The organism is Halovenus aranensis (genome assembly GCF_900100385.1).
Classification (GTDB): Archaea; Halobacteriota; Halobacteria; order Halobacteriales; family Haloarculaceae; genus Halovenus; species Halovenus aranensis.
On the sequence record NZ_FNFC01000001.1, the window covers coordinates 1 to 57538 of the forward strand.

Below are 57538 nucleotides of genomic sequence, written 5' to 3' on the forward strand. Positions count from 1 at the left end.
TGTCTCGTGACGGCGGTTTTTCAAAGCCACAGGACAGCCAAGTCAGTGTATTTCGGAGTTCGCGTGTGACTGGACGTGTGCCGTAGATGCCTTTGTAGTAGCAGTGCAGGAAGCCTCGAAAGAGTTCTGGTGGCTTGTGTACTCGTGTTCGCCCCCGCTTCGAGGGGGCGAACACGTCGTACTCCAGCAGAAACTCAAACTCCAAGTACTCGAACAGCGGTGCTGTCTCCGTAGCCGCGACATTCAAGAAGTCGTCAACCGAAGCTACGTCTTGCAGGGTTGCACTTGTGCTGGACACACATTTTGCACCCTGCAGCCTCCATTGTGAGGCTTTCTATGACACGCTCGCTGATATGTTATCATACCGACGACGTTGGCTATCTTAATATCCGGCACAATAGGGAGTGAGAAAGCGTAGATTAATAAATTAGCTCAATCTCCATGGTGCAGAATTAACGAACTCACTCTGCCGCGCACTAGGTTTTATATTGTGCTCACTCAAATCCGTAGACGTGACGTAGGCGGTAACGGTGACACAACGAACTCAGCCGCTCGGCGGCCGTGTTTCACCCGAAATCGATAGACTGCGACGAGGTGAGCTGTGCTCGAAAAGCCCCGGTCAAGAAGCGGGCGTGGTGGGATTTGAACCCACGACCGTCGGATTAGAAGTCCGACGCTCTAGTCCGGGCTGAGCTACACGCCCTCGTGGGTGAATCAGACCCACCGACAGATAGAGATTTGGGTTCTCGATTAGCTCATCTTCTGTTGACGCTGTCGCCACGACTCGGCGACAGCAAACGAGAGCGTGCTGGCGACGCCGAGCAGTGTCCCTCCCGTGAGCATGAACGCGAGAAACTCCAGGCTGGCCTCGTCGAGGAAGAACCCGCTTACCCCCGCGAGGACGGCCGCGATGGCGACAATATAGAACGGAGCGTTGAGATAGCGCCAGTGGAAGCTACCGTCGAGATACTCGTCAGTGACACGACCGAGACTGCTCATCACGCCCGCGGCGGCGAACCACTGGACGGACCCGAACGTAAGCGCAGCGATAATCTCGACGACGCCGAGTCGCGCGCTCGCACCCTCACGCATCGCTTCGAGGGTCTGCATTCCGCTGACGCCACCGATGACCAGCAGTGCCAGTGCGACGACCGACGTGATGAGCGTCACCCGGCCGGTAAAGAGACCGGTCCGGACGCGCTCGACACCCCAGTCGACCCACTCCATGACACCGAACCCGCGGGCGAGTAAGTACAGGCCCAGCAGGCCGGAAACCAGCCCGAAGACCGTCCCCGGAAGGCCGAGCAGGTTGGCGAGAATCGTCAGCGGGTAGATGAGCAACAAAATGCCGAGTGGAACCAGCAACGTCCCGCGTGTCTCCGGGTCGTCCAGCACCTGCTTGATAGTGTAGTACATCGATTCGAGGTCCTGTGCCTGACGGACGACAACACGGCGAACGCTGTCAATTGTCACCCGCGAGCGAATCACCGGGAGGACAGATTCGTCCTGTGCACCGTCCGTGACGACAACCGCCCGCACGTCTTCGCCGGTGTCGAGTTCAGCCAGGACGCGGTCGACTTCCTCACCGACCTTTCGGTTTGCCTCGACATCGCGGCCGTCGACGCCGGTCACCGCAGCGACTTCGACAGCCTCGTCATCGAAGGAATCCACCTGGTGTAGCCCCTCAAACAGAACGTTCACGTCGCTGTCTTCGGGGTCTGCGATGGCGAGTGCAACCGCAGCCTTGCGGACGGCCTCACGACCGACGACCGGGGTCTCCATGCCGGTCTTCCGGCCGAGGTCGTCGTCCAGGTCGACACACAGGACCAGCAGCATACTCACGGCTACGATAGCCCGGTATATCTGCTTTCGGGAGCGCTGCTGTCTGAGTGCACTACTGGCTGGTCCGACCGCCGAGTTTCGAGAGCGCAGAGAACGCCCGCTTGCGGACGGTCTGGTCTTCGGTGTCCTCCAGTAACTGCTCGATTTCCTCGGCGGTCTCTTCGTCACCAATCTTGCCGAGCGTAAACAGTGCCTGGGCGCGAGCCTCGCTGTCGTGGTCGGTGTTCGTGGCGAGTGCGAGCAGTTCCGACTCGGCGTAGGTGCCACCGATTTCAGCGAGACTGGTCGCGGCGAACTGGCGTGTCATCTGCTCGCCGTCTTCGAGTGCGACCACCAGCGCCTCAATGGCGGCGCGGTTGCTGTCGTCGTCGAGCACGCGCCCGAGTAGCCACGCGGTGTTTCGCCGCTGTGACGACTGCGTGCTGCGTTCGAGAATCTCGACGAGCGGTGCGACGACTGTCTCGTCTTCGACCGCCGAGAGCTGTTCGACGACGGTCTCGCGTATCTCGTGGCTCTTCTCGGTCGGTACGTTCGAGAGCAACTCGATGAGCGAGAACACCGCTGTCCGTCGAACTGCCGCCGAGGCGTCGGCCAGCGCGTCGATGAGGTACTCGACGGGCCGGTCGTTGCTGAACTTTCCGAACCCGTTGACGGCGATTCGCCGGACACGCTCGTCGTCGTCGTCGTAGAGTTTGAGCAGTGCCGTCAGTGCCTGTCGGTTTCCAATACGGCCGAGAGACTCTGCGGCTTCGAGACGGACGGCTGCCGTCGGGTCGGTCAATAGCGATTCGAGGCCGTCGGTCGCCCGGGGGTCGTTGATGAGGCCACACGCACGGGCACTGCGAGCGCGGACCCGCGGGTCACCGTCCTGAAATCGCTCGACGAGTTCGGGGACCGCATCGGGGTCGCCGATTTCTCCCAGGCCGTTCGCGGCAGCCATCCGAAGCTCCGGAATGTCGGAGGATAGCCCCTGCATGAACGCCTTCGCGCGGACCCAGTCTGCGCCGTCGTCGATGTCGATATCAGCCATCGTCGCGATAAGCTGTTCGAGTGCGTCCTGGCCGAGGTCGTTGAGTGAGTCGATAGCCGCCCCGACGACGGCGTCGGAGTCGTCGTTCTGAGCGGCTGTAATCAGCGCCCGAACGATATCGTCTCTGTCATCGTGTTCCTCCAGCCGCCCGAGAAGCGTCGCTGCTCGCTCTCTGATGTTCTCGTTGTCGGAGTCGCGAAGCACCCGGATAATCTCCTGTGCGTTGCCGTTTCGTTCGTACTCGTACAGAGACATAACTCAGGTGCGCCGATAGATGCGCTGCTTTTTGTGGACGGGGTCGAAATCGTTCCGGCTCGCTGTCGGCAGCGTCTCAGTCATCCCAATCATGAGATATCCCCCTTCGCGCAGCGAGTTGCGAATCGTCTCGAAAATCGGCTCCTTGAACGACGCGTCGATGTAGATGAGGAGGTTCCGACAGAGAACCAGATCGAAGTTGCGCTTGGGGTCCCCTCTGATGAGGTCGTGTTGCTCGAACTCGACGAGGTTCTTGACGCGGTCTTTGACCTGAAACCGGTCGTCATCCTGGTCGATATACGGCGAGTAGTCCTCCAGGGGTTCGAGTTCCTCGGCGATATCCGTCGTCTGGGAGGTCTCGTAGACTCCGTGACGGGCCGTCTCCAGAATATCTGGGTTGATATCCGTCCCGAGCACGTCGATTCGCCGCTGTTCGATTTCGTCGTCGTCAAGCGCGAGCATCGCTACCGAGTACGGCTCGCGGCCGTCTGCAGCAGGCGCACTCCAGACCCGAACACGTCGGTGTGAGTCTGTCAGCTCGCGCAGCACCTCGCGCAGCTTCTCCCAGGCATCTGGGTTTCTGAAAAAGCCCGTGACGTTAATCGACAGCGAATCGAGCAATAGCTCGCGCTCGTCCTCGTGGCGGTCGAGATACCGCTGGTAGACGCTGTAATCGTCGTGGTCGGTCCGGCGCATCCGGGCCGTGATGCGACGGTCGAGGTAGGCGTCGTTGTAAAAGCCCGACTCGAAGTCCATCTCACGCTCGATGTACTCGAGCAGGTCGTTGAACGACCGCTCGTCGCCCCGGTTCATAGCGTGACCACGTCGAGAATGTGCACGATGTTCCCGTCGCCGAGCACTGCGGTCCCCGAGAGACCGGGCGTCCCGCTCAGGATGCCTTCGAGGGGTTTGACGACGACTTCCTCCTGTGAGTTGACCGCATCACACCGCAGGGCGACCTGCCGTTCTGACTCCCGGATGCGGACGAGCATCTCGCCGCCGGCCGTGCCGCCGTCCGCGGTGGCGCGCCGGGGCACGTCGAAACGCTCGTCGAGGTCGATGACTGGGTAGATTTCGTCGTTGTGTTTGATTACCTCCCTGCCGTTGACCTGTTTTACCTCGCCGGCACCGGTAATCTCGTCGACGTTTTTGATTGGGACGCCGTACTCCTCGTCGCCGACTTGGACGAACAGCACTTTCACGATAGCCATCGTCACCGGCAGCCGGAGCGAGACGGTCGTCCCTTCACCGAGCGCGCTGTCGACGTCGACAGAGCCATCCAGTTGCGTGACGGTGTCGTGGACGACGTCCATCCCGACGCCACGGCCGCTGGTGTCGGTCACTTCCTCGGCAGTCGAGAAACCCGGATGGAAGACGAGGTCGTAGATATCCGAGTCGTCCATCCGTTCGAGCTCTTCGGGCGAGCGGACGTTGCGTTCGATTGCTGTCTGCTCGAGTGCCTCGACGTCCAGCCCGGCACCGTCGTCTTCGACTTCGATAGTGACGTGGTCGCGCTGTCGAGAGGCCCGAAGCGTGACCTGTCCCTCGCGGGGTTTGCCTGCCTCGGCGCGCTCTTCGGGTGTCTCGATGCCGTGGTCGAGCGCGTTCCGGATGATGTGCATCAGCGGGTCCGAAATCTCGGTCAGAATCGTCCGGTCGAGCTCGATTTCCTCGCCCTCGATTTCGAAGTTGACCTCCTTGCCAAGCTCCCGAGAGAGGTCACGGACCATCCGCGGGAACTTACCGACAACTTTCTTCAGCGGAATTAGCCGCATATCCATCACGGTGTTTTGGAGGTTCGCGGTGATTTTATCGAGCTCGTTCAGCGTGTCACTCGCCGAGTCGAGGTTGTCCTCCTCGACCGCGCGGCGAAGCTTGATGCGGCTGGTGACAAGCTGTTCGACGAGTCCGTGCAGGTCGTCGAGCTGGTCGACGTCGACCCTGACCGACTTGATTTCGTCGACCTCGTGTTCGTCCGTCGACCCGGTCAGTGAGACGGAACTGCCTTGATCGAGCACCTCGTCGGTAACGTTCTCGACAGCGGCGTCTTCGACGCGACCCAGTGCCGCAAGCTCGTCTTCGACCGCGCCCGTGTCGTCGGCATCGAGCGCCAGCCCGAAGGTATCCTCGTAGCTACCGTCTTCGATGTCCTCGCGGTCAGGGTCTGCATCGAGGATATCGAAGACGTCTTCAACTGCCTCCAGTACGAACATCGCGTCAACGCCGGGCATATCACTGTCGCCGAGGTCGACCGAGGCGTGGATGACTTGGTGGTCGACCGCGTCGTCGTCGACGTCGATATCGGTGAGGTCTGTCTCGTGGTTTGACGACGTCTCTGGCTCCGACGATGTATCCGCATCGACCGAACCCGTTCCTTCTTCGAGTACCGTCCGCAACTGGTCGACAGTCTCGGAGGTATCAGTCGTCGATTCGCCGTTCTCTTCGATCTCCTTGACGATTGCCTCGATTTGGTCGACACCAGCGAAAATAAGATCCATCACGTCCGGCGTCACTTCGAGGTCTCCCTCGCGCATCTTGTCGAGTAAATCCTCCATCGCGTGTGCGAGGTCCGACGCGTCCTCGAAGCCCATCGCCCCGAAGTTCCCCTTGAGCGTGTGTGCCGTCCGGAATATCTGGTCCATCGCCTCCCGCGAGCTGGGGTCGGACTCCAGCTCGAGTAGCGAGTTGTTCAGCTTCGTTATTTCCTCTTCGCTCTCGCGAATGAACGCATCGAGGTACTGGTCTTCCATTGTTAGTACACCTCTTGTTGTCGATTCATAAGTGCTTCCCTGTCATTCGTCGTCTGGTATGTCCGTGCGTGCAGCGCGAGCGATGCCGTCGGCGATATCCTCAATCGGGAGGACTTCGTCGACGTAGCCAGTCTCGATTGCTCGTTTTGGCATCCCGAACACCGCTGATGTCGCTTCGTCCTGTGCAAAGGTCGTCCCGTCGACTGCCTTGATTGACTTGATGCCAGCGGCACCATCCTCACCCATTCCAGTGAGAATAACACCGATGAGTGGGTCGTCGATGACTTCGGCGGCACTCGACATGGTCATGTCGACAGCCGGCCGGACGCTGTTTACCGGCGGGTCCTCTGTCAGCTTCACACGGAGCCGACCGCTCCGGTAGTTCGAGACAACCATGTGTTTGCCGCCGGCAGCGACGAGTGCTTCACCGTCGCCGATACGGTCGCCGTCCGTGGCTTCTCGAACGTCGTACGGACTGCCCGAGTCGATACGGGAGGCGAACCGCTCTGTGAAGCCACCCGGCATATGCTGGACAATCAAAATCCGAAAACCGGCATCGAGTGGTAGCTCCGAAAGGACACGTTCGACCATCTTCGGGCCACCAGTCGAAGAACCGATGAGCAGCGTCGGGTTTTCGAGGTACGTCCGAGACGCCGTCTGTTCGCGGTCCGAAGACTGTGACGCCGCCGCTTCCTCGGTCGGGTCGACGCGTGCGACCGAGGTGACCATATCGACGATCTGGTCCTCTAGACGGGACATCTCCATCGAGACCTCGCCGCCGGGTTTACTGAAAAAGTCGACTGCCCCTTTGTCGAGGGCCTGGAAGGTCACGTCAGCGTTCTCGTCGGTGTGGGCAGAAAGCATCAACACCGGCGTCGGACACTTGTCCATAATCTCTTCGACGGCCTCGATGCCGTCCATCTCCGGCATCTCGACGTCCATCGTGACGACATCTGGCTCGTGTTCGACGACCGCTTCGACGGCCTCCAGTCCGTTTCGGGCCTGAGCGACGACATCGATGCCACCGTCCTCGAGCATATCAGTGATGACACTCCGCATGAAGTGCGAATCGTCTGCGACGATTGCGCGCGTCCCTGACATCAGTGACTCCTGCCGGTGGTCCCCGACTGTCTCTCCTGACAGTTGCAGTTCACTAGTTCAGCTTCGAGCAACGGCGAAATCGCTCCTAAACAACACTCGCTTCCCTGCATTCACAGTTGACACTCACGTGAGTATCCCAATAAAGACTCCGCCTCCGTAATCAAACGTGATAGCCCGGAAGGCAGATTTAAGTCCACGGCACCGGGAGAGTCACCACGTGAACCGGACGATGGTGCCGAGACCGCCAACCGTGCACCCGGAGCCAGGAGGTTACATATGAAAGCTACGACGACAGGGCAAGTCCTCGAGTTCAAGCTCGGTGACGAGACGTACTGTGTAAGTATCGATTACGTGACGGAGATTGTTGACGTCGGCGAGCTGACGACCGTCCCGAACTCGCCGCCACACGTCCAAGGCGTGATGGACTTGCGTGGGCGAACCACGTCGATTGTCGACCCGAAAGTGGTGTTCGATATCGACTCCGACCGGGAACCGGACCGAGTCATCGTCTACGACCCCGAAATCGTCGACGACCAGGCGGCCGCCGGTTGGCTCGTCGACGAAGTCAATCAGGTTGTACAGGTCGACAGCGGGGATGTCGACGATTCTCCGGCCGAAGACGAGGACGCTATCAACGGAGTCATCAAAGGTGAAGACGAGCGATTTGTCATCTGGGTCGACCCGGCATCGGTCCACAGCGCCTGACACACGGCTGTCGCTGGTCTCATCTACCGATGGTCAGTGGTGACGTACCAGATAACCCGGACCTTTTTAGCTACTGGGTCACCTCCACAGCATATGACCGAGCTTACAGAAACGGGCATCGCCGGGCTCGACGAGATTCTGAACGGGGGGCTCGTCAGTAACTCCACGACGCTCGTAAGCGGCAATCCCGGCGCTGGGAAGAGCATTCTTGGACTGCAGTACATCTACAACGGTGTGGAACGATTCGACGAAGACGGTCTCTTTCTCTCTTTCGAGGAGAACGAACGCGACCTGCGGGAAGCAGCGGAATCCATCGGCTTCGACAACTGGCAAGACCACGTCGAGGCTGGAAATATCGAGATATACGACAAACAGGTCTTGCTCCGAGAAAACGACTTTAGTTCGTCGCTCGAACTGCTGTTGGGTGATCTCAATGACGACCGCTACGAGCGTCTCGTGTTGGATTCGTTGGCGATGTTCCAGCTGTTTTTCGACAGCGAGCGTGAAAAGCGAACGTATCTCTTGAAATTTACTGACATCCTCGCCGAGAACGACCTGACGACGTTGATGACAAACGAACAGGGAGCTGTCTTTCCCGATACCGACGTTGGTCTCGAAAACTTTCTTACCGACGGGAACATCTTTCTCCTTCAGACGCCCACCGACTCGGGAGTTAACCGGTACGCCTGGGTAGCGAAGATGCGCAAACAAGATATCGACACCGACATCTTCCCGATGGAGATCCGAAAAGGCGAGGGCATCAGGATACACGAGAACGCGAGCGCCTTCTCGATGATGAACGACGAAGAATCCCCACTATAGCGACAGTATCTCCGGACTGAATACAATTATTGCCAACGAAAATGCCAGTATTGATGCCTGAAACTCTATCATTCTTCAGTTTCTGGACCGATATAAAAACCGTCTACTGGGGTGGGAAGTCCCGGTAGATTTATGACTCTCGTAATTTATAATCTGATAATAGATGCCATCAGTGGATCTATTGCAAACGCTCGGAAACAAATACAGCGCCGAGATACTCGACGCGACCGACGAGCCGCGGTCGGCTCAAGAGCTCAGTGACGAGCTCGATATCCCGATTGCGACCTGTTACCGGCGCATCGACGAACTTACCGAGCACGATCTGCTGGAGCTACACGATAACATCCTCTCCGACGACCGTCGGCGAATAAAGGTATATCGCCGTAACGTTGAGGCAGTACACATTGAGTTCGAGGACGACGAACTGTTTGTCGAGGTAGAGGAGCGCTCCGAGGTGGCAAACACACTTGATGAAGCCTGGAAGACTCTCTCTGAGGGATAGCCCGCGACGCTGGTACGGAAACTCACGTGGGTGGATTTAATACAGATGCACCTGTAGCTGGAGCTAGTGACCGCTACACCAGTTATCGAACTCTTATACGCAGTGGTGACCATCGTGTTCATCGTTGCTGGACTTACGATGGTTGGTATGGCAGTTCGCGCGTACGTGCAGACGGCGAGAACTGCGATGCTCCACCTCTCGATTGGCTTTTCACTGGCAGTCGCTGGAGCTGCAGCGACACTAATCAGTGCATTCTACAATGACTTCGAGGGTGCTCGGTTACTGCTGCTGGTCAAAAGTGGCTTCTTCACTGTTGGCTTTTTGTTCATTATCTACAGCCTGGTCGTCTACGAGTAGTGGCTGTGCTGGTGGTCACATTGTCGAGCTATGTGTAGTCACGAACAGTGCCCTTGATGTCGCTGCCATCCGAGTGTAAGGGTCGATGTCTGCCCGGCAACCGGTTTTTGCTGTTTTAAAATTCCTGAGGCCAATTATCGCGCGCTTTCACTCTACGGAGCGTATCTAGTATTGGCCGTATTGCTTCCGAAACTGCCGTTTTCATACACGATAATGGGTGCCATAGCCTTATTAGGGTAGCTTTGCAAGTGAGAAGTAAGTCTGGCAGGCCCAGGCGAGATAACCATGATACTGAACGATACCCAAGACAAAAACGAACGTGGCCAAGTCGGCATCGGCACGCTCATCGTGTTCATCGCGATGGTGCTGGTGGCGGCGATTGCAGCCGGGGTGTTGATTAACACCGCCGGATTCCTGCAGACGCAGGCCGAGGACACCGGGACGGAGAGTACAGCACAGGTGGCAGACAACCTGAACGTCATCACGCAGGTCGGGCAGGTCGGCTTCGACGGCGTCTTTACCGATGAGACGGCTGCGAACGCGCCCGAAAACTCGGGTGATGCAGACAAGATAGAAGAGTTGCGGATTGGTGTACAGCCAGCGGCCGGGTCGAACGACGTGAACCTGGCGGAACTGACGATGCAGTACGTCAGTGACAACGAGTTCGCTAACATCGTCGCTGGTCACAACATCAACGAACTCGAAACGGTCTCCAACATTTCGTATTTCGACAACGGAACTGTGGAGTACTGGCATCAGGCTGCGTTCGAGGACCGAGAAAACGACACGCGTGCGGGCGGGGACACCGACCCCGAGAACATCGTGTCGGTGCCGGGCGAGGCGAGCTACGTGGTCGAGCCGGTGAAGGCGGCCGACGACACGGATGTCATCATGACCGAGAACACGGACCGCTACGAGATCGTCATTCCGCTCGACGACACCCAGACCGCATTCAACCACAGCCGTGCGCTGGGCGATGACGCCGACAACGACGGAATCAATCAAATCGACTTCTCGGACAGTGCCGACGTGTTTAACGACACGTTCGCTGTTCCAAATGAAGAGACCGTTCAGCCGGGGCTGGACCTCCTGAAGGAGGGCAACAACGTTGAGCTGAAGATTACGACGGAAGTCGGTGCACAGACGGTCGCATTCCTGCAGGTGCCCGACTCCCTGTCGGCCGACGCTGACAAGGACACGGTCAACCTCTAGGGTGATTTAAATGAAGCTATTCAACAACCACGACAACGAGAACACCACTCGGTCGCGGGCGCAAGTCGGTATCGGCACGCTCATCGTGTTCATCGCGATGGTGTTGGTGGCGGCGATTGCAGCCGGGGTGCTGATTAACACCGCGGGCTTCCTGCAGACGCAGGCCGAGGATACCGGGACGGAGAGTACAGCACAGGTGGCAGACAACCTGAACGTCATCACGCAGGTCGGCCAGGTCGGTTTCGACGGCGTCTTCACTGATGAGACGGCGGCGAACGCGCCGGAAAATTCGGGTGACGCAGACAAGATAGAAGAATTGCGGATTGGTGTGCAGCCGGCGGCCGGGTCGAACGACGTGAACCTAGCGCAGCTGACGATGCAGTACGTCAGTGACAACGAGTTCGCCAACATCGTCGCTGGTCACAACATCAACGACCTCGAAACTATCTCTAATAATATCTCGATTTTCGACAACGGGACAATCGACGAATGGGACCAGACGGACTTCGAGAACCGTGAGAACGACACGCGTGCGGGCGGAGACACCGACCCCGACAACATCGTTGCGGTTCCGGGTGAAGCGAGCTACGTTGTCGAGCCGGTGAAGGCAAGTGACGACACGGATGTCATCATGACCGAGAACACGGACCGATACGAGGTCGTCATTCCGCTCGACGACACCCAGACCGCATTCAACTACACCAGTGCACTGGGTAGCGACGACGACAACGATGGAATCAAGCAAATTGACTTCAGTACGGGCAGCCCTGTCTTCAACCGTACTGCTGCAATCCCGGATGATGAGACGATTCAGCCGGGGCTGGACCTCCTGAAGGAGGGCAACAACGTCGAGCTGAAGATTACGACGGAAGTCGGTGCACAGACGGTCGCGTTCCTGCAGGTGCCTGACTCCCTGTCGGCAGACGCTGACAAGGACACGGTCAACCTCTAGGGTGATTCAAATGAAACTATCCAACAACCACGACAACGAGAACACCACTCGGTCTCGGGCGCAAGTCGGCATTGGCACGCTTATCGTGTTCATCGCGATGGTGCTGGTGGCGGCGATTGCAGCCGGGGTGTTGATTAACACCGCGGGCTTCCTGCAGACGCAGGCCGAGGATACCGGGACGGAGAGTACAGCACAGGTGGCAGACAACCTGAACGTCATCACGCAGGTCGGGCAGGTCGGCTTCGACGGCGTGCTTACGGATGAATCTGCAGCGAACGCGCCCGAGAATCCGGGTGATGCAGACAAGATAGAGGAGCTACGGATTGGTGTGCAGCCAGCGGCCGGGTCGAACGATGTGAACCTGGCGGAACTGACGATGCAGTACGTCAGTGACAACGAGTTCGCTAACATCGTCGCTGGTCATAACATCAATGATATTGAGGACATCGACAGCGATCACTTCGCTTACGACTCCGACGGACTTGTCACTGATTGGAATCAGAGCCAGTTCGAGGACCGTGAGAATGACACGCGTGCGGGCGGGGACACTGACCCGACGAACATCGTGTCGGTCCCGGGAGAGGCGAACTACGTGATTGAGCCGGTGAAGGCGGAGGATGACACGGATGTCATCATGACCGATAATACGGACCGCTACGAGATCGTCATCCCGCTTGACGACACCCAAACCGCGTTTAATAGTACTGAAGCGCTTGACCCCAATGCAGGCGACGACGGAATAAAAAAGATTAATTACTCTACTGCTAATTCAAACATTTTCGACAACAGCTCTGACATCCCGGATGACGAGACGATTCAGCCGGGGCTGGACCTCCTTAAGGAGGGCAACAACGTCGAGTTGAAGATTACGACGGAAGTCGGTGCACAGACGGTCGCGTTCCTGCAGGTGCCTGACTCCCTGTCGGCTGACGCTGACAAGGACACGGTCAATCTGTAGATAGCAGTCTGCCGTCGCAGTTCTCTTTTCGCATAATCTATTCGTGATAGAACGGACGAAAGACGTTGCCGCTTACATCGGCCGGTCCGTCTGCCGTATTACGCTTCTGTCGGCTAAATCATACGACGCTACAATAATCCACGTGTGATATGTAATTCTACAAATATGGAGACACGCTTTTACTCGTCCGTCACAGATAGTACGGTATGGCCGACAGGCCGCCCGACGATCTCGAGGACCTAGACGACATCGAGGAGGGGCCAGCAGACGAGGGTCGCGTCCTCGCTCCCGACGAGCTCGACATCACCGAAAGCGAGCACGTCGAGGAACTCGAAGAAGGGCGATTCGTCGTTTCACCGGACGGTCCGCCGAACGTCGGGCCAGGCCACCGCGAGGAGCAGACCGCATCTGAGTCACGCAGCCGACAATCTGACTCGCCGCGTCGAGACGACGACCCGGAGGAGTTCACCCAGCAATCACAGACCAGACGCACAGAGCGGTCCGAGCAGTCACGGTCAGCGTCGTCGGGCGGGACACGGGAGCGTCGTTCGCGTGACCGCCAAGAGCGCACACAGCGGACGAAACAGCCAGACGGAATCACACAGGAACGAGTCCACCAGTGGCTCAGACAGAGTTTCGAGGACGGACACACCCAGTACGGGTTCGACGTTACCGCGACCTTCGAGGGGTCGGTCAGCCAGCGTCGAATGGCCTCGAACGATGTTGTGACGATTTTCGAGAGTCTGATGCTCTGGTATGCACAGCAGGTCGACAGCGACACCCCGGTCGAGGAGATTCTCGGCATTTTGTTGACTGAAGCCAACGTCCCAATCCGGTATCCGCCAGAGAGCATTCATCAGCTGGTGAAATCGTCAAATCTCACTCCCGAGGACTCTATCGGGGACTTGCTCGAAGAAATCGACGACGGCGTGCAGTTTTGACCGTCATCCGCGCGCCGGGAGGCTATCAACGCCGATAATCAACGGGAAGGTTTTATTTACGTCATAGCAGTACCATTTGGTGAGAGACATGGCAGAAGTGCTCATCGCCGACGACTCCGAGTTCATGAGAAACCTCCTGCGCGAGATACTGGAGGAGGACCACAATATCATCGGGGAAGTCGAGAACGGCGTCGAAGCCGTCGAAATGTTCAAAGAAGAGGAGCCGGACCTGGTAATGATGGATATCGTGATGCCGATACGAGACGGCATCGAGGCGACCGACGAAATCAAAACCGAGTATCCTAATTCGAATGTCATCATGTGTACCAGCGTCGGACAGGAAGAGAAAATGAAAGAGGCAGTCAAAGCCGGAGCTGACGGCTACATCACCAAACCGTTCCAGAAACCCAGTGTGATTGAAGCGATTCAGGACGTCGTGCCCTCGTAGCAATGAAAATCGACGTTCAGTCGCTCGACACGTTCAATCAGTTGGCACACGAGGGGGCACAGGAAGCAACGCGTTCGATGACTCAGATGACGGGCATCGAAGCGACCGTCGAGGTAACCCGAATTTCGCTCGTCGACCGGAAAGACATCGGCGAAGAGCTGGGTAACGACGCCGAGTTCGTCGGCGTCCAGTTCGGGTTTGACGGCGCGCTCACTGGTGAGACTGTTCTCATCTTCGAGCGCGAGCAGAGTGCCGCAATCGTCGAGGCACTCGTCCCAGGGGGGATGGCAGACGAATCGATGGCACAGAGCAGTGTCAAAGAAATCGGCAACATCATGATGAGCGGATTCATCGACGGTTGGGCCGAACACCTCGGTACATCTATCGAACACACGCCACCGAGCTACATCGAGCGGCAGGGGAAAGATGTCCTGCCGGAGGGGCCCGAGACCGACGAACACGACCAGGTGTTCGTCTTCAGGAGCGAAATTCAGTGGGAGGGCGAAGACGTGAGCTTCTACATCTACATGTTGCCGGAGTATACGCCGCTGACGGAGCTGATGGCAGAACACGGCAGCAGCGGGACCGACGCGATTCCGATCAAAAAGCTCGCGGCGTTCAATCAGATGAACCGTGAGGGGACCAGACGGGCGGCTGAGAACGTCGAGATGATGTCTGGTATCGAGACGGAAGCAGAGGTGTCACAGATTTCGTTTGCCCCCATCGAGGACGTGCCAAAGCGGTTCGGCAAGGAGACACACGTCGGGACAGCGGTCGAGTTTACCGGTGCGCCGAGCGGGTTCTTGCTCGTCTTGTTCGACGAGCAGTCGGCGATTACCGTTGCCGAGGGGCTGATGCCGGTCGATATGGACAGCGACGAACTGACCGACCAACACAAGGCCGCAATCGAGGAACTCGGTAACATCATGACCAGTGGCTTCGTCGACGGCTGGGCGAACGTACTCCAGCGGTCGGTCGAACACACGCCGCCGCGGCTCGTCCACGACATGGGGCAAGCTATCATCGACCCGCTTGCGGCACAACTGGGCCAGCACCAGCGCCACGCGTTCATGATTGATTCGACGATGAAAACCGAGGAACTGGAATTCGAGAGCAAAATCCACGCCCTGCCGAACGAGCAGGAACTGCGGAAGGCGCTCGACGACCTCGACGTCGACAGAGCCGACCAGACGGAGGCTGACGCCGACAGGTTGTTCTAATATGAAAATATACGACGGGAGCGAGTCCGGGGACTCGGAAGAGACGACGCCAGAGCGAATCAAGGTCGGCATCGCGGAGTACGAAGTCACTGCAGACGGGGCGACGTTGACCACGAGTGGCCTCGGCTCCTGTGTCGGGGTTGCGCTCTATGACGAACACAGCGGCGCGGCCGGACTCGTCCACGTCATGTTGCCGGTCGCAGACGAGGTTGACGACGGGAAACCCGCGAAGTTTGCCGACACTGGAACCGAGCTACTCATCGAAGAACTTGAATCGATTGGCGCGAACAAACGGGGCATCGAAGCAAAAATTGCAGGCGGCAGCGACATGCTCGACTTCTCAGAGGGCGGGTCTGGAATCGGCGACCGAAACGTCGAGCAGGTCAAAGAGACACTCTCTGACCACAACATCTCACTCGCTGGCGAGGATGTCGGCGGCGACCACGGGCGCTCGGTTCGGCTGCAGGCCACTACCGGCGACCTCGTGGTCAAAAGCGCCAACCGACAGGACCGAACGCTTTAAGCTGTGTGACGCGTCCCCGTCAGACGACCGGCAGACTCGATTTCACATGTTGATAGAAACGGGGCTGTTCTCACTTGTTTCTCCGAAGAAATTAACGTCTGACTCTATGTACACTCTATTGGCGTAAATTCAACTCTGAAATATCTGAATACTTCACTAACTATCAGATATGATACTTAAAACAATACATTCAAGGGTATGAGCGCGGACCGTACGTACAATGAGTAGTTTCGTGTTTGCGTTACCGCTACAGGCCGCTGTGCCGGAAGCCGGGGCCGTGGCGGTGATGCTCGTCCTGTTCTCCGGGGGGATGGTCGGGATGAGCATCCGCAACATGTTCGAGTCAATCATGTCCGAAGAGGAGGACGGCGACGACCTCGGCATGAGTGGCGGTGGCGGCGGTGGCGGTGGTGGTGACTTAGCTGGTGGTAGTGGCGGCGACTTAGGCGGCGGTGGTGACGGTGGCGACCTCGGCGGGCTCGACGATGGCGACGATGGCGGCGACGACGACCTTGGCGGGCTTGGTGGGCTCGAAGACGACGACCTCGGTGGACTCGGCGACGACGAGTTCGACGACATGGGCGGCGGTGGTGGCGGTGCTGGCGGTGCTGGCGGCAACGTCGACGAACTCGAACACCGACTCGACGAGCTCGAAAACGAGGTCGGAAACCTCTCTTCGACCGTGAACACGGTCCGCAACGAGAACGAACAGATTTCCGAGAGTGTCGACGAAGTCGAGGAGAACGTTCGGAAGCTGCTCGACATCTACGAGATGGTGACCCGTGGCGTCAACCCCTTTGCCGACGACATCGACGCAGGGATGGGCGGCGGCATGGGTGAGGGGTCGTTCGGCCTGTTCGCCGACGAAGAGGAAGAAGACGAAGCTGTCGACGAGGGAATCGCCGAAGCCGAGGCCGAGGGCTTTTTCGACGATGACCTCATCGAGGAGGAAGACGAGGAGATGTCGATGGACGCCGACGCTGGCGATATGCTCGGCGGCGGGAGTCCAGAGCCCGAGCCAGAGGGCGGTGACGCCTTCCAGGACAGTTTCGACGAGGACTTCGGCGAGGAGGATTTCGAGACAGACGACACGGGCGGCGGAGCCGAGGAGTTCGCCGACGAGTCTGCTAGTGAGGACGACGACGGCGGTGGCTCGTCGTTCGAAGACCTGAAAGCAGAGTACGAGTCCGGGGAAGCAGACTGGGCAGGCGAGGAAGGCGAGTCTGCGGACGAGGAGATGGCCGACGAGATGTTCGACGAGGAAGACGACTCCGACGACGAGTTCGCTGAAGACGACCTGTTCGACGAGGTAATCGAGGAAGAGGAGACCGATGCGACACCAGCAACCGAGTCTGCCGTCGAAGAACCAGAGACCGAAGAGTCTCCCATCGAGGAGGGTCTCGAAGACGAGGCACAGGCACACACGGCAGTCGAAGACGAGCCAGTCGAGGAGACGACGACCGAACCTGAAGTTGAGGAGCCAGAACCCGACGACACCGTCACGACCGAAGAACCCGAAACGACGACTACAGAGCCCGCGACGACGGAGACGACTACCACGGCCACCGAGACCACCGAGGAGTCCACCGAGGAGTCCACATCCGGCGACGCGAGCGACGGAAAGCCGTACCTATCGACGCTCCCGGGCGGGTTCGCGGCCGAACTCATCGTTGTCGAGTGGCTCGAATTCCTCGTCGAAGAAGCAGGCGTCCGGGGGACCGCGCAGGCAATCGATTACTACGAGAGTATCGACTGGATAGACGAAGCCGTTGCCGAAGAGCTACAGTCCTATCTCGCCGGGTTCCAGGGCGCCGGCGACGGGTCACTGACAATCGACCACCACACGCAGAGTCTGGACTACATCGGCCAGCTAAACGGCAACGGCGCGGCCGCGACGCACGGGCTCCAGCACGGGGGTGGTGTGAATGGGCTTCAGCGTTAGCGGGGCGGCAGCGCTCATCTTTCTGAGCCTGTTCATAGCGTTCGGAGCACTGTATACCGCGACAGACAACTCTTTCCAGCAAGTGACCGACGCCCAAGACGACCGTACCGACCGCGCACTCGAGACGAAGAACACGGCTCTCGAGTTGTCGTCGGCGGTCTACGATACCGGCGCGGACGAGCTGACGGTAACTGCGAACAACACCGGCGCGACGACGCTGTCGCTGAACGCGACGAGTCTACTCATCGACAACAGCTTCCAGACCAACTGGGAAGCCAACGCGAGCGTCGACGGCAACGGTGAGACCGACCTCTGGCTGCCGGGCGAGACAGTGACGATAACCCTGAATACGACGAGCCAGCCCGCGAGCGTCTCGCTGACGGCACCATCGGGTATATCGGCGTCAGCCGAGGTGACAACATGATGGGGGGTAACGATGGGTGTTAGCACGAGCGGGAGTCTCCTGCTCATCTTTTTCGGGTCGTTCATTGCGCTCGGTGCCGTGTACACCGCGACCGGGAACACGACCGAGGCGTTCTCTGAGGCCTACGAGTCGCATCTCTCGACACAGGACACAATCGCAGAAACTGCTCTCTCACTCGAGGCTACCTACCACGAGACCGACGGCAACCTCACGATACGTGCGAACAACACGGGCTCACAGGACCTCGCGGTGAGTGACACCACAGTGCTGGTCGACGGGGTATTCCGGGCGGTGTCGCGGTTCCAGATCGCGACCGTCGACAGTCAGGATACCGACCTCTGGACGGTCGGCACACAGCTTCGTCTGGAGAATGCGACTGCCGAGCCCGGACGAGTAAAAGTCGTGACCGGAAGCGGCGTCGCTGCGACCGCTGCGGTCGACGTGATGGGGTTCGTTGAGGACAATCCACAGACGCTCGACCGGACTGACAACGGGACCGACTCGACGATTGCCTTCGACATCGAGACGAGTTACGACGACAACGTGACGCTCACAGATGTCAGCGTTGACGGCGTCGACGGTGAGGACCCGGCGAGGATTAACTACTCGAACGACCCGTCGCTGTCGGAACTGAACATTACGCTCGCGCCCGACCACGGCACTGCGGTTACGACCGCAGACGGAGAGTTCGCTATCGGCGAAACAATCGACCACAGCGGAGTCGTCTTGAGTCCAGACGGGACCGCCCGCTACCGACTCGGAGAGTTCCGTGACAGCAACGGGGACCCCGTCCCGATGCCGTTGACCAGTGTGACTGTGACGATAACGTTCCTCGACCCCGAAGGCGTCGAACGGACGTTCACCTTCACGGAGGGTGGTTTCTGATGCAACATCACCATTGCATTGCCGACAACCATACAAGCGACTGGATACTATATGAGGTGAGGAACTAATGGCAAGTGTCTCTGTCTCCCATCTTATTCTGTTTATCGCCAGCATGATTATCGCTGCGGGCGTCGCTGGCGTGTTCACGACGAGTGTCGACAATCTCTCGGAGGCAATCAGCGACCGGGGCGTGCAGGTCAGTGACAACGTCAGGACCAGTATCGAAATCATCAGTGACAGCGGGAGCGACAACGTCTTCGACAGTACGACCAACACGACGACGATATACGTCAAAAACACCGGGTCAAAACAGCTCAATCCCGTCGGGAGTCAGATTGATGTGCTGGTCGACGGTCGGTTCAAGACTGGCAACAACCTCAATATCACGGTTGCATCCAACGGAAACCCCGACGCCTGGGACACGAACGATGTTATCGAAATTACCATCGACGGCTATCTCGACCCCGGTGACCATCGGGTGCTCGTCATCGCCAACGGTGACGAGGAGACCTTCGAGTTCAGAGTGGAGGACAACGCATGAGTATCGCACGAAACGACCTGTACTCGATTGGTCTGGACGAACGGGACCGACTAAACAAAGAACTCGGCGGCGGCTTCCCGCCCGGTAGTATCGTCCTCATTGAGGGCGACTACGGGGCCGGCAAGTCCGCGATGAGCCAGCGATTCTCATACGGCCTCTGTGAAGAGGACCACTCCGTGACGCTCCTGTCGACAGAGCTGACGGTGGGGAGCTTCCTCGAGCAGATGCATTCACTGAACTACGGTATGGTGAATCACCTGCTCGACGAGCAGATTCTGTTCTTGCACGCGGATATCGGTGAATCGAAAAACTCCTTCACCGACACCGGCTCTGACGACGAGGACGACCGGATGGACCTGCTCAAACGGCTGATGGAAGCAGAGGTGATGTGGGACTCGGATGTCGTCATCATCGATACCTTCGATGCCATCCTGCGCAACGACCCTACCTTCGAGGCGCTGGTCCGGCAAAACGAGGAGCGGCAGGCAGCACTGGAGATTATCTCGTTTTTCCGAGATGTCATCGCGGACGGAAAGGTAATCGTCCTCACCGTCGACCCGACCACGCTCGACGAAGAGGCACTCGGCCCGTTCCGGTCTATCGCCGACGTGTTCCTCGAACTCGAGATGGTCGAGGTCGGGAACGACGTTCGCCGGCAGATTAGCGTGTTACGCTTTGCCGGCATGGGCGAACAGGTCGGAGACACCATCGGATACTCGGTGCGCTCCGGGACGGGCATCGTCATCGAAAGCAGGAGTGTTGCATAACCATGACAGACCACGGCAGACCCAACCCCTCGGACGAACTCAGACAACACGCGGCCCGCAGGCCACACCTCCGGGAACACCTCCAGAAGTTCAAGCAGATTACCGGCGAGTTCCCCATGTTCATCGAGGAGGCCGACGACGAGTACGAGAGCGACCGTCCGAACGTCATCTACCCCGTCGGCGGGCCGATTTACGCCCACGTCTACGGCGACCTCGGTCAGGACACCAAATACTACGCCATCGAGCCAGACTTGGCCGAAGACGAACGTGGCCTGTTCAACCAAGTGCGTGACCGCCTGCTCGAACGCAGCGTCACCAAACCGGCACCCCAAGACGAGGCCGAGTACGACGACCGCATCGAGGAACTGCTCCAGGAGACGACCTCGATTACGAGTTCCAGCGAGGGCGGTGGCGTCCTCTCGCGGCTGACGAATCTCACCGACGTCGGCAAAGTCGAGGTGACCGAGCAGACCTACGAGAACATTCGCTATCGCCTCAATCGTGACATCGTCGGCCTCGGGCCGCTGGAACCGGTGATGCGTGACCCCGCTAACGAGGACATTCACGTCATCGGACACACCGAGTGTCACGTCGACCATTCGGTCTACAGCATGCTCGAGACGACCGTCGAGTGGGACAGTCCCGAGCATTTCGACCAGTGGCTCAAGAACATGGGCGAGCGGATGGGCGACCCAGTCAGCGACTCCGACCCTGTGGTCGACTCGACGCTGCCCGACGGTTCGCGTCTGAACCTCATCTACTCCGACGACGTGAGCCTCAAAGGCCCCTCGCTCACCATCCGTCAGGGCGACGAAGTTCCGCTGTCTATCTTCCAGATTACCGCCTGGAACACGCTCAGCCCGGAACTGTCGGCGTATCTCTGGCTCTGTCTGGAGAACGAGCAGACGGTGTTCGTCGTCGGCGAGACGGCGTCAGGGAAGACGACGACGCTGAACTCGATTATGTCGTTCATCCCGCGAGACTCGAAAATTTACACCGCGGAGGACACCGCCGAGGTCCTGCCGCCACACAACACCTGGCAACAGCTATTGACCCGTGAAGGCGACGACGAGGACACCTCGATCGACATGTTCGACCTGGTGGCTGCCGCACTGCGGTCTCGCCCGGACTACATCATCGTGGGTGAGGTTCGTGGTGAGGAGGGTCGGATGGCATTCCAGGCGGCCCAGACCGGCCACCCGGTCATGTTGACCTTCCACGCCAGCGACATCGTCTCGATGATTCAGCGCTTTACCGGCGAACCCATCAACGTCCCCGAGACGTTCATGGACGTGGCCGACGTGGCGCTGTTCCAGAACCGTGTCAAGCAGGGTGACGACGTGCTCCGTCGGGTCACCAGCGTCCAGGAAATCGAGGGATACTCCAAAGAGATGGACGGTGTCGTCACCCGTCAGAGCTTCTTCTGGGACCCCGTCGAGGACGAAATCAACTTCCAGGGGCGGAACAACTCCTACGTGCTCGAAGAGCAGATTGCGACCCTGCTGGGGTACGAAGACACGCGAGACATCTACGACGACCTGGACTTCCGTGCCCGTATCATCGAGCGCGCAATTCAGGAAGGTATCACTGGGTATCACGAGGTGAACGAACTTATTACCGACTTCCAGCGCGACGGGGTCGAAGGACTGCCCTTCGACATCGTTCGGCGAGACTGATGTCTACCGACAACTCGAGTGCCACGCTCAATCTGACACTCTCGGAAAATCTTCAGTCGTTACTGCAGTCCTACCGGCAGATGCAGATGCCGATGGGCCAGTACGTCTCGTTTATCCTGATTCCCTCGATTGGCTTTTTCGTCGTGACGGTGGTGTTGTCACTCGTTTTGTCGTTTCCGATGATGGTCCGGGTTCCGATTCCGCTACTGGGGTCGCTGGCGCTGTTTTCGGCGGTGTTCTACCCGAAGATTTTGCTGAGCCAGCGCCAGCGCCAACTGGATAACCGCTTTCATCTGATGGTCACCCACATGACGATTCTGTCGACGACGAAAATCGACCGGATGGAGGTGTTCCGGACGCTGGCCGATGACGACGAGTACGGTGAGTTGTCGAACGAACTGCGGCGCATCGTCGAACTCGTCGACACGTGGAACCAGAGCCTCGACGACGCATTGCGCCGGCGGTCGAACGAGGTGCCAAGCGAGACGCTCGCGGATTTCTTCGAGCGACTCGCCTACACGATGGGTGCCGGACAGTCGCTCCGAGAGTACCTGCTCACCGAACAGGAGCAGATTCTGGAGAACTACGCCACTGTCTACGAGTCCTCACTCGAGAACATCGAGGTGATGAAAGACCTCTACCTCTCGATGGTGCTGTCGATGACGTTCGCGCTCGTGTTCGCGGTCGTCTTGCCGGTGTTGACCGGGACGGAGCCGACGCTGACGGTCAGTGCGGTTATCCTCCTGTACATCTTCGTCCAGACCGGCTTCTTCCTCGCGATGCGTTCGCTGTCACCGTACGACCCGCTGTGGTACCATCCCGACGAGAAACCGTCGGCCGTCGAGTCGACGATTACACGGAGTTTCTACGTCGGTGTCGGCCTGACCGGTATCCTGCTCGTTCTCTCGGTGACCGGCATCACCGGTCTCAGTCCAATCGGTCTGCCGACGCTTATCCCGGGCATCAGCACACTCCCACTCCCCTTCTATGCGGTCATTCCGGTTACGCCGCTGCTCATTCCCGGCCTCGTCCTCAACAAGGCCGAAAAACGAGTCAAGGCCCGCGACCAGGAGTTTCCCAGCTTCATCCGGGCGCTGGGAACGACTGAGGCCGTCAAACAGTCGACCAGTTCGGACGTACTCAGCACCCTCCGGAACAAGGACTTTGGCCCGCTCTCGGAGAATATCGACGACCTCTACAAGCGGCTGAACATGCGCATCGAGCCTGTCGAGGCGTGGCGGTATTTCACTGCTGACTGCCGGTCGTACCTCATTCAGACCTTCAGCGAGATGTACCTCATGGGTCGCGAGATGGGTGGAAATCCGCAACTGCTCGGTGAACTCATTTCGGAGAACATGAACCGGGTACTCCAGTTGCGTGAACAGCGCAAGCAGGCGACGACGACGCTCATCGGACTCCTCTACGGAATGACTGCCGCCTCTACGTTCGCCTTTTTTATCGGTCTCGAGGTGGTGAACGTTCTCTCTAACCTCGGACTCGACCTCAATACTAGTGCCGGCGTCGATGTGGGACAGATTATCCGGCCCGACGTGTACAACATTCCACTCATCGAGTTCCTCTTGGTCGTCGTCATCATGTTCTCCGCGATGCTGTCGGCGCTGATGGTGCGGACTGTCGACGGCGGCCACAAGGTGAACACGTACATGCACTTCGTTCTTCTCTCGTGGATTTCCTCGCTGGTCGCTATCTTCACCCGCTGGCTCATCAACACGTTCCTGGCTGTCGGTTAAATCGCGCCGACCGGTAACTTTCTTGCACATAGGCGTCGAACATGTGGTATCGTATGTCAAACGTAGCAATCGTCGGCGGTGGTCCCGCCGGCCTGAGCACAGCGCTGTTCGTCCAGAAAAACGGTCTCGAGGCGACTGTCTTCGACACGGACGAGACGTGGATGCACAAGGCACATCTGTTCAACTATCCCGGCATCGGTTCGGTGGACGGCTCGGCGTATCTGGAGACACTCAGGACACAGGCCGACAGCTTCGGTGTCGACCGCAACCAGGACGTCGAAGTGACGGCCGTGGCTGCCGAGGACGGCTTCACCGTCTCGACAGCCGAGGACGACCACGACGCCACGTACCTTGTCTTGGCGACGGGCGCAGACCGCAGCCTCGCCGAGGAGCTGGGCTGTGAGTTCGCCGGCGATGTCGTCGATGTCGGCGTCGAAATGGAAACCAGCGTCGAGGACGCGTACGCGACAGGTGCGATGGTCCGTGAACAGGAGTGGCAGGCAGTCATCTCCGCGGGCGACGGTGCTGCGGCGGCGCTGAATATCCTCTCGAAAGAGGAGGGCGAACACTTCCACGACTTCGACGTGCCCGCTGACGCCGACGCGGTCTTCGGTGTGATGGGCGAGGAGTAGCGGCCGGTTCCAGCAATCTTATTCGTTCGGGCGGTCGATTTTTGGGTATGAACACACAGCGAGCGGAGTTTATCGCCGGCCAGCGCCCCGAAGACGTACACATCTACATCGACGCCGACGCCGTCTCGAATATCGATGCGTTGACAGAACACGGCGAGCGCACCGAGGACGGCATCGTGCTGGTGATGGACGGTGAACAGGCCCGGGGCGTCTTCCAGAGCGCGACCGGCATCGACCCGATGGCACTCGCACAGGAGGCGATGGACACAGACGGCAGCGTAACGGCAGACTGTACTGACGGCACGTGTCCAGCAGACGACAGTCACACAGCCAAGTTCATCTTCTCGTTTGCCGAAGCCCAAAACGACGACGTCGGCGGACTCTACGCGGAGGGTGACGTGATTCACGCCTACGCCGCCTGTGAGTGCGGTGAACGCTACTCTGACAAGTGGGTCGCCGACGACCGCTGAATCGGCTGCTGCGCTCGGCGTTCGGGGCGCACTGAGACCCTCATCGCGTGCGCTCGAAGCGCCTGATTCTCCTCTCGTCGAAGCGTTCTCTCACCCTAGTCCAGCAGCGGCATGACGACACCGAACACGAGCGGCGAAAAGAAGCCGACGACCGTGCCGATGACCTCGGAGTAGAGAAAGAGTGATTTCTCCCAGCCGGGGACCTGTGTCTGTAGCCCAGGCGCGATAATTCCGCCCAGCGCGCCGGTGAGAAACAGCGCAGCGCCGACTAGGAACCCGGCCTTTGCTAGCCTGGCGTAATCTGTCGTCCCGTATTGTGCCATGCCAGTGAGTCGACGGCTGGCCTTTGAGAACTTTTTGATTGCGCCCTCAACCGCTACTCGTCGTCGGCATCGAGTCGCCGGAAGGCGTCGACGATAGCCTGTTTCGCGACAGCGCCCTGTGTCGTCCAGTGGTGGGCGTAATCGAGCATGTCGTCGTAGATGTCGGGCTTACAGCCCGCGGCTTTGGGGTGACCGCCGCCGTTGACCTGTGCGGCGACCTCGTGACAGCGCTCGAAGCCCTCGGTGCCGCGAATCGAGGCCGACCCGGCCGGCTTGACGATGACCGCGGCGTCAGCCCCCTGTTCGCGCAGCGCCTCAGCGACCTCGTTCTGTGAGCAGCGGCCGTAGGTGACACCGACCGTCCACGGGCCGACCTCGCGCAACTCGGCGCGCTCGATTGCCTTCTCGATAAGCGCTTCTTTCTCGACGCGCTGGTCGGCGAGAAACGCCTCGACCTCGTCTGGGAGGTCGACTCCGTGGTCGAGGACGGTCTCGATGTACTCTTCTGGGTCTGCCCAGTAGGCGTAGTCCGCGATGTCGTCTGAACGCTCGTCTTCGCGTATCCAGAGGTCGTGGTCGCGGGTCACCGCCGCTAGCTCCCTGAACTGCTCGTCGAACTCGTGGTCTAGCTCTGCAAGCGCCACGTCTGCGGTACAGACCTCTTCAGAGGCTCCGACCGTGAGGCCGACACCTGCGGCCTCGACCTGCGTGGCGAGGTCGTCATCCCACTGATGGTGGTCGTACCACGACACACTCTCGACCTGAGAGACGGCCGCCGAGAGGTCCTTGATGTCGCTCTCGCTGTCGGGACAGAGGTCACAGATATACAGCGTCGCCGTCGGGTCGGCGTACTCGGCGACCCACGCGAGCGCCTCCTCGATTTCGTGTGGCCCCGCCGGAAGCAGTTCCCCTTCGCCGTGGGCGACGCGGACGAGTGCCGTACAGGCGAGTCCGTCCGCGTCGGGGTCGGCGATTACGACAACCTCGGCGTCTTCGAGTGTCTCTCTTGCTTCGCGTTCGGCCTTCTGGGACTCCAGTGAGTCCGGGTAGAAAAATCCCTCACCGGGAAGCACGGATTTCCGGCCACGAGAGAGTCGGTCGTCGTCGATAAGCCAGTCTTGCATACCTCCGTGTCGCCCCCCAGCGCAAAGAACCCCGCGCTTTCAGTTTTCGAGCTGGCGGACCGTCAGCACGGGCATCGGTGCCTGCCGGACGACCGACTCGGCGACACTCCCGAGCAGAAACGAGTGTTCGCCGTGTCGGCCGCGGGTTCCCATAGCGATAACGTCGGCCTCGACTTCTTTTGCGTACTCGATGATCTCGGTCTTCGGGGACCCCTCTCTGAACGCAGTCACCACCTCTGGTTCGCCGTGGGTCTCGGCTTCCTCGCGGACGGTATCGAGCGCGTCTGTCCCTGTGGATTCGATGGCGTCTTTGAGCTGGTCGCGGACCTCCTCCGGCGAGGAGGCGATCTCGGCGGCATCGACGACGTACACCGCGTGAACGGTCGCGTCGAACGTACTGGCCACGTCGAGTGCGGTCCGAATCCCCCGCTTGGCGCTGTCGGAGCCGTCCGTGGCGATGACTACGGTGTCGAACATACCGCGTGGTTACCCCGGAACGGTAAAAAAGCGCGTGATTGGCGGTCCGCGTGGGCGCTAGATACCGGAATCCGTCCGGCCTCTGATAACATAAGATGTGGCGACATGAATATGCCTGCACCAGGGTTATGCCCAGTTCCTCACTCTGTAGAGCCATGTCTCAGCCGAAAGTAAGCGGCAAATTTGTCGAGGCACTCGCGGCCAGTGCGGGGGCTGTTTCACCAGTCTTCGAACAGAAAATCGAGCAGTACCTCCGGTACAACGGAATCGACAGTGTCGACCCGGGCGCGTGGTACTCGTATGAACAGTTTGCCAGCGCGGTCACAGACGTCGAAGAAGACATCGGGAGCATGACCGCGATGGACGCCGGCGCGGAGATGATTGCCACAGCAGAGGAGATAGCCGACATGTCCTCGATAGCCGAGACGATGGAACTCGCACAGGACGTGCATTCGGCGGCGTACCGTAACTTCACGCCGGACGCGGTCGGACAGTGGAGCCACGAGTACACGGACACGGGAAACTCACGCATCGCGGCGTACGGCGGGTGGCGCTATCCGCAGGGATTTACCCAGGGAATCGTCAAGGGGTACGCAAAGGCCTCGAACGACGTCGTTCAGGCTGAAATCACCGAGACTGCAACGACCAGCGACGAGGTGTTCGCGTTCGTCGTCCAGTCGTAACATAGCGTCGAGCAACGCGTTCGGACGGACCGGCGGCTTTTTTGCACAGCGGGGCCGAGTTTTCGGCGATGGCGCTCGATATCGAACTCGTCCTCGTGGCGGTCGACGGCAGCGACGAATCGCAGGCAGCAGCAGAGACGGCTGCCGCAATCGTCGAACGGTACGGGGCGGACCTGCACCTCTTGCATTTCGTCGACAACCGGGTCATGCGCGACATCGAGACGGGGACCATCTCCCCGGAGACGATTGCACACGAACAGCGGGCGCTGACCGAGACCGTCCACGAGCATCTCCCCGATGATGTCGGATTTACCGCCTCGAGTGCCGCTGGCTTCTCTACCACGAAACTCGGCCAGACGCCCGGGACAATCATTCTCGACGTGGCCGAAGAACGAGGCGTCGACTTCTTGGTCGTCCCGCGCGAGACGCCGAGTGGCGACCCCGACGAAGTGCTCGGCAAGGCCGCTCTCTACGTCCTCGAGTACGCCAGCCAGCCCGTTCTCTCCGTCTGAGTCCTCACAAGCAGGCCGGTCGTGTCTGATGTGGCGTTACTCCACGGGTTCGAGCCTGAGCGACATCTCTAGCTCGAAGCTGTCGTCACCGGTCCGCTCGAAGCCGATTTTCTCGTAGAGGCCGATTGCGGGACGGTTCCAGCGCTCGACGGTCAGCCAGATGCGCTGGATACCCTCGCGTTGTCCCAGTCCCAGGGCCGTCCTGACGAGTGCGGTCCCGATGCCCGCACCCTGGTAGGCCTGGAGGACGAAGATAGCGAGTTCGTAGCTGCCGTCGCCGTCGGGAACGAGCATCACGTGACCGACCGGCGACTCGTCGTGATAGGCGACCGTATTGAGCGCCTCGCCGGTCATCACGACTTCCAGCCACTCACGGATGCTGTCTTCGTCGCCGGGCGGGATACCCTGTGCGCGGTCCTCCGGGTCGAAATCGAGGTACATCGCCGTCAACGCGTCGCTGTCGTCGTAGGTCACCTCACACAGCCGGATTTCTCGCCCGTCGGCGTCGGTGACCGTCCGCGGGGGTGTGGGAAAGCCGTCGACCGTGTCTTCGGGAAAGCGTACTGTCATCGTATCAGTGTCACCGTCGTGTGCGCGTTCAGTAGAACGAACTCGATGACGCTGTCGAACTGTATCTTGCCCAGCGGGCTGGTCTGCCCACCCGAGAGGACGATACGGTCGTAGTCGTCGGTTTCGGCGAGTTCGACGAGTCGGCTGCCCGGCTGGCCGGTCACCGTCTCGACGGTCGCGTCGACATCGAGCGTTTCGAGACGGTCGCGGACGGCCTCCTCGGTCGCCGCCACCGCGTCGTCGCTGCTGTAGACGGCGACGGTCAGCTCGTCACCAGCCTGTCGTGCGCGGTCGACAACCTCTTCGAGGCCGCCAAGCGCGCGTTCGCTTCCGTTGACGCCGACGAGGAGTCGCATATCTCGGCCGATGTACCGGGCGTACTAAAACGCAGCGACCGGCGACGAGCGTGTGTCTCGGCGTGGCTACTCCCACTGGCGCTCGGCGAGCAGCGCCGGCCGCGAGGTCCAGACCAGTTGCTGGTGGTCGAGCCAGGCGACAACGACCACGTGTGGTAGTGTCAACGCCGCTATCAACACGAGATAGAGGCCGACCCACTCCGAGATACTGCCGGGCGCGACCGGCACCAGCCAGTAGAACACCCCCAGAAAGACCAGCGACACGGCTGTCAGCGGCGCGGCGTCGCGGGCAAAGCGACCCAACGCCTGTCCGTATTCTCGGTCGGCCAGCCGCTCGCGTGCGGTCGGGTCGATAGCGAGCAGCCGACCGACGTGTCGGAGCGCGTGCCAGCAGGTGAAATAGAGCCCGACCGCGAGTACCGGCGGGACGAGCGCAAAGTACGCGACCAACAGCCCCACCTCGCCGGCATCGACAAGCCAGTCGCGCCGGCGCTGGGCGCGGACGTATCCGAGCGCGAGCGACCCCGCCAGCAGTCCGGCGACCACGACACCGACCACGAGACGACCGTCGGGCGTGAACGCGCCTTCGGCCCAGCCGAGCGTCGGCGTCGTGAACAGGCCGACCAGCGTCTCGGTGACGAGCCGGTACTGCTCGGGGAACGCGACAAGCGGGACGAGCATCGGGAGCGTGCCGCGGGCCAGTGCAGTCAGTGCCCGCTGGGCTGGCGTCGTGAGGTGGTCGACGCCAAGCACGCCAACCAGCGAATGAACCTCCCCCTGCCCCCAGTGGAGCCAGGTAATCAGGATGAAGACGGCAAAGGAGGCAACCGGGGCCAGAAACCAGGCCAGTGCGTAACAGCCACCGACGACAGCATACAGCACACCCACGGCCGCGAGTGAGCGCCCGGTCGGCGGCTGTCCCTGGACTCTGGTCGGTGCGAGGTGGTCAACCGCGCCGTGTGGTAGCCCGAAAACGAGGACACTGGCGACCAGCGGGACGAACTGGTATCTGAGCGGGACCGTGAGCCCCGCGGCGAACGCGGCAGTTATCACAGCGAAAACGACCCAGCCGGGGACGACTGTTAGCCGGACGAGCGACCGGCGAGCGCTGTCTGCTGTCATCTCTCACTCGGGTCGCCTGTCACGCCGGGCAGGCTGGTGGGTGTCACCGTTGGCCACTGTGCGACGAGCCAGCAGTAGAGTACGTATCCCTGGACCACGAAGAGGTTCGTGACGACGAAAAACGTGGCCTCTTCGACCGGAAAGCCAAACGGCGCGAGTCCGACCGAGTACGTGTCGGCGATTGTCCAGAGGCCGAGCGAGATGGCCGTCCAGTCGGCGACCCAGAAATACAGCGTCGGGACGGCCACCGCCGCCACGACCGCGCGACGGATGTAGACGAGATACGTCCAGCCAAACGCCCACTGAATCGCGAGGACCGGCCCAGCCCAGACGAGAATCGAGGCGAGATAGAGCCAGGAGTCTCCCGCGAGGAGCAGGCACACGCCGACCAGACTCACCCCGACGCCGCTCAACAGTCCGGCCAGTCGCTCGCGCACAGTAAGTGACAGCGACATGTCAGTAGGGAACTCGAACAGGCCCAAGAACAGAAGCGTCGCCGTCGGCTGTGCCAGGAAAAACAGGTATTCCCCGACCGGTGCGACCCAGATAGTCCGCCAGACGACGCCGTCGCCGTACCACCAGACGCCGACCTCGATAAGCAGATTATCCCAGGGAGTCGTGTAGCCAAGCGCGAGTCCGAGAATCACGACCATCCCGGCCACGGCGGCCGGACTGTCCAGCCGCGTGCCACGATACCAGGAGGCAGCGACCAGCAGTGCTATCACGGGGAGCGTGAACACGAGGTGAAACTGGAAGTACGTTTCAGGCGGTATCATTGGTCACACGTGGGCAACGGGGACGGCTGATTTTGGCGGCACCTAGGACAACTATCACGGCCCGGTATAATAACAACGTGCCCAACTAGTCAGGTAGTCGTACAACTCGGACCGTGTTACCGGCTCCAGGGGAGCCGGTCGCGGGTCGACTCCCTTCGACGTCCGATGACCGATTCGGCCCAACTGATTACCTCGTCGAGTACGTCGGTCGGCTCCTCGTCGAACTCGAATTTCCGGATGTGGTCGAGGTTGCCGTCTTCGTGTCCGCCAATCATGTGCGTTGTCTGGCGGTCGCTCTCGGTGGGAACGAGGTAGGCGAGCACGTTGTTGTGTGCCTTTGCCGTCTCGTACTCCGAGAGACGCCGCGAGGAGTCGTAGTCGACCAGTATCGAGAACTTCGAGAGCATCATGTAGATGGCGCGTTTCTCCTCTGCGGGCCGCCCCTCGACGTCGGGCAGCGCGTCGGCGAGGCGGGCGTCGTAGCCGCGCTCGGTTAGCCCGGTCTCGAGGCTGTCGAGGTCGTCGCCGTCGCCAGTGCTCGCCTCCATCAGGAGGACAGAGCTGTCGATGGTCTCGACGACCGTATCGAGCGCGTCACCGAAAGCCGCGAGGTCGCCGCCCTCGTCGGCCATCGCCTGCAGGTAGCCGGCGTCGGCGACGCTGCGCAACGCCTCAATCTGGGTGCGCAGGTCCTCTCGGGTCTTTGGCTGGCCCCAGTACTCTTGGAGTTTCGGACGGTCGTCGACCGGCTCGACGTCGATGGGTTCCCCGGAGTGACGAATCGCCTCTAGTCCCGCCTGTGCGCTCTCGATTGTCGAGAAGTACGGTATGTTCTCCTCGACACAGACTTCGAGTACGTCACGGTCGCGGGTGAGCACGAAGTCGATATCGCCGGCCCGTAGCGCGTCGGTGACCGCCTCCTTGCTGTCGAAGTCATCGAACTCCTGTACGTCGAAGAACTCGGTGAAGCCGACGACCGGCAGGTCGACGAGCGCGACACCCTCTTTGGGGATGGGACGACCGCGTGCCATCTGGGCTTTCTCGTAGGCTTTGCCGAACGTCGACGCCGTCCCCATTACCTCACCGGTCGATTTCATCTCCGGCCCGAGCCGCGGGTCACTGCCCGGGAGCCGGTCAAACGGCAAGACGACATCTTTGACGCTGACCTCGTCGGGAATCTGCTCCTCGTAGTCGAGTTCTTCGAGGGAGGCACCGGCCATCACCTTCGCCGCAATCTTGGCAATCGGGACGCCCGTCGCCTTCGAGACAAAAGGCACCGTCCGCGAGGACCGCGGATTCGCCTCCAGCACGTAGACCTCGCCATCTCTGACCGCAAGCTGGACGTTCAACAGCCCGACCGTATCGAGCGCCTGGGCGATGTTCTCGACGACCTCTCGCACCCGGCGGTTCACGTCACGACCGAGCGACCGGGGCGGAATCATACACGCCGAGTCGCCGGAGTGGACGCCGGCGGTCTCGACGTGTTCCATCACGCCGCCGATGAGGACGTTTTCGCCGTCAGCGACGGCGTCGACGTCGAGCTCGACGGCATCAGCGAGGAACTCGTCGATGAGGATTGGCTTCTCTGGAGAGACCCGGACGGCCTCCTCGATGTAGGTTTCGAGGTCCTCGTCGTTGTAGACGACTTCCATCGCCCGGCCGCCGAGCACGTAGGACGGCCGGACCAGCACGGGGTACCCGATGTCGTGAGCCAGTTCCAGCGCCTCCGACTCGCTGGTCGCGGTCGCACCCTCGGCCTGTGCGATTCCGAGACCGCCCATCAGCCGGTTGAACCGGTCGCGGTCCTCGGCGAGGTCCATCGCGTCGACCGAGGTGCCGAGCACCTCACACTCGAGCTCACGCCGGTCCAGTTCCTGCTCCAGTGGGCGGCCGATATCGACGCTGGTCTGGCCGCCGAACTGGACCATCACGCCGTCGGCCTCGGTCGCCTCGATAACGTCGGCGACCTCCTCGGCCGTAATCGGCTCGAAGAAGAGGCCATCAGAGGTGTCGTAATCCGTCGAGACGGTCTCGGGGTTGTTGTTGACGACGTGGGCGTCGATGCCCATCTCCCGAAGTGCCCGCACGGCGTGTACCGAGCAGTAGTCGAATTCGACACCCTGACCGATGCGAATCGGGCCGCCGCCGACGACGACGACGCTCTCGATGTCGCGGTCGACCTGCAGTTCGTCGCGGTCGAGCGTCGACACCGGGTCACGCGTCGAGTAGTAGTACGGCGTCGAAGCGGCGAACTCGCCGGCACAGGTGTCGACCAGCTTGAAGTCGCGGTCGACCGTGCGCCCGGCGACAGCGTCCACCGAGATAGCGGTGCCGCCGTCGGGCGCGGGGTTGCCCTCGACGCTCTGTGTGTCGCCCAGCGACTCGGGCAGCCAGGAGGCGTGGGTATCGTTGAACTCGCCGCCGGCGAGTGCTGTAATCTCCTGGTCGGTAAAGCCCACGTTCGCGGCCGTCTCGAAGTCACCGTCGCTCGCGGCCGCGGCGGCTCTTGCGACGCGTTTGTAGCGCTCGACGTACCACTCTCGAATCTCTGTCAGCTCGACGACCTCCTCGACGGCGTAGCCGCGCTCGAAGGCCTCGAACATCGCGTACGGCCGGTCCGGCGTCGGCGATTCGAGATACTCGGTCTCAAGCTCGTCGTCTGTGACGTCGCCCCAGTCCGTCGCCGGGTCGTACTCCGAGGAGCGAAGCGCCTTGAGCAGCGACTCCTCGAAGGTCCGGCCGATGGCCATCGCCTCGCCGGTCGATTTCATCGCCGGCCCGAGCTCGAAGTCCACGTCGGGGAACTTGTCTTTTGGCCATCTCGGGACCTTGGTGACGATGTAGTCGATAGCGGGCTCGAAGGCCGCCGTCGTCTCGCCGGTAATCTCGTTGTCGATTTCGTGGAGGCGCTTGCCGAGTGCGACCTTGGCGGTGACGCGAGCGATGGGATAGCCCGTCGCCTTCGAAGCCAGCGCCGAGGACCGCGACACGCGGGGGTTGACCTCGACGACGCGGTACTCGCCGCCGGGCGTGCCGTCGTCGTGCCAGGCGAACTGGATGTTACAGCCGCCCTGGATGCCGAGTTCGCGGATGACCTTCAGCGCGGTGTCGCGCATCTCCTGGTGACCGTCGTCGGGGATGACCTGCGAGGGGGTGACGACGACGGACTCGCCGGTGTGAATCCCCATCGGGTCGATGTTCTCCATGTTACAGATGATGATACAGGAGTCGTCGGCGTCGCGCATCACCTCGTATTCGAGTTCTATCCAGCCGTCGATTGACTCGGTAATCATCACGCGGTTGTCCCGGGAGAGACTCAGTCCCTTCCTGACCGCGTCTTTGAGCTCGTCCATGTCGCCGATGACGCCCGACCCGGCACCGCCGAGCGTGTAGGTCGTTCGCATGATGACCGGCAGACCGCCGACGGCCTCGACGGCCTCCTCGACCTCGTCCATACTCTCGATGGTGACCGACTCGGGGACCGGCTCGTCGATGGCCTCCATCCGCTGGCGGAACTGGTCGCGGTCTTCGGTCGCGTATATGGTATCCAGCGGCGTCCCCATAACCTCGACGCCGTACTCCTCCAGCACTCCCTCCTCGGCGAGTTCGGCCGTGACGTTCAGGCCGGTCTGTCCACCCAGACCCGCGATAACGCCGTCTGGCCGCTCTTTCCGGATAATCTCGGCGATTGCCTCGGTGTTGATGGGCTCGATGTACACCTCGTCGGCCATGTCCGGGTCGGTCATGATGGTCGCGGGATTCGAGTTGACCAACACGACGCGTGCGCCCTCCTCCTGGAGCGCCCGACAGGCCTGTGCCCCCGAGTAGTCGAACTCTGCCGCCTGTCCGATCTGGATTGGACCGCTCCCGATGAGCAGTATTGTCCGGTCTTCTCCCTCTGTCATTGTCGGTTGGAGTCCGTACATCGTAATAAGCCCGACGGAATGGTACGAAACTCGAAGGCGACTTTCGAAATTCGAATTGCTGGCAACGAATTTCAAAACGTCCGGACTGACGGCGGTGAGACCGGGTTCACCGCGCAGGGGTCACGCCGTGTCGATGGTCTGTAACACCGCGGCGTGGTCGCTTTCGGCCCGGAACTCGAACCGTGCGCCGCCTTCGGTCCCCTCGGTGACCGTGACCTCCCAGCCGTGCGAGCGGGCAATCTGGTCGACAATCGAGAGGCCAAAGCCAGTGCCCTCCTCGCTCGTGGTCATGCCGCGCTCGAACACCGCCTCGCGCTGGTCCTCGGGGATGCCGGGGCCGTCGTCCTCGACGTAGAAGCCGCGCTCGAAATCCAGGGGACCGACGCGGACGCTGACGCTCTCGGGGCCGTGTTCGTGGGCGTTGCGAAACAGGTTCACGAGCAACTGCGTCACCCGGTCCGGGTCGGCGGTAAGTTCAGTCTCCTGGACCGTCAACGTCGCCTCCGGATGGTCGACCTCCCACGGTGTCGTCTCGGCGGCGGCGGTCTGTTCCCACGCGGCGTCGGCGACTGCCTGCAGTGATATCTGGGCGGGGTCGACGACGAGCTGTCCCTGCTCTGCCATCGCGAGGAGGTCGTCGATGAGTGACTCCATCTGCTCGGCGATATCGGTGACGTTCTCACAGCGCTGGACCAGGCTGTCGCCGCCGGCTGCCGTGGCCTCGGCCTGCAGCGCTTCGAGTTCGCTTTTCAGGACGCCCAGCGGGTTCCGGAGGTCGTGTGCTACCGTCTGCCCGTACTCGGCGAGGCGCTCGTTTTGCTTTTCTATCTCTCGCCTGTATTTCTTGAGCCGGGTCACGTCGCGGTTGATGGCGACGAACCCCTCGATGGTGCCGTTCTCGGTGAGCGGTGAGATGGTCTGGTCGACGACGTACCGCGACCCGTCTTTACGCTGATTGACGAGTTCGCCCTGCCAGACCTCGCCGGAGAGAATCGTCTCCCACAGCTCGCGGAAGGTCTCCTCGTCGTGTTCGCCGGAGTTGAGCAGCGAGGGGTCTTCGCCGATGGCCTCCGCCGCCGAGTAGCCCGTCGTCTCCTCGAAGGCGCTGTTGACGTACTGGATGGTGCCCTGCGTGTCCGTGATGAGGACGCCGTGACCGGCGTGCTCGACCGCGTTTCGGAATCGTTCGAGTTGGCGCTCGCGTGCTTTCCGTCTCGTGATGTCGACGTTGACTGCGACGAATCTCGTGACCTCGCCGCCCTCCTCGATGGGCGCAATCGTCTGGTCGGCGACGTATCGCGTCCCGTTTCTCCGCTTGTTCACGATTTCGTCGCGCCAGACCTCGCCGGAGAGAATCGTCTCCCACAGCTCCTCGTAGAACGTGCGGTCGTGTTCGCCCGATTTCAGGATGCGCGGCGTCTGGCCGACGGCCTCGCTCTCGCTGAATCCGGTAATCTCCTCGAACGCCGGGTTCACGTACTCGATGGTGCCGTCTACAGACGTGATGTATATGGAGTGACCGGCCGCTTCCGCGGTTTCCAGAAAGAGGTGTAGATTGTCCTCGTCGAGTCTGGTCTCGGTCATTTCGGTTTGTGTTCCAAACCCACTCGATAAGTATAGATGTTTCTTCGATTCCCGGGTTTGTGGACTGTTGACCCGACACAACTAGCTGTCTGCCTGCGACGGTGGTCTCCGTGTGCCGTGTGAGCGCGGCGTCCAGACGTTTTCGACCGGTAGCGACACTTCGATTCGGTTGCCGCCGTATTCGCTCGTCTCGAATGTGAGTCGCCCACCCAGACGCTGGACACACCAGCTTACCGTCCAGAGGCCGAGGCTGCTCGAATGCTGGAGCGGCGTTTCGATTGCAGCGTCGATTGCCTCGCGTTCCGCGTCCGGGATGACCGGTCCGTTGTCCGCCACGACCAACACGGCCCGCGGGTCGGGGTCGCCGACTTCGCGCAGTCGCACCTCGACCAGCGGGTCGTCGCTGTCGTTGTGCTCGATGGCGTTTTCGACGAGGTTCTCGACGACAAGGTCGAGCAGGCCGGTATGGGCGCTGGTGAGCGACAGCTCGTCCGGGAGGTCTGTCTGGAGGGTCACGCCCGGCTCGTCGTACTCGTTGAGGACTGTCTCGACGATATTTGCCGCGTCTATCTCGACGGGACTGGTCTGTAGACCGATGACCTGCTCGATAGCGCGGGCCTTCTCGCCGACGCCGTTTAGCGTGGTCGCCGCTTTCTGAATGTCCTCGGCGAGCTGGCGCTCGGGGTCCTCAAGCCCCTCGGCGAGGACTTCTGCCTGTCCCTTGACGACGGTCAACTGGTTCCGGAGGTTGTGCCGGAGGACACGGTTGAGGACACTCAGACGCTGTTCGCGCAGGGTGCGCTCGGTCACGTCTCGGAACACGAGGAGGTGCCCGACGGTCCGGTACTGCCAGTCAGAGAGCGGCGATGCGGTCATCTCGAAGGTCCGGTTCCCCCGAGCGACAGTAAGCTCGACCGTCTCGCCGGGCGAGGGAAGCGTCACGTCGTCGAACTGGGCCTCCAGTGGCTTGCCGAGGACCGAGTCGCGTTCGATGTCGAAGGCGTACTCCGCGACCGGGTTTACCTCGACAATGCGGCGTTGGTCGTCGACGATGAGGACGGCATCGAGCATGTTGTCGATAACGGCGTCCCGACCAAGCGCTCGCGTCGCAGGGACGAACTCGAAGAGGTCGTATCGGGTAAGCGCGTAGCCGAACGCGACACCGCTTACACTGACTGCATACGGTGTCATATCGAGCCCCTCGATTGGGGCGATACCCAGTACTGACAGGAAGTTGGCGGCGACCGGGACGATGGCTCCGACCACGAGCGCGGCCGACTGGTCGACGTACAGCCCTTCGGCCGTGAAAACGAGGCTGAGCAGGAGGAACGCTCCGGCCAGGATGAGTGCGTAGTTGTAGAGTGCAACCGGCCAGAACAGCGGGCCAAACGTCTGTACTGCCACGGCGACGCCGCCGGTGACGACTATCTCGTCGCTCGTCCAGATGAGTTCGTGGATAGGATTCGTGAACACGGCCGCGGCGGTGAGTGTGGCCACGGCGAGCAGTCCAGCGATGCGTCGTCTGGTAATCAGACGACGACGGCCGGTGTACGAGAGAGCGAAGACAAGCCACGCTACGGGTGCAGTCGTCACACCGACCCACATCACCCGTTCGAGTAGCCGTCTGGTACCCTCCTCGTGAGTGAGCAAGCCAGCGGCGTAGATACCGCCCCAGACCAAACTCGCACACAGGAGCGCGGTCAACTCGGCCGCGCCCGCCTGTGGTCGCTGTCGCCAGACCAACGCGGCCACCACCGCGACGACGAGCAGACAACAGCCCAAAAGCAAGACAGATAACGGCCAGTGGCCCGGCTGCATTGTCAAATATGCGTGTTTCTATTCGGATATATCTATCTCCAGTCGTGCTGTCTTCGCTTCCTTCCGACGACGCTGGTGAATGCAGGCCGTTTATATCCGCCTCGCCAGAGTGACTACATATGAAGGTCGGCCGCGCAGTTATCGAACGACTCGCCGAGAACGGCATCGATACGCTCTTTGGCATTCCTGGCAAGCAGACGCTACCGCTGAACGAGGCAATTGGCAACCGGGACGACATCGACTTCGTCGTCGCGCGCCACGAGACGGCGGTTTCTCACGCCGCCTGGGGGTACGCCGAAACGAGTGGCAGGCCCGCCGCCACGGTCGTCATCCCGGGACCGGGCGATATGAACGCGATGAACGGGCTCAAAAACGCCCTGAACGACTGCACACCCCTGGTGCATATCGCCGTCGAGACCAGCCCCGAGATTCGAGGTGGTGACGGTATCCACGAGACGCCGCCCGACACCTACGACAACGTCGTCAAAACCAACACCGTCGTCGACAGCCCCGAGAGCACACTCGTCGAACTCCAGCAGGCGATAGATACAGCGATGACACCGCCCAAGGGTCCGGTAAGGGTGGGGATTCCAAAGAACTTCCTCAAACAGGACGTGGCCCTGGCTACTCCGGCGACGTACTCGCGAGAGTACACGACCGACGTACCCGCCGAGGACGTGGCCGCAGGTGCAGACCTGCTGGCGTCGAGTAGTGAGCCGGTCATCCTCGCCGGCGGCGGCGTCCGGGCCTCCGGTGGGAGTGACCGCCTGCGTGCGGTTGCCGAGGCGTTGAACGCGCCTATCGTGACGACCTACAAGGGGAAAGGTGCAGTTCCCGACAGCGACGACCGCGTCGCCGGCGCGCTCTCGGGCAGTGCCAGCCCGGAGCTACTCGACTGTCTCGCCGAGGCCGACGCCATGCTCGCGGTCGGGACCGATTTCGACGCGGTCGCGACGCGGGCCTGGTCGGTCGAGGTCCCGGAGGCGCTCGTCCACGTAACCCTCTCGCCAGACGACCTCGGGACGGGATACGACCCGACGGTCGGTATCGTCGCGGACGCGACCGCGGCGCTTGACGCGCTGGCGACCGAACTCGACGACCGGACGACGCCCGATGGGAACGGCATCGAGCGCGCCACCGCTGTCCGTGCGGGCACAGCCGACCGTATCGAACCGCTGCTGGGCGAGGAGCCACCCCTCACATCAGTCCAGGCGCTCCGAACGGTCCGAGAGGCCATCCCCGAGGAGACGGTCGTCGCGGCCGACGCTGGCGGGTTCCGCGTGTGGGGACTCAACGTCTTCGAGGCCGCCGGCCCGCGGTCGTATGTCAATCCCGGCTCCTGGGCGACGATGGGCACCGGCCTCCCGTCGGGACTTGGGGCACAACTCGCAAATCCCGACGACGACGTCGTCGTCCTCACCGGCGACGGTGGTCTGATGATGTGCCTTCACGAACTACACACCGCAGTCTCGGAGGAGATTCCGGTCACTGTCCTCGTCTTCAACAACAGTGACTACGCCATCATCAGCGAAGAGGCAGGACGTTCCTTCGACTTGCCCGAGGAAGCCTATAGCTGGGCTGACGCCCCGCTTGACTTCGCGACCATCGCTGATGGAATGGGCCTCGAGACGGCGCAAGCGAGCCGCCCCGACGAGATAGCAGCCGAACTCACCGACGCGCTCGATACCGACGCGCCGACGCTGCTCGAAGTGCCGACTGACCCGACGGAACCGCAGGCGAGCACCTGGATGTCGTCCGATTAGAAGGGAAGCCGCGAGCGGACCCACCCGAGAACGCCGCTGTCGTCTGTCTCCTCTGTGGCGTCGACGGCCAACTCGACCCATTCGAACTCTGCTGACGACTCTATCTCGCCGCGCACGTCTTCGAGAATGTAGTCTTCCGGGTTCGCCGGGAGCGCGGGTGCCCGTTCTGTGTCGTCGTCTCCCACGTCCGAGAACGGCACGTGGGCCGCTTCCCCATCGGCTGGTCCACCGGTGGCCGTCTCGCGCTCCGGGTCGTCGTCCGCCTTCGTGGTCGACCCCTCCGGGTGGTCTGTCTCCGTAGTTGTGCCCGTCGTGGTGTCTGGGCCGTCGATGTGGTCGCCGGCTTCTGACTCCTCGGCCGTCGTCGCCGGGGAATCTCCCGTCACCGACGTGTCTGCCGTGGTCGGCGTCACCCACTGAATCGACTCCCCGTCGTCGCTTTCTGTTGTGTCGTCCGCGTCAGCCGCGACCGAGCGTTCATCTGTGGCATCGCCGGCGTCGTCCTGTGAATCGTCGCCGCCCTCGTCAGGCTCTGTCCCGGCCCGGGCGTCGTCTACTGATACGTTCGTCTGCGATGAGTCGCCTGTCGACGATTCCGACTCCGAGGGCTCGGTCTCACTTTCCTCGTCGACTGACGGCTCGTCTGCACTCTCCTCGGTGTTGGTCTGTGCTGTCTCTTCGGGGTCGCCCTCGATGTCGGGGTCGATATCGGTCAGCGTCTCGACTGTGGTCTCGCCTTGCGTGACGACGATAGTCCCGTAGTTGATGAAATTGACGAGCGCCGGTATGTCGACGCGCTTGATGCCGTAGACGGTCTCGATTTGCTCGCCCGGGTCGATGTCTGTGCTAAATTCGAGCGTCGCATCTTCGACGCTCCAGGCGTCGCCCATGTAACTCGCGGTGAAGCTGAGGTGGTCTCGCGCGAGGTCGTCCGGGACGGTCTGGCGGTACGTGACGGTGACAGGCTCCTCGCGCACGTTCTTGAGAATGAATTTGACCGCCACGTACGACTCTCGCCGGTATATGGTCACCTGACAGGCGAGGGCGTTCGTCCCGCCGTGGCGTCGTGTCGATTCTGTCATCGCTCTGTAGCTCCCGGTTCTCGGGCGTCACTCATCCATGAACGTCTTCAGTGCACCTGTCACCTTCTCGCGCCAGCTCTGGATGGCACTGACCTCGGATTCGAGTTCCTCGACGCTGTCTTCCATCCCAGTGACACTCTCGTCGACTTCTTCGACGTCGTTCTCGACGCTGTCGAGTCGGGGTTCGACGGTCTCGCGCCACTCCGCGGTGGCTTCGACCTCGTTGCTCATCTCCGCGATTTCGGCTTCCATCGCTTCGAGTCGCTCTTCGAACTCGCCGAACACCGCCGCTGGCGGACCGTGTTCGTCGAGAACGTCCTCCATCGAGGAACTGAACGCCTCGATGTCACTCATCCGCGACTGGAGGTGTGCAATTCTGGCGTCACCGGCGTCGCCGTCGCCGAGTTCCGCGTCGAGCTGTCGGCGCTGTTCCGGCGTCAGGTCGCCGTCGTCGAGACGACTCTGTAGCTCGCTCACCAGCTCTGCTGTCGAAAGCGACGATACGTCTCGTTGCTCTTGCTCGCTTGCTGTCATCTCTGTGTCCTCCTGGGTGTTTTCGTCTGTCGGCGTTGCGGGGTCGTCGGTCTCGCTGTCCGTCGCGAGTGGGTCGGGTTCCGCCTCAGTTGCGAGCGGGTCGCTCTCTCCGGGGTCCGCCGAGTCCTCGGCACTCTCGGTCTCCTCGAACACACCCGACTCGGCCGAATCACTGTCGACCGCGTCGTCGCCCTGGCTGTCCTCGACTGTCAGTGGCTCCTCGTCGGGGTCGACCAGAATGTCGTCAGGGTCCGTCCCAAACTCCGCGGTCTCGGTCTCTATCGGCTCGGCACTGCCGGTCTCGTCGTCGACGGGCTCGAACCCACTTTCAGAGAGCGAGTCGGCCTGTTCGATAACGTCTTCGGCACCGCGACCGGCAGACTGTTCGGCGGTTTCGAGGGCTGTCACCGCGGCAATCCGGCAGTCTTCGAGCGCACGGGTGGCGACGGCGTCGTCGGCGTTCTCGATGAGATAGAGCGTCGTCAGCTCGGCGTCGGGGGCGAGGTCGGCCTCGAACTCCAGGCTCCCGTCCCGTACCGTCCAGGCGTCGCCGTCGAAATCCGGATGAAAGCCGATGCGGTCGGCGTCGAGACTCGGCACTGCGAGACGGACCTGGCACCGTTCGGGACGGTCCGAAACGAGCTTGAGAACCACCGCTGGCACCTCGAACTCGTCTTCGGTATAGAGCTGATGGACCGTGATTCCGTCGGCCGATATGGTCGCATCTCGATTGTACGAACGCTCTTCCATACCGGAGGTGTCGCCCCACTGGGTCAAAACGGTGGCGATGCTATGTCAGCATTTTCATGTATCAGGCGGGGCGACGCTTTCTGGCCCCGGTCTGGTCGATTTCGATTCGGTGGCCGCCGGTGTGACGCGACACGGAGAGCGACCAGCCACAGGTGCGTAGCTGCTTTTGAATGGCTTCCAGACGGGCCTCCTGCTGGCTGTCTGCCAGCGTGGTCGTACAGTCGACGTAGATTCCGTTCTCGGTCGTCCCGACTCGGACGACCCGTCTGTCGGGGGCGTCTCGCGCCGGAGTGTAGCCGCCGTCGCTCTCGATAGTCACGTCGCTCTGTGGATTCCGGTGCTGTGCCCGGAGTGTGATTGCTCGGCTGGTGAAGACCTGACCGTCGTTTGTTTGCCCGGCGACGACAGTCCGAATCAGGTCCCGGAGCGCCGACCGCACCTGCTCTGGGTCGGCTTCGAGTGGCTTCGAGTCGATAATCTCCAGCACGACAGAGTGTGTCTCGACGCTCTGCCAGGACTGCTCGACGACCGTCGCCAGCGACGGCGGCCCGGCCTGTGCCCTCGTGGTTGTCTCCGCCGGTGGATTGTCGGCTGGCGGCTCCGGCTCGGCCGACCCGTCAGTCCGAGGAGGCGGCGAACTTGACTCGCGTGCATCCGACGATTGGCTCATCGCTGCCGCCGACTCGGCCACGTCTCTGGCAGATGTCGGCTCGGACTCCGCCGCCTGTCCACTCTCGTCGGTTGGCGATGACGAGGTGTCGGCCGATTGCTCTGTGGTCGACCGCGCTGAATCCTCTGTGGACGTCGAAATCTCCGCTTTGACCTCCTCTAGCTGGTTCTGTGTCTGCTCGAACTGTCGCCGGTAGGTCGTCGTCTTCTCTTGTTGCTGTTCGACCTGCTGTTCGAGGGCCGCCTGCTGGTCGTGAAGGTGTCTGATATGTCGGTAGAGGCCAACCCCGGCAGCCACCGCGACGGCCCCGAGTGCGCCGACTCCGAGGCCGACCTGTGGGCCCAGCAGATATCCGGCAAGTGCCGCCGCCACGACGGCGCCGCCCAGTCCACCCACGGCGAACAGTGTCTCCCGGCTCATCGTTGGTACAGCCGTACCCACTATCTATAACAATAAATATCTAATTCCTCTGTCATACACGCGTCTGACGCCTGTCGGGTCAGGTACCCGAGAGGTCAGGCATCGCCGGCGATTTCGCGGTCGAAGCGGTCGAGAAACGACTCGACGAACGCGCTGCGGTCGTCGGCAATCGCTCGGCCGGCGTCGGTGTACATCCGCTCTGGCAGGTCGAGAATCTTCTTGTAGAAGTGGTTGTACTGGTGGGCTCCCGCCGACGTATCGTCCTCGGTGAGGGGTATCTCGGGGTCGTAGATCGTCTCGCCGCGTTCGCCGCCGTAACTGAAACAGCGCGCTATCCCGACGGCACCGAGCGCGTCGAGGTTGTCGGCGTCACAGAGAATCTCGGCTTCGAGTGTTTCGGGCTCTAGGTCGTTCGAGTACCGATGGACGCGGATAGCGTGACAAACACCGTCGACATGTGACTCGTCGACCCCGCGGTCGGCGAGAATGTCCTCGGCCTCCCGGGCACCCCAACTCGCGTGGTCGTCGATGTCGCCGCGGTCTTCGCGGACTCTGCCGATGTCGTGGAGTAAGACGGCGTGTCGAACGACGGTCTCCTCTGCTCGGTCGTAGGTATCGAGAAGGGTATCGGCGAGACGCTCGACGCGCTGGACGTGGTGCCAGTCGTGGGCCGGGTTCATCTCGTCGTCGAAATACGAGCGGGCGACTGCGCGAACGTCTTCCATGCCTGCCCGGATTCTCTCTCGTTCAATAACGGTTGTGGTGCCGGTTCGTGGTGATTCTCGGGGTACTCTTTGACACGCCGGCACAAACGAGGGTTTGTGCGCTCCAAGACAGACCCTCTCATCACCTCGCGGTAATGACCCACAGCAACCACAGTCAGGGCGTCGGCGGGTCGCCTCCGTAAGCGTCCATATCGCCGTAGAAATTCAGCAGGCCGAACTTGAGTTTCGCGGGGTCGACATCTATCATCTCGTTGCGCTCCTCTGGCGGGAAGGTGCCACGGACGGCGTACTCCGGCATCTCGATTTCAGCCCGCTCGGTGTAGCGGGCATCGAGCAAGATTCGCGCCCCGAAGTCCTCGGGTGAGCGAACAACCCGGCCGAGCGCCTGGCGGGTCTTCCGGACCGTCGGAATCTCGACGGCATAGCGCCAGCCAGCCTCCTCCTTCGCGTCGCCGAACTCGGCTTCGTAGGCGCGCTGGACGGCGTCCATCCGGTCGTCTAGATGCGGGTACGGAACGCCGACGACGACGACACTCCGGGCGTCGTCGCCGTCGTAGCTCACGCCCTCCCCGAGGGTTCCCCACAGCGAAGTAAAGAGGATGCCGGCGTCGTCGTCTGTGAACTGCTCCCGGAGTTCCTGGGCGGGCGTTCCAGGCTCGTCGAGGTAGGTCGTACCGGTCGTTACGCGCTCGTGATACCGGGCGGCTTCGCCGTAACTCGGAAAGAAGGCGAGCGTGTTTCCCGGCGTCATCCGAGCGGTGTCTTCGAGGACGCTCGTCACGGTTTCCTGGACATCGCGGTCGTCGCGGTTGCTGGCAAACAGTGCCGGGCCGTCGACCGCGTAGGTCCGCCGACGGGACTCGGGGAACTGTGCCCCGTATGCCATCGTCTCGGGGTCGTCGAGCCCCAGCACGTCCTCGGTCACGTCGAAGGGACGCAACGTTGCACTCATCAACGCGCTGGCGTGGAGGTCGTCGAACAGCGACTGGGTCACCTGTTCGGGGATACACGTGTACAACTCGACGCGTCCGTAGATGTCGCCTTTGGTGTCGTTGATTCGCTCGTCGACATCGCCACCGCGTTGCTCGCGGCGGAGGCTGACGACCGGATAGGTCCCCGTCTCGTCGGTCTCGCCAAGCCACGATTCGAGGAACGTAGCGGTCTGGAGCGTCTGACACTCCTTTCGCACGCTCGTCTCGCCGTTCCTGTAGGCCTGGTCGTACTGTCTGTCGAGTTCGTTGCCGAGGTCGAGTGCCTCCTCGAGTTCCTGTTCGTAGCCGGGCCCGGAGTACGACTGGAGGAAAGTCAGCGTCAGGTCGTCACGCCGGTCCTCGTTGGCAATCGAGAGGTCCGTCCAGTGGTCGTCTATCTGCTCGGGACCGGGTACGTCGGTGTCGTATGCCCCCTCGTCGAGCTGGCGCTCGTAGGTCTCTCGGAGCGCCCGAAGAAACGTCGAGATGAGGTTGTACGCGCCGTCAGAACGCCGGTCGTCCGCTTCCTCCAGTTCGTCTAGGGCACTCACGATAGTGTTTTCAGTGAGCGTCTTGCGGGCGTGGTCGCGGGCAGCGTCTTCGACGTTGTGGGCCTCGTCGAAGATGGCGATAACGTCCTCGGGGTCCCGGCCGAGCCACCGGAAGAACTGCTCGCGTATCATCGGGTCGAGCAGGTGGTGGTAGTTACAGACCACGAGGTCGACCCCCTCGACTCCCTCTTTCAAGAGTTCGTACCCACAGAGTCCCCGCTCGTGAGCGTACTCGTAGATGTCGTCGGGCGTGCGCACGTCGTCGTACAGCCACGCGAAAAACTCAGTCGTATCCGTCGTCAGATTCCGGTAGTAGTGGTCGCAGGTCGCCTGCTCCTCGAACTCTGCCAGCTCGTCCTCGGCGGCGTCGAGTTCGTCCATCACGGCCGCCCGCGCTTCAGTGGCGTCGCTGTCGCCCTGTTGGCTCCGGTCGAGGAGGTCGCGCTGTTTTCGTTCGAGGTCGGCAAGCTCTTGCTCGGCGTCGACGAGGTCACGGGTCGTGTCCCGGAGGGCCTGACACTCCTCGTAGCCAACGTCGATGTGACACATCGAACTCTTGCCACGGAAGACGACCGCCCGTACGTCTTGGGTGGCGGCGATGGCGCTTGCCTCGCGGCGGAACTGCCGCATCTGCTGGTGAACGTTGGTGGTGATGACCACTGTCTTGTCCGTCTTGCGGGCGTATTCGAGCGCCGGTATCAGCGACGCCAGGGTCTTTCCCGTCCCCGTTGCGCCCTCGAAGAGGATGTCCGTCCCGTCGTCGAGCGCCTCGTACACCTGCGCCATCGCCTCGCGCTGGTGGTCGTAGGGTGAATCGTACGGGAAATACCGAAGATACGACGGCTGTGACACGTGCGGTCGTACGGTGTTCTGGGATATAAACGACAGCCTCGAAGTGGATGTGGTCGCGGACGCGGCCGGGCTGAGTACCGCTCCCGTAACTGATATGACGACGGCGAACGGCGAGCGACATATGCTCGAGGAGTGGCAGGCATCGGCGCTCGACGGCGGTCGGTCGGGGAGCCATACCGTCTCTGTCCCGGGAAAACCAGCACAGCTGGCCGGCAGCGACGCTGTAAAATACAAGACACAGTTCACAGACCCCCGTGACCCCGACGACGACGTTGCCGTCCTCGAACTGCGTGGGCTCTACGCGCAGGCCGAAGTCCACGTGACCGGCGAGCGAATCGGGGGGAACGGACCCGTCTCACACGACGCCTATTTCGACCCGTGTCGCGTGGCGTTCGACCCCTACGAAGACAACGAGGTGGTCGTCACCTGCCGACGGCCACAGGACCGCTTTGGCGGCATCCACGACACCGACAGCCTCCACGAGCAAGCGCGGGTCCCCGGTATCTGGTGGGGCGCGACGCTCGAAGGCCGCCCGCTCCCGTACATCGAAGACCTGAGTGTCCGGCCGGAACTCACCGACGCCGGCGCACGGCTCCACGTGACCGCGACCGTGGTTAGCGACGAGGCGCTCTCAGACCGCATCACCTACTCGCTCAGGCCCGCAGGCGACTCGCGGAGATCCGGAATGATGGACCGCGAACGCGTCGAGACCGCCGGTCCGGGACGCGAGCGGGTTCATCACGCCGTCGAGGTTCGCGACCCGGCACGGTGGTGGCCACGCGAACTCGGCGAGCAGAACCGCTACACGCTCCGGGCGAAACTTGGCGACTCAGAGCGCACTGTCACCACTGGCATCTGTGAGATTGCGCGCGAGGGCGGAGCGTTGCGCGTCAACGGCGAGCGCGTCCCGATACGGGGCGTCAATCTCACTGGTGGGACCGAAGCAGATGTCGACCGCGCATGCGAGCTCAACGCCACCGTCGTCAGGGCACACGCGAGCGTGTTACCGCCGGCGTGTTACGAACGGTGCGACCGCGAGGGGCTGCTGGTCTGGCAGGACCTCCCGTTAACCGGCCCCGGCGCCTTCGATGTCGACCGAGGACAGTCACTCGCCCGGACGCTGGCGCGCCGCCGCGCACAGAACCCGAGTGTCGCCGTCTATACTGTCCACGACGACCCGGTCGAACCGTTTACCGACGGACTCGGGACCGGAACGCTCGATAGTCTCCGACTGCGGTGGCGGGCTTGGCGGAGTAACTACGACCGCTCGGCGGCCGACCGGGTCGCCGAGGAACTCCCCGAGGACAGGCCAGTGGTTCCTGTTGTCGGGCCGCCGGGAACTGGTGCAGACGCCGGCTCGTATTACCCAGGCTGGGACTACGGCGAGCCGAGCGATATCGGGGCGTTACTCGACCGGTACCCGACCGATGTCGTCGCCGAGTTCGGAGCCGGAGCGCTGGCCGAAGCCGTCGGGGATGCCGCGGGATTCGACGCCGCCAAACACGAGCGCCACGCCGAGGGCGTCACGGAGTCACAGGCCTACCAGGCGTCGCTGCTCCGGACGATTATCGAACGGCTTCGAATCGCGGATGTCGGCGCGCTCGCGTTCACACTCCGCGACACCGACCGAGCCGGAATGGGCGTCTACGCCGCCGACGGGGACGCCAAGGCCGCGGCCGACGCAGTCGAGAACGCGCTCCGACCGCTACAGGCGTTTCTCGCAGATACCTCGCCGGGAGAGAGCGAGGTCGTGGTCGTCAACGACCTCCCAAAATCGTTCGACATCTCGCTCTCGTGGACGGCCGGCGACGAGAGCGGCGAGTTCGACCTGACCGTCGAGGGTGGGAATCACTGGCGCGGCGGCGCTGTCGCCGTCCCAAATGAGGGAACCGTCGGCCTCACGATGGAGGTCGGCGACCACCGTATCGAAAACGAGTACGACGTGTGAGCGCCGATACACGCCAAATAATCGCTTGAGCTGTGCCGTCGCTGTCAGCCCAGTGATGGCCGACCTGCGTCGACGTATTCGTCGACTTCCTACCGCATTCGTATAGAACTACTGACTGTAGGGTCTGTTTATATACTCGTAATCTTGTCATACCGGCGCGTCGCATCCACTGTGAACGGTTTGCAGGGGCTGACACAGCGGTTGTCCGGTATGTGCGAACTGTCGCCACACGGGGTATCGACCGGAATATTTAAACGCTATCCCATAGAAAAGATAGATACCAGAACGTTCCAGCGTTCCGGCAGTACAGCCCGACGACCGACATGACAGGCAACACTTGTTATCGGCGTCAGCTACTCCGTAGCTGTATTGCCGTCCGCGGGGACGGAGATGGAATCGACCTACACATAGAGGGACAATCATGTCAAAGGTACTCGACGACTCAAACAACATCGAAATCACAGAAGAGCAACTCGAAAACAACTCCAAAGGCGAGCTTATCAAGCTCGCAGGCAAGCTCCGAGACCGACGCAACGAGCTAAACCAGCTGGCCTCCGAGAAGGCCTCGGCCCGTGACGACCTCAACGCGAAAACGCGTGAGAAAGTCGACGAAGCCCAGGAACACCGCGAGAAACGCGACGAGCTCAACGAGCAGGTCCAAGAGCACAAAGAAAAGCGCAACGACCTCAACGCCAAGGCAAACGAGCTGTTCGAGGAGGTCGAACAGCAGAAAGACGACCTCAAAATCGACGAGGGCAAAGAAATCGAAGAACTTGAGTCCGAAATCGAGGACCTAGAGTTCAAACAGCAGACCGAGGTTCTCGACGCCGAGGACGAGCGTGAACTCATCGAGAAAATCGAGCAAAAACGCGAGGAACTCCAGGAGAAACGCGAGAAGCTCGACCAGAGCGACGACCTCGAAGAGCTCGAAGCCGAAGCCGAGGAAGTGCGTGCCGAAGCCTCCGAACACCACCAGAAGGTGACCGAGCTCGCCGACGAGGCCCAAGAACACCACAACAAGATGATCGAGGCCTACCGCGAGGCCGACGACATCCGCGACGAAGCCGACGAGAAACACGAGGAGTTCGTCGAGGTACAGGAAGCCGCCGACCAGCACCACGAGGACTTCGTCCGTGTCCAGAAGCGCCTCCGCGAACTCGATAAGCAGGAAGAAGAAGAAGAGCGCGCACAGCGCGAGGAGAAAGAAGAGGCTGCCCGCGAGGAAGCAGAGGAAATCTACCAGAAGTTCAAGGAAGGCGAGACGCTGGACACTGAGGACCTGATGAAACTCCAGAAGACGGGGCTTCTGTAACACGATTGTCCCTCAGCAGGGTGGGGTGTCGCTGGCCTGTCAGTTCGTCTTTTTTATCGACAGCCAGCAGACGTGCTCACGCTATTTGTGTCGCCTTGCAGCCAGCCTGAACGCTCCAGTCACCACCCCAAGCCACGCGGTGCAGCAGGTGGCGAGAGCGGGCTCGCCGGTAGCGCTGACTCAGGCTCTGGGTCGTTGTACCCCCGCGGTGCGACATCGTTTGGACTAGCGGGGTAGAACAACGATGCGAGTGCGTGGAGGTGTTGACGACCAACATCAAGCTCGAACTGGCCGCCGCCATACAACGTGATATCACGCTCCTCGCAGTACTCGATCGTCGCCAACAGCGATTCGACGGAGCCAAACCGAGACGGTTTGATGTTGAGCCACTCCGGCTCCCAGGGAAGCGCCTCGACCGTTTCGACGCCTCGTATCGGATAATCCCAGGAGACACGTCCCTTTGCGCTCGCAAATAGGGGCCGCGTCTCGTCGGTAATCTCGGGGTCTTCGACGATGGCGTCGGGAAACGCTTCGAGTATCAGTTCGTATAGCGCCGGGTCGGCCGCCTGGTCGACATCGGTTCCCTCGTACTGACCCTTGAGGTCGAGAATACGGACTGCATCGGTCGCTGTGAGCCGCTCGACTAGCTCTGTGGTCCAGTCGCCGGTCGGGTCGAGCTTGAATTCGAGTGTGGGGTCTCGGTCGAGCCAGGAGGTGACACGCTCACCTGTCGGCGGCTCGGCCAAGCGTGTGCTCACGACGAACCTGACGGGGTCATACTGCCGTTCGAGACGCGCTGCGAGTGTCGTCTCGGCCTGCTTCAACGCTAGGTCGAGCGCCGCGCTCTCGATTGCCCACCGGCGGTAGTTCCGGAATATCGCACTCTCTGGCTCGCCGCGAAAAAAGAGGTCAGTCGCGCCAATGTGCTCGGAAAACTCGTTAAACGTGTACGAACCGTCCAGCGGAAGGTCGCCACCGTGTTCGACGAACCTGTCGTGTGGGTCGGTCTCGTAAATGACGTCTTCGCCGCGCCCGACGTAGCCGCCGCCCCGGAGTGATACGACTGTGGTCGTTCGCGTGAACCCACTCGACGTCTCACGCTCTCGCGTTTCGAGGTCCCAAGCGTCGATGTGCAGTGCCAGTCCGGCGAGTTTGTCGTACATTGCAGTTGTGCAGGGCCCGCTCGAAGTTAAATCCAGGCAGCTAGCTGCCGACCAGCACGACCAGTTCACCGTCGAGGTGGACGCTGTGAACCCGAAGTCTCCCGCTTGTTTGCCGCCACTGGGGACCGCGATTGCGCCGACGCTCTCGGGCACTTGCGACCGCCTGTTGGAGTTCGCTCTCGGTCAGTGCATCGAACGATGTTCGGCCGAGCACTTCGGCTGGCGGCGTTCCGTGGAGCATCGATTGCAGTGCATGCCGGGCGGTCGCGTCTCCGACGGCCGTCACGGGTGTAACTGGACCGAATGCGAGGGTAGCGTGAACGGTCCCACCGTCGTTTCGCATCGAGATGCGACTAGTCCCGAGACGGACTTCTTCTGCGGCGTGGTTGACTGTCGCTGTGGCGACCTGCGTGCTTCCAGCAACTCTGTCGATTGCGTTTGCCGCCTGTGCCGCGTCTGGTGGGGGCTGTGTCGGTAGCGAGAGCGCGACTCCCGTGATAGCGAGACTGGCGACCGCGACACCGAACCAGACGTACCACGCATCGACCGGTGCTTCGAACTCCATCGTTGACGGTTCACTCGGCTTCGTATATAAACAGTGTCAGTCTTTCACCGGGGTTGACGCGATTCACTCCCGCCCTGTTCGGTCCTCGGTTCCGACACAGTGTCGGAACACTCGTCCCTCACGGGAAGGGTGGGATTCTCTCGCTGTATGAAGATAGAAGCTGGTGGTACCTACCCGTCTGTGAGGGCACAGGCCACAGACTGACCCGAATCGACTTCGCCGACGTGTGGATAAGTCGGCGAACACTCCGGGTTCTGGCTGCCCCGGTCGCCGACGCCGACGCCCGGCGGCGTGACGACAACGAGTACGGTCTGGCTGTCGAACGCAATCGGCTCGACAGCGCCGAGACGCCGTTTCTGGCCGCCAATTTTGCGACTCACGGTGCGGTTCTCGCGGACGTAGGTGAGTGGCCCGTCTGCGGGTGTCCCGAGGCGTGCCGAGACTTCGAACCGGGCGTACTCGCCGGCAACCTCGACGGTCCAGGCGTTTGCAGTCGCAACCCACTGACCGGGAACCGGCAAGAGCGGTAGCCCGGCAGGTACGCGTGCCGCCCGGTTTGCAGTCCGCCGGGCGTTGCCCAGCCAGTGTTCGCCAACGGTCCGCCCGACAGCCTCACCGGCGTTGGCAACTCTGTCTTCGACGAGGGCTGTCGTCGCTTGCCCGAGAGCGTCCTGTATCCGTTCGTCGAGGGCTTCGGCCTGTGTGACGCTCCCAATTTCGATCGACGTGGAACTCGCTGTCATCACCGCTGGCCGCACTGCGGCCCCGACGAGTGTGCCCCACTGCTCTGTCTCGTACCGCTTCTCGAAGGCGTCGTACCCCCGGTACCTCGGCCCAGCGAGTGCACGCGTAACGCTGTCGACGATGTGTTCGGTTGCGTTACCGTCCTCGAGTAACCGGGCCGTTTCGGCCGTCCCATACGGTGCCAGCGCACGCCGGACGCCGTCTTCGGTCGCCGAGACGGCAGCCTCGATGACGGGTTCGAGGTCTGAGTCAGTGGCCGACGCACACGTCTCCCGGCCCGGATAGCTGTCGTGATGTGGTGTCTTCGCGTAGACGAGACAGTCCGAGGCGGGACTCGGATACAGCGCCGCTACCGTTCGCTTTGCTACCTCGCGTTCGAACGCATCGAGCGCCGCCTCGACGTTTTTCGCAAACGACTCGATGTCACTCTCGAAGGCAGCCGCCTCGTCGAGATACGTGTCTTGACGGGCGCTCGTCTGAGCGCTCTCGTGTGCTTCCAGTGCCAACTCACCGGCGCTCAGCACATCACCGGCCATCCGGAACGAAAGCTCTGTGTCAGGCGTCGCACTCGTGCCTGGCAGCGCCTCCAGTACCGCAGCAAGTATGTCGTTGACGGCCGTATCGTACGGCAACTCGACAGCGTTCACGTTTCTCGTCCGGAGTGGCGCAAACTCCCCGTCGGCCGCAGGAACCTGCTCGCTGTCGACAGTCTGGCTGGCACCGAGATACGTCGGCGAGCCGGAGATCTCGTAGCTGATGTTCTCGGTTACGCCTGAGGCGGGGAACGCATCCGGTGTTGCCTGGTGCTGGCGCAGACCCTGAGCGAGAAACCGTGTTCCGTTTGCGAAGGCGCTGTCGATAGCCGCGAGTCGGTCGTCGAGCTCTGCCGTTGCTGTCTCGTGGGCTGTCTCGACCCCTTCAAGCTGCTCGACCAGTGCCCGATAGTACGCGTAGCGTGCCTCGTAAACTACTTTCTCCCGGACGTTCTCGTAGTCTTCGCCGTCCGGCCTCTCGATGAACTCGGATTTGAACTCGGTTTGGAGACGGTCGAGCAGCCGACTGGTCGGATTACCGGTAACCAACTCGCGACGTTCGACCTCGGCGGATACGTTCGCCGCCTGTGTCTGCAAAGTGTGAATATCTTCGGTCAGCTCGGCGAAGAGCCCGACGTTCCCGAGTAACGCCTCGTAATCGAGTTTAACGGCTTCTGTCGCTTCGAACTGCTCGTCGCGGGGTGGTCGACGCTCGTAGTTTGTAGCGTCCATCCGCGCTTCGAGCCAGTCCTCGTAGCTTGCAGTGCCGGTCCCACCCAGAAGCGCCTCGGTTACGGCGTCGCCTGCGCCGTCGTAGTTGTTGAATACCGTTCCATCGCGACGACTTGGGCCGGGGGTGTACGCGTAGGCTGGCGATACGTCGGCGCGTGGGTTCACGTTGTCTATCTTCGCGGCCGGACTCGCCTCCTGCTCCCCAACTGTCGTGGTCATCTCGATTGTGTATCTGTCGGTGTCGTGGCGCTGGACCGTCGTATTCCCATCTCGCTCCCTGCACGTGCGTTCGGCTGATACCGTGACCGCCACTGCTGCGGTGTACCGGTAGTACTGTTTTTCCCTGTCACTCTCGGTTCGGTTGACTGCCTGGATATCGTACCGACCCTCACGAGAGACGGGGCCGCCCCGGTAGCCAACACGACAGCCCACATCCAACTGCACCGAACCGCGCACGTCGGCCTCGGTCGCTACCTGTCCTTCGATGGTAAATATCCGTTGTATGGCACTTTCAAACGAGTACTGGGTACTGTCATCTGTTAGTACTGTCAACGGCATTGCAGCGAGTTCGCCGACGGCGACCGTCTTCGTCTGCTGGAGCTGTGAAGGACCAGCGAGAACGTCCACCGTCTCCGGAAGCGCGGACTGTCGCTGTGTAATTCGATTGTAGAATGCGTGTGCGTTGTTACAGACTCGCCCCGCGACATCAGGCATGCCAGCACTCGACTGATTGTCTGTCGTGTACTCCTCGAACAGCGCTTGTCCGTCCTTGAGTGCCATACAGGCCCAGCCGAGCCGAACCGCGTTCTGCAGGTCGGGGTCAGCGGCGCCGAAGATGTCCTGTTGTGTCCGGTACAGTGCGGCGTTTGCCGACGGTTCGATGTGCCTGGTCGCCAGCACTTCCCCGACGGGTGCCTGGTAGTTCTGTGCCCAGCCCCGCGCCCATCCGATTGCGTACGTCCGGGCGTTGAACCGCTGTCTGAACCCTGGCTCAGTGATTGGTGCCTCGTCGATTGCGTACTGGTACGCTGTCACCCTGTCATGCATCTCCAGTACTGGCGTGAAGACGGTCACCGTCAGGTTCGTCGTTCGACGCTCTATTTCCTTGCCCGCTCGTGTCGCGGTGACGGTCACGTTCGATAGAGTGACCGTCACTTCGGCCCCCGACCGTTCAAGAGTTACCCGTTTGATTGCCTCCCCGAGTTCGGTCGGTGTATCGACTGCCGGAATCTGGACTGCAGTCCGAATGTCTCCGTCGGTCTGACCCGCGTGGTCGAGACTATCCCGGAGCTCTAGGTAGACGAGCGCTCGGAGGTAGTTCTCGAAGGGGTCGTCTGCGAACCTTGCCTCAGACCGTTCGAGGACTGCACCCCAACGGGTGTCAGCGGGGTCGGTTACCGGTTGTGCTGCTGCCAGCTTGGCCGCTCGTTTCACGCTGTCTCGGGCGACCGTCTGTAGTGTCGCCTCAGTCTGGTCGAGCGCGAGACTCGCGTCCACGTTCGGGCCTGGCTCCTCGCCTGTTTCGAGTTGGCCGATCAATATCGCGCTTGACAGGAGCAGAAAGACACCGACGACTGCCAGCGGGACCCGTGCGCGCTCGTCGCAGATTACGCCACCGGCACAACTGCGTACCGTTGTCTGTGACTTACTCATGTGTCCACGTTCTGAGTGTAAGCGTGACAGTTTCTACCGAAACTTTGCGTGCCGCGTCCTGTGCACTCTCATAGGCGTCGTCGAGTTGCGGCCCGAGGGTTGCTGCGAGCCGGCGTCTGAGATACTCGTTTGCGGCCGCTGCGTCCGCGCTCGACGGCGAGAGCCAGTCGCGTCGCTCGAAAACTGTTCGGCCACCGTCGAGGACACGCGCCAGCCGCTCGTAGCGATACCGCACGAAGTCCGCCTCGGCGCCGGTTTGCTCTAACGCGCGCTGTGTCTCGAGGGGCGGGAACAGCCCCGTGACAGTTGCGTTGGCCACCGCACGCGCGACAGCCAGGTAGTCGCCTGGGCCGTCTATCGTTTCGATTGAGTCCTCTCGCGCACTCGGCAGGCCACTCGGGACAGTGACCGTCTTCGTACTCACGTCGGCATCTGGCGGTGGTGTCTCTCCCAGCGCGACCTTCCCCAACAAGTCCACGCCCGCGACTGGCCGCCAGTGTGCTGTAACCGAGAGGTCGAACTGTGAACCACGAAGACGCGTCCAGAGCGCGGCTTCGAGCGCTCGTCTGTAGTCGGTCGCCGCGGCCGACACCTGCGTGCCGTCGACGGCGGTCATCGCGACGGCGAGGTCAGCCACCTGTGTGGCGATGGGGCCGTGGGAGACCCGTCTTAGTTCCCCTTCGCTGTACGGATTGGCTGTCTGACGGTAGTCCCGAAAGTAGGCCTCGATGGCGGGACCGAGCGAGTACGTCGTGTTCACGGTCGACCCGGCGATGGTCTGTGCCGCGTACGCGGTGTCTGTCGGGTCGTGCTCGTGGCTCTCTGTCTCTGCGGCCGTCACCAGCACGCCCATCGCCACCACGACAACCAGAATTCCCAGACTGACATCGGCAACTGTGCTGACACCACGCCGATTATCGCACATTGCTTACCACCACCGTGAGCATTCCGGGCCGAACGTCTCCGCTCTGGCGCTGGACTGGTATCGGCCGACGAAACGTCTCACCGTTGGATGTGACTGCCCCGACAGACTCGCCGGTAGTGTCGAACGACGCCTGACTCGCCGTCGTGAGCGTTCCTCTGTGGACGTAGGTAACGTTCACGCTCACGCGGCGTCCGTGGGGAAACACGTCGGCGTCGAGTACAGACGAGAGGTTCGTCCCCGCCGGGTATATCCCGTTCTCGCTGACGACCTCCCAGACCCGTTCCCCGGTCACTTCGGCGAGTTCTCTGTCGCTGCCGAGTTCTGGAAGAAGTCCCGTGAGGAATCCGGCATAGACCGATAGCGCGACACAGAACAGCGCGACAGCGACGAGTGCCGCCAGCGGTTCGGTCTGACCGCGCGCTCTCAGACGCTGGAGATGCGATTCGTCTCGATTCATGCGTTCACGTAGGCGCCGCTGGTTCCGTCACCGTATATAAACCCGCGCACCGGTAGGTGCCAGCACGCCTTTCATGACTGACGGCGAACACCGCGTATGGCAGAGACTGATGGCGACACGGTGCGCGTCTGGCTCGTCGAGCGGACCTACTCCGACGACGAGCAAAACCTCATCATTCTCACGTACGCGACACCAGACGGTAAGCGATACGTCAAAAAGGAGCGCGCACTCACCTCGTTCACCGGCTCAGCCCGGGAGACAACCGCGGCGGTCGACGTGGAACCGGACAATCTCGGCCACGTCGAAGACCAAGACCAACAGGCACAGTACGCCGCCGAGGTGGACCGTCTCATGGACCGCCACGAGCCTGACGACCCGATATAGAACTGATTCTCTGACGGTCACCAGTCTCACGAACAGCTGAGTCGCTGCTTACCGCCGGATCGTCGTCTGGACCACACCGTCACCGTCCGAGCCGAGAACCAGTTCGAGAACGATCGTCTGTGAGCCGGTCGCGCCGCTCAGGTCTATCGTCGATGTTCCCTCGGCCGCGTTCAGAATGGGCACGTCGAGTATTCGCGTCGCCGCGGGCCGCCCGTCGAACTGATAGCGTACGATGGTCCTGTCGGTTCGGTTAGCGGGGCTGAAAACCAGCGTCTCGACGCCTGCAGAGCCAAACCCGTCCGCGGGTAGGTCGACATCGAGAACGCGCCGCGGTGGCGAGTCGCCCGGGACGGGGTCATCGTGTGTGAGCAGCGAGACGGCCTCCCCCTCGATTGCCGACAGCTCTCGTTCGAGCTGTCTCTCGCCACGGACGGCCGACACGTCTTCGAGGGCGAGCAGGCTAACGCCGAGCAGTGTCGTCGTCAACAACACCGCGACCACGTACCGAATCATTGGCCACGGCTTGTCCGGGCACCGCTCTTAAGTCTGTGGCCCCAGGTTCATATACCAGGCCGAAGCCAGCCCCGTTATGGGCTTTGTCATCGGTAGAGCAGACAATGCGGTTCGGGGGCGGCCGACAGGACGACTGGGACGGTACAGGGCGCTCGACGGGAGTGCGGGAACGGCCCTGTCTCTCGACCTCGATACGCCTCATGCGATGCTTGTCGTCGGAAAGCGTGGCTACGGCAAGTCCTATACGCTGGGCGTCATCGCCGAAGAACTCGCGCGCGCAGACGGCCTCGCACCAGTTGTCATCGACCCGATGG

General features: G+C 61.5%; 52 protein-coding genes, 1 tRNA gene and 2 pseudogenes (1 of these 55 cut by a window edge). 27 read left to right on the forward strand and 28 right to left on the reverse strand.

The features are described 5' to 3' along the window. From BLR34_RS00005 to BLR34_RS00035, 7 genes and pseudogenes are all read right to left on the reverse strand, one after another. Nucleotides 1–298, reverse strand: a pseudogene (locus tag BLR34_RS00005) (IS5/IS1182 family transposase); the annotation flags it as partial. Between the two features lie 329 nt (nucleotides 299–627). Then, a tRNA-Arg gene (locus tag BLR34_RS00010) sits at nucleotides 628–703 on the reverse strand. Between the two features lie 47 nt (nucleotides 704–750). Then, entirely contained in the window at nucleotides 751–1836 is a 1086-nt protein-coding gene (locus BLR34_RS00015; protein ID WP_092698147.1) for a DUF373 family protein, read from the reverse strand. Between the two features lie 58 nt (nucleotides 1837–1894). Next, nucleotides 1895–3127, reverse strand: a complete 1233-nt coding sequence (locus tag BLR34_RS00020; protein ID WP_092698149.1) for a HEAT repeat domain-containing protein — start codon at nucleotides 3125–3127, stop codon at nucleotides 1895–1897. Nucleotides 3128–3130: 3 nt separating this feature from the next. Continuing rightward, complete coding sequence (locus BLR34_RS00025) at nucleotides 3131–3940, reverse strand: CheR family methyltransferase (RefSeq protein ID WP_092698151.1); 810 nt, start codon at nucleotides 3938–3940, stop codon at nucleotides 3131–3133. Continuing rightward, a complete protein-coding gene (cheA, locus tag BLR34_RS00030) occupies nucleotides 3937–5877 on the reverse strand; it encodes a chemotaxis protein CheA (RefSeq protein ID WP_092698153.1) in 1941 nt (646 codons plus the stop codon). The genes BLR34_RS00025 and cheA overlap by 4 nt, the downstream gene beginning before the upstream one ends. Nucleotides 5878–5919: 42 nt before the next feature. After that, entirely contained in the window at nucleotides 5920–6981 is a 1062-nt protein-coding gene (locus tag BLR34_RS00035) for a protein-glutamate methylesterase/protein-glutamine glutaminase (protein WP_176765203.1), read from the reverse strand. 273 nt (nucleotides 6982–7254) lie between these two features. Here BLR34_RS00035 and BLR34_RS00040 point away from each other — a divergent pair, with 273 nt between their 5' ends. From BLR34_RS00040 to BLR34_RS00135, 20 genes are all read left to right on the forward strand, one after another. Next, the gene (locus tag BLR34_RS00040) at nucleotides 7255–7683 is read left to right on the forward strand and encodes a chemotaxis protein CheW (protein WP_092698157.1); all 429 of its coding nucleotides are present in this window, start codon (nucleotides 7255–7257) and stop codon (nucleotides 7681–7683) included. A gap of 93 nt (nucleotides 7684–7776) precedes the next feature. After that, the gene (locus BLR34_RS00045; RefSeq protein WP_092698159.1) at nucleotides 7777–8505 is read left to right on the forward strand and encodes an RAD55 family ATPase; all 729 of its coding nucleotides are present in this window, start codon (nucleotides 7777–7779) and stop codon (nucleotides 8503–8505) included. Nucleotides 8506–8668: 163 nt separating this feature from the next. Then, nucleotides 8669–9007 carry a winged helix-turn-helix domain-containing protein gene (locus tag BLR34_RS00050; RefSeq protein WP_092698161.1) on the forward strand — a complete coding sequence of 113 codons (339 nt, stop codon included), beginning with the start codon at nucleotides 8669–8671 and terminating at the stop codon, nucleotides 9005–9007. 66 nt (nucleotides 9008–9073) lie between these two features. Further along, nucleotides 9074–9364, forward strand: coding sequence for a DUF7521 family protein (locus tag BLR34_RS00055; protein WP_449271816.1), 291 nt, complete (start codon nucleotides 9074–9076; stop codon nucleotides 9362–9364). 285 nt (nucleotides 9365–9649) lie between these two features. Next, nucleotides 9650–10576 (forward strand): archaellin/type IV pilin N-terminal domain-containing protein, encoded by a 927-nt coding sequence (locus BLR34_RS17720; RefSeq protein ID WP_092698163.1) that lies wholly within the window; start codon nucleotides 9650–9652, stop codon nucleotides 10574–10576. A gap of 10 nt (nucleotides 10577–10586) precedes the next feature. Beyond that, nucleotides 10587–11528, forward strand: coding sequence for an archaellin/type IV pilin N-terminal domain-containing protein (locus BLR34_RS17725; RefSeq protein ID WP_092698165.1), 942 nt, complete (start codon nucleotides 10587–10589; stop codon nucleotides 11526–11528). 10 nt (nucleotides 11529–11538) lie between these two features. Then, nucleotides 11539–12486 carry an archaellin/type IV pilin N-terminal domain-containing protein gene (locus tag BLR34_RS00070; RefSeq protein ID WP_092698167.1) on the forward strand — a complete coding sequence of 316 codons (948 nt, stop codon included), beginning with the start codon at nucleotides 11539–11541 and terminating at the stop codon, nucleotides 12484–12486. A gap of 206 nt (nucleotides 12487–12692) precedes the next feature. Next, complete coding sequence (locus BLR34_RS00075) at nucleotides 12693–13427, forward strand: DUF7500 family protein (protein WP_245683158.1); 735 nt, start codon at nucleotides 12693–12695, stop codon at nucleotides 13425–13427. An 88-nt stretch (nucleotides 13428–13515) separates the two neighbouring features. After that, nucleotides 13516–13875 carry a chemotaxis protein CheY gene (gene cheY / locus BLR34_RS00080; RefSeq protein ID WP_092698169.1) on the forward strand — a complete coding sequence of 120 codons (360 nt, stop codon included), beginning with the start codon at nucleotides 13516–13518 and terminating at the stop codon, nucleotides 13873–13875. A gap of 2 nt (nucleotides 13876–13877) precedes the next feature. Beyond that, nucleotides 13878–15095, forward strand: a complete 1218-nt coding sequence (locus BLR34_RS00085) for a chemotaxis protein CheC (protein WP_092698171.1) — start codon at nucleotides 13878–13880, stop codon at nucleotides 15093–15095. Between the two features lies 1 nt (nucleotide 15096). Further along, nucleotides 15097–15618 carry a chemotaxis protein CheD gene (locus tag BLR34_RS00090; RefSeq protein WP_092698173.1) on the forward strand — a complete coding sequence of 174 codons (522 nt, stop codon included), beginning with the start codon at nucleotides 15097–15099 and terminating at the stop codon, nucleotides 15616–15618. A 220-nt stretch (nucleotides 15619–15838) separates the two neighbouring features. Further along, entirely contained in the window at nucleotides 15839–17560 is a 1722-nt protein-coding gene (locus BLR34_RS00095; protein WP_092698175.1) for a FlaD/FlaE family flagellar protein, read from the forward strand. Continuing rightward, on the forward strand, nucleotides 17544–17984 hold the full coding sequence (locus BLR34_RS00100; RefSeq protein ID WP_092698177.1) for an archaellum stator protein ArlF: 441 nt from the start codon (nucleotides 17544–17546) through the stop codon (nucleotides 17982–17984). Before BLR34_RS00095 ends, BLR34_RS00100 begins: the two co-directional genes overlap by 17 nt. A 12-nt stretch (nucleotides 17985–17996) precedes the next feature. Beyond that, nucleotides 17997–18869 carry an archaellum stator protein ArlF gene (locus BLR34_RS17215; RefSeq protein ID WP_218120822.1) on the forward strand — a complete coding sequence of 291 codons (873 nt, stop codon included), beginning with the start codon at nucleotides 17997–17999 and terminating at the stop codon, nucleotides 18867–18869. A 67-nt stretch (nucleotides 18870–18936) separates the two neighbouring features. Next, the gene (locus tag BLR34_RS00110) at nucleotides 18937–19410 is read left to right on the forward strand and encodes an archaellum stator protein ArlG (RefSeq protein WP_092698179.1); all 474 of its coding nucleotides are present in this window, start codon (nucleotides 18937–18939) and stop codon (nucleotides 19408–19410) included. Next, nucleotides 19407–20177, forward strand: coding sequence for an archaellum protein ArlH (locus tag BLR34_RS00115; RefSeq protein ID WP_092698181.1), 771 nt, complete (start codon nucleotides 19407–19409; stop codon nucleotides 20175–20177). Before BLR34_RS00110 ends, BLR34_RS00115 begins: the two co-directional genes overlap by 4 nt. Before the next feature lie 2 nt (nucleotides 20178–20179). Next, nucleotides 20180–21853 carry a type II/IV secretion system ATPase subunit gene (locus tag BLR34_RS00120; RefSeq protein ID WP_092698184.1) on the forward strand — a complete coding sequence of 558 codons (1674 nt, stop codon included), beginning with the start codon at nucleotides 20180–20182 and terminating at the stop codon, nucleotides 21851–21853. Next, nucleotides 21853–23604 (forward strand): archaellar assembly protein FlaJ, encoded by a 1752-nt coding sequence (gene flaJ, locus BLR34_RS00125; protein ID WP_092698186.1) that lies wholly within the window; start codon nucleotides 21853–21855, stop codon nucleotides 23602–23604. Before BLR34_RS00120 ends, flaJ begins: the two co-directional genes overlap by 1 nt. A 53-nt stretch (nucleotides 23605–23657) precedes the next feature. Then, the gene (locus tag BLR34_RS00130; RefSeq protein ID WP_092698188.1) at nucleotides 23658–24236 is read left to right on the forward strand and encodes an FAD-dependent oxidoreductase; all 579 of its coding nucleotides are present in this window, start codon (nucleotides 23658–23660) and stop codon (nucleotides 24234–24236) included. Nucleotides 24237–24283: 47 nt separating this feature from the next. Further along, the gene (locus tag BLR34_RS00135) at nucleotides 24284–24706 is read left to right on the forward strand and encodes a DUF5807 family protein (protein ID WP_092698190.1); all 423 of its coding nucleotides are present in this window, start codon (nucleotides 24284–24286) and stop codon (nucleotides 24704–24706) included. Nucleotides 24707–24801: 95 nt separating this feature from the next. Here the strand turns inward: BLR34_RS00135 and BLR34_RS00140 are convergent, their stop codons facing one another. From BLR34_RS00140 to BLR34_RS00150, 3 genes are read right to left on the reverse strand one after another with little or no spacing between them, the layout of a single operon-like run. After that, the gene (locus BLR34_RS00140) at nucleotides 24802–25029 is read right to left on the reverse strand and encodes a DUF7860 family protein (protein ID WP_092698192.1); all 228 of its coding nucleotides are present in this window, start codon (nucleotides 25027–25029) and stop codon (nucleotides 24802–24804) included. 53 nt (nucleotides 25030–25082) lie between these two features. Further along, nucleotides 25083–26153 carry a DHH family phosphoesterase gene (locus BLR34_RS00145; RefSeq protein ID WP_092698194.1) on the reverse strand — a complete coding sequence of 357 codons (1071 nt, stop codon included), beginning with the start codon at nucleotides 26151–26153 and terminating at the stop codon, nucleotides 25083–25085. A 39-nt stretch (nucleotides 26154–26192) separates the two neighbouring features. Continuing rightward, nucleotides 26193–26630, reverse strand: a complete 438-nt coding sequence (locus BLR34_RS00150) for a universal stress protein (protein WP_092698196.1) — start codon at nucleotides 26628–26630, stop codon at nucleotides 26193–26195. 155 nt (nucleotides 26631–26785) lie between these two features. Between BLR34_RS00150 and BLR34_RS00155 the strand changes: the two genes are divergently transcribed. Both BLR34_RS00155 and BLR34_RS00160 read left to right on the forward strand, forming a co-directional pair. Next, nucleotides 26786–27313 (forward strand): hypothetical protein, encoded by a 528-nt coding sequence (locus BLR34_RS00155; RefSeq protein ID WP_092698198.1) that lies wholly within the window; start codon nucleotides 26786–26788, stop codon nucleotides 27311–27313. 68 nt (nucleotides 27314–27381) lie between these two features. Continuing rightward, entirely contained in the window at nucleotides 27382–27825 is a 444-nt protein-coding gene (locus BLR34_RS00160; protein WP_092698200.1) for a universal stress protein, read from the forward strand. Nucleotides 27826–27861: 36 nt separating this feature from the next. Here BLR34_RS00160 and BLR34_RS00165 read toward each other — a convergent pair whose 3' ends face one another. From BLR34_RS00165 to BLR34_RS00195, 7 genes and pseudogenes are all read right to left on the reverse strand, one after another. Continuing rightward, entirely contained in the window at nucleotides 27862–28395 is a 534-nt protein-coding gene (locus tag BLR34_RS00165) for a GNAT family N-acetyltransferase (protein WP_092698202.1), read from the reverse strand. Beyond that, nucleotides 28392–28751 carry a universal stress protein gene (locus tag BLR34_RS00170; RefSeq protein WP_092698204.1) on the reverse strand — a complete coding sequence of 120 codons (360 nt, stop codon included), beginning with the start codon at nucleotides 28749–28751 and terminating at the stop codon, nucleotides 28392–28394. Before BLR34_RS00170 ends, BLR34_RS00165 begins: the two co-directional genes overlap by 4 nt. A 66-nt stretch (nucleotides 28752–28817) precedes the next feature. Beyond that, the gene (locus tag BLR34_RS00175; RefSeq protein ID WP_092698206.1) at nucleotides 28818–29873 is read right to left on the reverse strand and encodes a Brp/Blh family beta-carotene 15,15'-dioxygenase; all 1056 of its coding nucleotides are present in this window, start codon (nucleotides 29871–29873) and stop codon (nucleotides 28818–28820) included. Beyond that, on the reverse strand, nucleotides 29870–30649 hold the full coding sequence (locus BLR34_RS00180; protein ID WP_092698208.1) for a lycopene cyclase domain-containing protein: 780 nt from the start codon (nucleotides 30647–30649) through the stop codon (nucleotides 29870–29872). Before BLR34_RS00180 ends, BLR34_RS00175 begins: the two co-directional genes overlap by 4 nt. 710 nt (nucleotides 30650–31359) lie before the next feature. Next, a pseudogene (gene carB, locus BLR34_RS00185) lies at nucleotides 31360–34554 on the reverse strand (carbamoyl-phosphate synthase large subunit); the annotation flags it as partial. Nucleotides 34555–34695: 141 nt separating this feature from the next. Next, nucleotides 34696–36159: a PAS domain S-box protein gene (locus tag BLR34_RS00190; protein WP_092698210.1), complete on the reverse strand. Its 1464-nt coding sequence runs from the start codon at nucleotides 36157–36159 to the stop codon at nucleotides 34696–34698. 81 nt (nucleotides 36160–36240) lie between these two features. Continuing rightward, nucleotides 36241–37977 (reverse strand): sensor histidine kinase, encoded by a 1737-nt coding sequence (locus BLR34_RS00195; protein ID WP_092698212.1) that lies wholly within the window; start codon nucleotides 37975–37977, stop codon nucleotides 36241–36243. A 119-nt stretch (nucleotides 37978–38096) separates the two neighbouring features. Between BLR34_RS00195 and BLR34_RS00200 the strand changes: the two genes are divergently transcribed. After that, entirely contained in the window at nucleotides 38097–39740 is a 1644-nt protein-coding gene (locus BLR34_RS00200) for a thiamine pyrophosphate-binding protein (RefSeq protein WP_092698214.1), read from the forward strand. On the opposite strand, the gene BLR34_RS00205 is transcribed toward BLR34_RS00200, so the two are convergent. The 5 genes from BLR34_RS00205 to BLR34_RS00225 form a co-directional block, all read right to left on the reverse strand. Beyond that, nucleotides 39737–40822: a hypothetical protein gene (locus BLR34_RS00205; RefSeq protein ID WP_092698216.1), complete on the reverse strand. Its 1086-nt coding sequence runs from the start codon at nucleotides 40820–40822 to the stop codon at nucleotides 39737–39739. The genes BLR34_RS00200 and BLR34_RS00205 overlap by 4 nt on opposite strands. A gap of 27 nt (nucleotides 40823–40849) precedes the next feature. After that, nucleotides 40850–42106, reverse strand: coding sequence for a hypothetical protein (locus tag BLR34_RS00210; RefSeq protein ID WP_092698218.1), 1257 nt, complete (start codon nucleotides 42104–42106; stop codon nucleotides 40850–40852). 61 nt (nucleotides 42107–42167) lie between these two features. Next, nucleotides 42168–43196, reverse strand: a complete 1029-nt coding sequence (locus BLR34_RS00215; RefSeq protein WP_092698220.1) for a hypothetical protein — start codon at nucleotides 43194–43196, stop codon at nucleotides 42168–42170. 95 nt (nucleotides 43197–43291) lie between these two features. Next, entirely contained in the window at nucleotides 43292–43921 is a 630-nt protein-coding gene (locus BLR34_RS00220) for an HD domain-containing protein (RefSeq protein ID WP_092698222.1), read from the reverse strand. Between the two features lie 154 nt (nucleotides 43922–44075). Further along, on the reverse strand, nucleotides 44076–46295 hold the full coding sequence (locus tag BLR34_RS00225; RefSeq protein ID WP_092698224.1) for an ATP-dependent DNA helicase: 2220 nt from the start codon (nucleotides 46293–46295) through the stop codon (nucleotides 44076–44078). A gap of 13 nt (nucleotides 46296–46308) precedes the next feature. Between BLR34_RS00225 and BLR34_RS00230 the strand changes: the two genes are divergently transcribed. Further along, nucleotides 46309–48243: a glycoside hydrolase family 2 protein gene (locus tag BLR34_RS00230; RefSeq protein WP_245683159.1), complete on the forward strand. Its 1935-nt coding sequence runs from the start codon at nucleotides 46309–46311 to the stop codon at nucleotides 48241–48243. Nucleotides 48244–48664: 421 nt separating this feature from the next. After that, nucleotides 48665–49555 (forward strand): coiled-coil protein, encoded by an 891-nt coding sequence (locus BLR34_RS00235; RefSeq protein ID WP_092698226.1) that lies wholly within the window; start codon nucleotides 48665–48667, stop codon nucleotides 49553–49555. A gap of 119 nt (nucleotides 49556–49674) precedes the next feature. On the opposite strand, the gene BLR34_RS00240 is transcribed toward BLR34_RS00235, so the two are convergent. The 5 genes from BLR34_RS00240 to BLR34_RS00260 form a co-directional block, all read right to left on the reverse strand. Further along, nucleotides 49675–50718 (reverse strand): enolase-like domain-containing protein, encoded by a 1044-nt coding sequence (locus tag BLR34_RS00240; RefSeq protein ID WP_092698228.1) that lies wholly within the window; start codon nucleotides 50716–50718, stop codon nucleotides 49675–49677. Nucleotides 50719–50758: 40 nt separating this feature from the next. After that, the gene (locus BLR34_RS00245; protein WP_092698230.1) at nucleotides 50759–51283 is read right to left on the reverse strand and encodes a DUF7283 family protein; all 525 of its coding nucleotides are present in this window, start codon (nucleotides 51281–51283) and stop codon (nucleotides 50759–50761) included. A gap of 170 nt (nucleotides 51284–51453) precedes the next feature. Next, on the reverse strand, nucleotides 51454–54945 hold the full coding sequence (locus tag BLR34_RS00250; RefSeq protein WP_092698232.1) for a DUF7286 family protein: 3492 nt from the start codon (nucleotides 54943–54945) through the stop codon (nucleotides 51454–51456). Next, nucleotides 54938–55870, reverse strand: coding sequence for a DUF7284 family protein (locus BLR34_RS00255; RefSeq protein WP_143414095.1), 933 nt, complete (start codon nucleotides 55868–55870; stop codon nucleotides 54938–54940). The genes BLR34_RS00250 and BLR34_RS00255 overlap by 8 nt, the downstream gene beginning before the upstream one ends. Continuing rightward, the gene (locus BLR34_RS00260) at nucleotides 55860–56327 is read right to left on the reverse strand and encodes a DUF7285 family protein (RefSeq protein WP_092698236.1); all 468 of its coding nucleotides are present in this window, start codon (nucleotides 56325–56327) and stop codon (nucleotides 55860–55862) included. The genes BLR34_RS00255 and BLR34_RS00260 overlap by 11 nt, the downstream gene beginning before the upstream one ends. A gap of 96 nt (nucleotides 56328–56423) precedes the next feature. On the opposite strand from BLR34_RS00260, the gene BLR34_RS00265 reads away from it, so the two are divergent. Continuing rightward, nucleotides 56424–56711, forward strand: coding sequence for a DUF7967 family protein (locus tag BLR34_RS00265; protein WP_092698238.1), 288 nt, complete (start codon nucleotides 56424–56426; stop codon nucleotides 56709–56711). Nucleotides 56712–56759: 48 nt separating this feature from the next. On the opposite strand, the gene BLR34_RS00270 is transcribed toward BLR34_RS00265, so the two are convergent. After that, nucleotides 56760–57224 (reverse strand): DUF7311 family protein, encoded by a 465-nt coding sequence (locus BLR34_RS00270; RefSeq protein ID WP_092698240.1) that lies wholly within the window; start codon nucleotides 57222–57224, stop codon nucleotides 56760–56762. 76 nt (nucleotides 57225–57300) lie between these two features. On the opposite strand from BLR34_RS00270, the gene BLR34_RS00275 reads away from it, so the two are divergent. After that, on the forward strand, nucleotides 57301–57538 hold the start of the coding sequence (locus BLR34_RS00275) for an ATP-binding protein (RefSeq protein ID WP_092698242.1). The gene runs 836 nt beyond the window's last position; the window shows 238 of its 1074 coding nt (coding positions 1–238); it begins with the start codon at nucleotides 57301–57303; its stop codon lies off the right edge, out of view.

Coding starts and splice junctions, on each gene's coding strand:
- BLR34_RS00015 (WP_092698147.1), bottom strand. CDS start 1,836: ATGCTGCTGGTCCTGTGTGTCGACCTGGACGACGACCTCGGCCGGAAG.
- BLR34_RS00020 (WP_092698149.1), bottom strand. CDS start 3,127: ATGTCTCTGTACGAGTACGAACGAAACGGCAACGCACAGGAGATTATC.
- BLR34_RS00025 (WP_092698151.1), bottom strand. CDS start 3,940: ATGAACCGGGGCGACGAGCGGTCGTTCAACGACCTGCTCGAGTACATC.
- cheA (WP_092698153.1), bottom strand. CDS start 5,877: ATGGAAGACCAGTACCTCGATGCGTTCATTCGCGAGAGCGAAGAGGAA.
- BLR34_RS00040 (WP_092698157.1), top strand. CDS start 7,255: ATGAAAGCTACGACGACAGGGCAAGTCCTCGAGTTCAAGCTCGGTGAC.
- BLR34_RS00045 (WP_092698159.1), top strand. CDS start 7,777: ATGACCGAGCTTACAGAAACGGGCATCGCCGGGCTCGACGAGATTCTG.
- BLR34_RS00050 (WP_092698161.1), top strand. CDS start 8,669: ATGCCATCAGTGGATCTATTGCAAACGCTCGGAAACAAATACAGCGCC.
- BLR34_RS17720 (WP_092698163.1), top strand. CDS start 9,650: ATGATACTGAACGATACCCAAGACAAAAACGAACGTGGCCAAGTCGGC.
- BLR34_RS17725 (WP_092698165.1), top strand. CDS start 10,587: ATGAAGCTATTCAACAACCACGACAACGAGAACACCACTCGGTCGCGG.
- BLR34_RS00070 (WP_092698167.1), top strand. CDS start 11,539: ATGAAACTATCCAACAACCACGACAACGAGAACACCACTCGGTCTCGG.
- BLR34_RS00075 (WP_245683158.1), top strand. CDS start 12,693: ATGGCCGACAGGCCGCCCGACGATCTCGAGGACCTAGACGACATCGAG.
- cheY (WP_092698169.1), top strand. CDS start 13,516: ATGGCAGAAGTGCTCATCGCCGACGACTCCGAGTTCATGAGAAACCTC.
- BLR34_RS00085 (WP_092698171.1), top strand. CDS start 13,878: ATGAAAATCGACGTTCAGTCGCTCGACACGTTCAATCAGTTGGCACAC.
- BLR34_RS00090 (WP_092698173.1), top strand. CDS start 15,097: ATGAAAATATACGACGGGAGCGAGTCCGGGGACTCGGAAGAGACGACG.
- BLR34_RS00095 (WP_092698175.1), top strand. CDS start 15,839: ATGAGTAGTTTCGTGTTTGCGTTACCGCTACAGGCCGCTGTGCCGGAA.
- BLR34_RS00100 (WP_092698177.1), top strand. CDS start 17,544: ATGGGCTTCAGCGTTAGCGGGGCGGCAGCGCTCATCTTTCTGAGCCTG.
- BLR34_RS17215 (WP_218120822.1), top strand. CDS start 17,997: ATGGGTGTTAGCACGAGCGGGAGTCTCCTGCTCATCTTTTTCGGGTCG.
- BLR34_RS00110 (WP_092698179.1), top strand. CDS start 18,937: ATGGCAAGTGTCTCTGTCTCCCATCTTATTCTGTTTATCGCCAGCATG.
- BLR34_RS00115 (WP_092698181.1), top strand. CDS start 19,407: ATGAGTATCGCACGAAACGACCTGTACTCGATTGGTCTGGACGAACGG.
- BLR34_RS00120 (WP_092698184.1), top strand. CDS start 20,180: ATGACAGACCACGGCAGACCCAACCCCTCGGACGAACTCAGACAACAC.
- flaJ (WP_092698186.1), top strand. CDS start 21,853: ATGTCTACCGACAACTCGAGTGCCACGCTCAATCTGACACTCTCGGAA.
- BLR34_RS00130 (WP_092698188.1), top strand. CDS start 23,658: ATGTCAAACGTAGCAATCGTCGGCGGTGGTCCCGCCGGCCTGAGCACA.
- BLR34_RS00135 (WP_092698190.1), top strand. CDS start 24,284: ATGAACACACAGCGAGCGGAGTTTATCGCCGGCCAGCGCCCCGAAGAC.
- BLR34_RS00140 (WP_092698192.1), bottom strand. CDS start 25,029: ATGGCACAATACGGGACGACAGATTACGCCAGGCTAGCAAAGGCCGGG.
- BLR34_RS00145 (WP_092698194.1), bottom strand. CDS start 26,153: ATGCAAGACTGGCTTATCGACGACGACCGACTCTCTCGTGGCCGGAAA.
- BLR34_RS00150 (WP_092698196.1), bottom strand. CDS start 26,630: ATGTTCGACACCGTAGTCATCGCCACGGACGGCTCCGACAGCGCCAAG.
- BLR34_RS00155 (WP_092698198.1), top strand. CDS start 26,786: ATGTCTCAGCCGAAAGTAAGCGGCAAATTTGTCGAGGCACTCGCGGCC.
- BLR34_RS00160 (WP_092698200.1), top strand. CDS start 27,382: ATGGCGCTCGATATCGAACTCGTCCTCGTGGCGGTCGACGGCAGCGAC.
- BLR34_RS00165 (WP_092698202.1), bottom strand. CDS start 28,395: ATGACAGTACGCTTTCCCGAAGACACGGTCGACGGCTTTCCCACACCC.
- BLR34_RS00170 (WP_092698204.1), bottom strand. CDS start 28,751: ATGCGACTCCTCGTCGGCGTCAACGGAAGCGAACGCGCGCTTGGCGGC.
- BLR34_RS00175 (WP_092698206.1), bottom strand. CDS start 29,873: ATGACAGCAGACAGCGCTCGCCGGTCGCTCGTCCGGCTAACAGTCGTC.
- BLR34_RS00180 (WP_092698208.1), bottom strand. CDS start 30,649: ATGATACCGCCTGAAACGTACTTCCAGTTTCACCTCGTGTTCACGCTC.
- BLR34_RS00190 (WP_092698210.1), bottom strand. CDS start 36,159: ATGACCGAGACCAGACTCGACGAGGACAATCTACACCTCTTTCTGGAA.
- BLR34_RS00195 (WP_092698212.1), bottom strand. CDS start 37,977: ATGCAGCCGGGCCACTGGCCGTTATCTGTCTTGCTTTTGGGCTGTTGT.
- BLR34_RS00200 (WP_092698214.1), top strand. CDS start 38,097: ATGAAGGTCGGCCGCGCAGTTATCGAACGACTCGCCGAGAACGGCATC.
- BLR34_RS00205 (WP_092698216.1), bottom strand. CDS start 40,822: ATGACAGAATCGACACGACGCCACGGCGGGACGAACGCCCTCGCCTGT.
- BLR34_RS00210 (WP_092698218.1), bottom strand. CDS start 42,106: ATGGAAGAGCGTTCGTACAATCGAGATGCGACCATATCGGCCGACGGA.
- BLR34_RS00215 (WP_092698220.1), bottom strand. CDS start 43,196: ATGAGCCGGGAGACACTGTTCGCCGTGGGTGGACTGGGCGGCGCCGTC.
- BLR34_RS00220 (WP_092698222.1), bottom strand. CDS start 43,921: ATGGAAGACGTTCGCGCAGTCGCCCGCTCGTATTTCGACGACGAGATG.
- BLR34_RS00235 (WP_092698226.1), top strand. CDS start 48,665: ATGTCAAAGGTACTCGACGACTCAAACAACATCGAAATCACAGAAGAG.
- BLR34_RS00240 (WP_092698228.1), bottom strand. CDS start 50,718: ATGTACGACAAACTCGCCGGACTGGCACTGCACATCGACGCTTGGGAC.
- BLR34_RS00245 (WP_092698230.1), bottom strand. CDS start 51,283: ATGGAGTTCGAAGCACCGGTCGATGCGTGGTACGTCTGGTTCGGTGTC.
- BLR34_RS00250 (WP_092698232.1), bottom strand. CDS start 54,945: ATGAGTAAGTCACAGACAACGGTACGCAGTTGTGCCGGTGGCGTAATC.
- BLR34_RS00255 (WP_143414095.1), bottom strand. CDS start 55,870: ATGTGCGATAATCGGCGTGGTGTCAGCACAGTTGCCGATGTCAGTCTG.
- BLR34_RS00260 (WP_092698236.1), bottom strand. CDS start 56,327: ATGAATCGAGACGAATCGCATCTCCAGCGTCTGAGAGCGCGCGGTCAG.
- BLR34_RS00265 (WP_092698238.1), top strand. CDS start 56,424: ATGGCAGAGACTGATGGCGACACGGTGCGCGTCTGGCTCGTCGAGCGG.
- BLR34_RS00270 (WP_092698240.1), bottom strand. CDS start 57,224: ATGATTCGGTACGTGGTCGCGGTGTTGTTGACGACGACACTGCTCGGC.